Annotated in this window: 49 protein-coding genes (1 of these 49 cut by a window edge); 24 read left to right on the plus strand and 25 right to left on the minus strand. The window is 69.9% G+C overall.

Annotated features, from left to right (window positions below):
• Positions 1-210: 210 nt before the first annotated feature.
• Together CW359_RS35735 and CW359_RS35740 are read right to left on the minus strand one after the other, a co-directional pair.
• Positions 211-1,485, minus strand: a complete 1,275-nt coding sequence (locus CW359_RS35735; RefSeq protein ID WP_105974381.1) for a helix-turn-helix domain-containing protein — start codon at positions 1,483-1,485, stop codon at positions 211-213.
• Between the two features lie 386 nt (positions 1,486-1,871).
• The gene (locus CW359_RS35740) at positions 1,872-2,168 is read right to left on the minus strand and encodes a hypothetical protein (protein ID WP_105974382.1); all 297 of its coding nucleotides are present in this window, start codon (positions 2,166-2,168) and stop codon (positions 1,872-1,874) included.
• 383 nt (positions 2,169-2,551) lie between these two features.
• On the opposite strand from CW359_RS35740, the gene CW359_RS35745 reads away from it, so the two are divergent.
• A complete protein-coding gene (locus tag CW359_RS35745) occupies positions 2,552-3,079 on the plus strand; it encodes a universal stress protein (protein WP_105974383.1) in 528 nt (175 codons plus the stop codon).
• 308 nt (positions 3,080-3,387) lie between these two features.
• Here CW359_RS35745 and glmS read toward each other — a convergent pair whose 3' ends face one another.
• Together glmS and CW359_RS35755 are read right to left on the minus strand one after the other, a co-directional pair.
• On the minus strand, positions 3,388-5,205 hold the full coding sequence (gene glmS / locus CW359_RS35750; protein ID WP_105974384.1) for a glutamine--fructose-6-phosphate transaminase (isomerizing): 1,818 nt from the start codon (positions 5,203-5,205) through the stop codon (positions 3,388-3,390).
• 17 nt (positions 5,206-5,222) lie between these two features.
• The gene (locus CW359_RS35755) at positions 5,223-5,480 is read right to left on the minus strand and encodes a hypothetical protein (RefSeq protein ID WP_105974385.1); all 258 of its coding nucleotides are present in this window, start codon (positions 5,478-5,480) and stop codon (positions 5,223-5,225) included.
• 164 nt (positions 5,481-5,644) lie between these two features.
• Here CW359_RS35755 and CW359_RS35760 point away from each other — a divergent pair, with 164 nt between their 5' ends.
• Positions 5,645-7,216, plus strand: a complete 1,572-nt coding sequence (locus CW359_RS35760; RefSeq protein WP_105974386.1) for a purple acid phosphatase family protein — start codon at positions 5,645-5,647, stop codon at positions 7,214-7,216.
• A gap of 86 nt (positions 7,217-7,302) precedes the next feature.
• Here CW359_RS35760 and CW359_RS35765 read toward each other — a convergent pair whose 3' ends face one another.
• The 8 genes from CW359_RS35765 to CW359_RS35800 form a co-directional block, all read right to left on the minus strand.
• The gene (locus CW359_RS35765; RefSeq protein ID WP_105974387.1) at positions 7,303-8,190 is read right to left on the minus strand and encodes a DUF4429 domain-containing protein; all 888 of its coding nucleotides are present in this window, start codon (positions 8,188-8,190) and stop codon (positions 7,303-7,305) included.
• A 24-nt stretch (positions 8,191-8,214) separates the two neighbouring features.
• Positions 8,215-9,675, minus strand: a complete 1,461-nt coding sequence (locus tag CW359_RS35770; RefSeq protein ID WP_157968700.1) for an RICIN domain-containing protein — start codon at positions 9,673-9,675, stop codon at positions 8,215-8,217.
• A 193-nt stretch (positions 9,676-9,868) separates the two neighbouring features.
• A complete protein-coding gene (locus CW359_RS35775) occupies positions 9,869-11,653 on the minus strand; it encodes an IucA/IucC family protein (RefSeq protein WP_105974389.1) in 1,785 nt (594 codons plus the stop codon).
• A complete protein-coding gene (locus tag CW359_RS35780) occupies positions 11,650-12,192 on the minus strand; it encodes a GNAT family N-acetyltransferase (RefSeq protein WP_408647556.1) in 543 nt (180 codons plus the stop codon). Before CW359_RS35780 ends, CW359_RS35775 begins: the two co-directional genes overlap by 4 nt.
• Positions 12,193-12,197: 5 nt before the next feature.
• Positions 12,198-13,481, minus strand: coding sequence for a lysine N(6)-hydroxylase/L-ornithine N(5)-oxygenase family protein (locus CW359_RS35785; RefSeq protein ID WP_105974391.1), 1,284 nt, complete (start codon positions 13,479-13,481; stop codon positions 12,198-12,200).
• Positions 13,465-14,907, minus strand: coding sequence for a lysine decarboxylase DesA (gene desA / locus CW359_RS35790; protein WP_105974392.1), 1,443 nt, complete (start codon positions 14,905-14,907; stop codon positions 13,465-13,467). The genes CW359_RS35785 and desA overlap by 17 nt, the downstream gene beginning before the upstream one ends.
• A gap of 124 nt (positions 14,908-15,031) precedes the next feature.
• Positions 15,032-15,901, minus strand: a complete 870-nt coding sequence (locus CW359_RS35795; protein ID WP_105974393.1) for a siderophore-interacting protein — start codon at positions 15,899-15,901, stop codon at positions 15,032-15,034.
• Between the two features lie 127 nt (positions 15,902-16,028).
• Positions 16,029-17,084: an ABC transporter substrate-binding protein gene (locus CW359_RS35800; RefSeq protein ID WP_105974394.1), complete on the minus strand. Its 1,056-nt coding sequence runs from the start codon at positions 17,082-17,084 to the stop codon at positions 16,029-16,031.
• A gap of 183 nt (positions 17,085-17,267) precedes the next feature.
• Here CW359_RS35800 and CW359_RS35805 point away from each other — a divergent pair, with 183 nt between their 5' ends.
• From CW359_RS35805 to CW359_RS35815, 3 genes are all read left to right on the plus strand, one after another.
• Positions 17,268-17,651: a hypothetical protein gene (locus CW359_RS35805; RefSeq protein ID WP_105974395.1), complete on the plus strand. Its 384-nt coding sequence runs from the start codon at positions 17,268-17,270 to the stop codon at positions 17,649-17,651.
• A gap of 181 nt (positions 17,652-17,832) precedes the next feature.
• Complete coding sequence (locus tag CW359_RS35810; protein ID WP_105974396.1) at positions 17,833-19,005, plus strand: polyprenyl synthetase family protein; 1,173 nt, start codon at positions 17,833-17,835, stop codon at positions 19,003-19,005.
• Positions 19,002-19,709 (plus strand): biliverdin-producing heme oxygenase, encoded by a 708-nt coding sequence (locus CW359_RS35815; protein WP_105974397.1) that lies wholly within the window; start codon positions 19,002-19,004, stop codon positions 19,707-19,709. The genes CW359_RS35810 and CW359_RS35815 overlap by 4 nt, the downstream gene beginning before the upstream one ends.
• Here CW359_RS35815 and CW359_RS35820 read toward each other — a convergent pair.
• The 4 genes from CW359_RS35820 to CW359_RS35835 form a co-directional block, all read right to left on the minus strand.
• Positions 19,666-20,838: an acyl-CoA dehydrogenase family protein gene (locus CW359_RS35820; RefSeq protein ID WP_105974398.1), complete on the minus strand. Its 1,173-nt coding sequence runs from the start codon at positions 20,836-20,838 to the stop codon at positions 19,666-19,668. The two genes, CW359_RS35815 and CW359_RS35820, sit on opposite strands and share 44 nt — an antisense overlap.
• Before the next feature lie 6 nt (positions 20,839-20,844).
• Positions 20,845-21,804 (minus strand): hydroxymethylglutaryl-CoA lyase, encoded by a 960-nt coding sequence (locus CW359_RS35825; RefSeq protein ID WP_105974399.1) that lies wholly within the window; start codon positions 21,802-21,804, stop codon positions 20,845-20,847.
• Positions 21,801-23,771, minus strand: coding sequence for an acetyl/propionyl/methylcrotonyl-CoA carboxylase subunit alpha (locus CW359_RS35830; protein WP_105974438.1), 1,971 nt, complete (start codon positions 23,769-23,771; stop codon positions 21,801-21,803). Before CW359_RS35830 ends, CW359_RS35825 begins: the two co-directional genes overlap by 4 nt.
• A gap of 62 nt (positions 23,772-23,833) precedes the next feature.
• On the minus strand, positions 23,834-25,450 hold the full coding sequence (locus tag CW359_RS35835) for a carboxyl transferase domain-containing protein (RefSeq protein ID WP_105974400.1): 1,617 nt from the start codon (positions 25,448-25,450) through the stop codon (positions 23,834-23,836).
• 112 nt (positions 25,451-25,562) lie between these two features.
• Between CW359_RS35835 and CW359_RS35840 the strand changes: the two genes are divergently transcribed.
• The 3 genes from CW359_RS35840 to tesB all read left to right on the plus strand — a co-directional run bounded on the left by CW359_RS35840 (position 25,563) and on the right by tesB (position 28,384).
• Complete coding sequence (locus CW359_RS35840; RefSeq protein WP_105974401.1) at positions 25,563-26,171, plus strand: SACE_7040 family transcriptional regulator; 609 nt, start codon at positions 25,563-25,565, stop codon at positions 26,169-26,171.
• Between the two features lie 99 nt (positions 26,172-26,270).
• Complete coding sequence (locus tag CW359_RS35845; protein ID WP_105974402.1) at positions 26,271-27,428, plus strand: acyl-CoA dehydrogenase family protein; 1,158 nt, start codon at positions 26,271-26,273, stop codon at positions 27,426-27,428.
• A 74-nt stretch (positions 27,429-27,502) separates the two neighbouring features.
• Positions 27,503-28,384, plus strand: coding sequence for an acyl-CoA thioesterase II (gene tesB, locus CW359_RS35850; protein ID WP_105974403.1), 882 nt, complete (start codon positions 27,503-27,505; stop codon positions 28,382-28,384).
• Positions 28,385-28,415: 31 nt separating this feature from the next.
• Here tesB and CW359_RS35855 read toward each other — a convergent pair whose 3' ends face one another.
• Both CW359_RS35855 and CW359_RS35860 read right to left on the minus strand, forming a co-directional pair.
• Complete coding sequence (locus CW359_RS35855) at positions 28,416-29,246, minus strand: phosphatase (RefSeq protein WP_105974404.1); 831 nt, start codon at positions 29,244-29,246, stop codon at positions 28,416-28,418.
• Between the two features lie 119 nt (positions 29,247-29,365).
• Positions 29,366-30,871 carry a PucR family transcriptional regulator gene (locus tag CW359_RS35860; RefSeq protein ID WP_105974405.1) on the minus strand — a complete coding sequence of 502 codons (1,506 nt, stop codon included), beginning with the start codon at positions 30,869-30,871 and terminating at the stop codon, positions 29,366-29,368.
• Positions 30,872-31,000: 129 nt separating this feature from the next.
• Here CW359_RS35860 and speB point away from each other — a divergent pair, with 129 nt between their 5' ends.
• Both speB and CW359_RS35870 read left to right on the plus strand, forming a co-directional pair.
• A complete protein-coding gene (speB, locus tag CW359_RS35865) occupies positions 31,001-32,017 on the plus strand; it encodes an agmatinase (RefSeq protein WP_105974406.1) in 1,017 nt (338 codons plus the stop codon).
• Positions 32,014-33,759, plus strand: coding sequence for a thiamine pyrophosphate-binding protein (locus CW359_RS35870; RefSeq protein WP_105974407.1), 1,746 nt, complete (start codon positions 32,014-32,016; stop codon positions 33,757-33,759). The genes speB and CW359_RS35870 overlap by 4 nt, the downstream gene beginning before the upstream one ends.
• A gap of 58 nt (positions 33,760-33,817) precedes the next feature.
• Here CW359_RS35870 and CW359_RS35875 read toward each other — a convergent pair whose 3' ends face one another.
• A complete protein-coding gene (locus CW359_RS35875; protein WP_157968701.1) occupies positions 33,818-34,552 on the minus strand; it encodes a TetR/AcrR family transcriptional regulator in 735 nt (244 codons plus the stop codon).
• 101 nt (positions 34,553-34,653) lie between these two features.
• On the minus strand, positions 34,654-35,874 hold the full coding sequence (locus CW359_RS35880; protein ID WP_105974409.1) for an FAD-dependent monooxygenase: 1,221 nt from the start codon (positions 35,872-35,874) through the stop codon (positions 34,654-34,656).
• A 153-nt stretch (positions 35,875-36,027) separates the two neighbouring features.
• Here CW359_RS35880 and CW359_RS35885 point away from each other — a divergent pair, with 153 nt between their 5' ends.
• Positions 36,028-36,825, plus strand: coding sequence for an alpha/beta fold hydrolase (locus CW359_RS35885; protein WP_105974410.1), 798 nt, complete (start codon positions 36,028-36,030; stop codon positions 36,823-36,825).
• On the opposite strand, the gene CW359_RS35890 is transcribed toward CW359_RS35885, so the two are convergent.
• The gene (locus CW359_RS35890) at positions 36,814-37,326 is read right to left on the minus strand and encodes an ATP-binding protein (RefSeq protein ID WP_105974411.1); all 513 of its coding nucleotides are present in this window, start codon (positions 37,324-37,326) and stop codon (positions 36,814-36,816) included. The genes CW359_RS35885 and CW359_RS35890 overlap by 12 nt on opposite strands.
• A gap of 194 nt (positions 37,327-37,520) precedes the next feature.
• On the opposite strand from CW359_RS35890, the gene CW359_RS35895 reads away from it, so the two are divergent.
• The 6 genes from CW359_RS35895 (at position 37,521) to CW359_RS35920 (ending at position 41,405) form a co-directional block, all read left to right on the plus strand.
• Entirely contained in the window at positions 37,521-38,369 is an 849-nt protein-coding gene (locus CW359_RS35895; protein WP_232838757.1) for a helix-turn-helix domain-containing protein, read from the plus strand.
• A gap of 13 nt (positions 38,370-38,382) precedes the next feature.
• Positions 38,383-38,583 carry a DUF397 domain-containing protein gene (locus CW359_RS35900; protein WP_105974413.1) on the plus strand — a complete coding sequence of 67 codons (201 nt, stop codon included), beginning with the start codon at positions 38,383-38,385 and terminating at the stop codon, positions 38,581-38,583.
• A gap of 58 nt (positions 38,584-38,641) precedes the next feature.
• Positions 38,642-39,391, plus strand: coding sequence for a class I SAM-dependent methyltransferase (locus tag CW359_RS35905; protein WP_105974439.1), 750 nt, complete (start codon positions 38,642-38,644; stop codon positions 39,389-39,391).
• A 154-nt stretch (positions 39,392-39,545) separates the two neighbouring features.
• The gene (locus CW359_RS35910; protein ID WP_232838758.1) at positions 39,546-40,172 is read left to right on the plus strand and encodes a hypothetical protein; all 627 of its coding nucleotides are present in this window, start codon (positions 39,546-39,548) and stop codon (positions 40,170-40,172) included.
• A gap of 33 nt (positions 40,173-40,205) precedes the next feature.
• Positions 40,206-40,877, plus strand: a complete 672-nt coding sequence (locus CW359_RS35915; RefSeq protein ID WP_105974415.1) for a formylglycine-generating enzyme family protein — start codon at positions 40,206-40,208, stop codon at positions 40,875-40,877.
• Between the two features lie 93 nt (positions 40,878-40,970).
• Positions 40,971-41,405 carry an NUDIX domain-containing protein gene (locus CW359_RS35920; RefSeq protein WP_105974416.1) on the plus strand — a complete coding sequence of 145 codons (435 nt, stop codon included), beginning with the start codon at positions 40,971-40,973 and terminating at the stop codon, positions 41,403-41,405.
• A 98-nt stretch (positions 41,406-41,503) separates the two neighbouring features.
• Here the strand turns inward: CW359_RS35920 and CW359_RS35925 are convergent, their stop codons facing one another.
• Complete coding sequence (locus CW359_RS35925; RefSeq protein ID WP_105974417.1) at positions 41,504-42,394, minus strand: LysR family transcriptional regulator; 891 nt, start codon at positions 42,392-42,394, stop codon at positions 41,504-41,506.
• A 164-nt stretch (positions 42,395-42,558) separates the two neighbouring features.
• Between CW359_RS35925 and CW359_RS35930 the strand changes: the two genes are divergently transcribed.
• Entirely contained in the window at positions 42,559-43,737 is a 1,179-nt protein-coding gene (locus CW359_RS35930; RefSeq protein ID WP_232838759.1) for a M20 family metallopeptidase, read from the plus strand.
• A 23-nt stretch (positions 43,738-43,760) separates the two neighbouring features.
• Complete coding sequence (locus CW359_RS35935; protein WP_105974418.1) at positions 43,761-44,513, plus strand: DUF6585 family protein; 753 nt, start codon at positions 43,761-43,763, stop codon at positions 44,511-44,513.
• Positions 44,514-44,562: 49 nt separating this feature from the next.
• On the opposite strand, the gene CW359_RS35940 is transcribed toward CW359_RS35935, so the two are convergent.
• Positions 44,563-45,372: an endonuclease I family protein gene (locus tag CW359_RS35940; RefSeq protein ID WP_105974419.1), complete on the minus strand. Its 810-nt coding sequence runs from the start codon at positions 45,370-45,372 to the stop codon at positions 44,563-44,565.
• Positions 45,373-45,596: 224 nt separating this feature from the next.
• The gene (locus CW359_RS35945) at positions 45,597-47,939 is read right to left on the minus strand and encodes an ArnT family glycosyltransferase (RefSeq protein ID WP_105974441.1); all 2,343 of its coding nucleotides are present in this window, start codon (positions 47,937-47,939) and stop codon (positions 45,597-45,599) included.
• Positions 47,940-48,146: 207 nt separating this feature from the next.
• Here CW359_RS35945 and CW359_RS35950 point away from each other — a divergent pair, with 207 nt between their 5' ends.
• From CW359_RS35950 to CW359_RS35970, 5 genes are all read left to right on the plus strand, one after another.
• Positions 48,147-49,004, plus strand: a complete 858-nt coding sequence (locus CW359_RS35950; protein ID WP_105974420.1) for a serine hydrolase — start codon at positions 48,147-48,149, stop codon at positions 49,002-49,004.
• Between the two features lie 73 nt (positions 49,005-49,077).
• Positions 49,078-50,145: an esterase-like activity of phytase family protein gene (locus CW359_RS35955; protein ID WP_105974421.1), complete on the plus strand. Its 1,068-nt coding sequence runs from the start codon at positions 49,078-49,080 to the stop codon at positions 50,143-50,145.
• A gap of 164 nt (positions 50,146-50,309) precedes the next feature.
• Positions 50,310-54,056 (plus strand): ABC transporter ATP-binding protein, encoded by a 3,747-nt coding sequence (locus tag CW359_RS35960; RefSeq protein WP_105974442.1) that lies wholly within the window; start codon positions 50,310-50,312, stop codon positions 54,054-54,056.
• Between the two features lie 210 nt (positions 54,057-54,266).
• Positions 54,267-54,590: a hypothetical protein gene (locus tag CW359_RS35965; RefSeq protein WP_408647557.1), complete on the plus strand. Its 324-nt coding sequence runs from the start codon at positions 54,267-54,269 to the stop codon at positions 54,588-54,590.
• Positions 54,591-54,709: 119 nt separating this feature from the next.
• Positions 54,710-56,170: a S28 family serine protease gene (locus tag CW359_RS35970; RefSeq protein WP_105974423.1), complete on the plus strand. Its 1,461-nt coding sequence runs from the start codon at positions 54,710-54,712 to the stop codon at positions 56,168-56,170.
• Between the two features lie 41 nt (positions 56,171-56,211).
• On the opposite strand, the gene CW359_RS35975 is transcribed toward CW359_RS35970, so the two are convergent.
• Positions 56,212-56,701, minus strand: partial view of a GTP-binding protein gene (locus CW359_RS35975; protein WP_105974424.1) — the 3' portion only. 149 nt of this gene lie beyond the right edge of the window; 490 of the gene's 639 nt are visible here — the last part of the coding sequence; its start codon lies off the right edge, out of view; it ends in the stop codon at positions 56,212-56,214.

Below are 56,701 nucleotides of genomic sequence, written 5' to 3' on the forward strand. Positions count from 1 at the left end.
CACCCCAGCCCGCACCTTCTAGCCCGTCCGGCGTTTGAGGACGAGCGCGTTCAGCGCGATAGGCGGGGGTCTGGGGGCGCAGCCCCCAGAAGGATGGGACGGGTAGGGGCGGCGGGGGCGAGGAAAACCCGACGGTTCCCTGTGAGCGGACGCCAGACGGGCTGGGGTGTTTTGCCCCAGCCCGTCCCGTGTTCCTAGCCGCGCCTATCCCTACGCACCACTCCGCTGCCCAGGCAGACTGGCCCTGCTCCCGACATACGGATCCCGCCCATGGTCCGCCGACATCCCGACCGCCGCCGTCCGGCGGGCCTGCATCGGGACCGGGCTGTCCGGGTGCGGAGCCCGGTCGTGGCCGTGGCCGTGCGTCGGGCCGTGGCTCTGGCCCGCCGTGGTCGGGGTGCCCATGGTGCCGGGGCCGCCCTGTGACCCGGACACCGTCCCGTCAGGCTCCTGCACCCGTTCGCTCTGCGGCCTGCGCGCCCGGTACGCCGCCCGGTACGCGGCGGGAGACGAGCCCAGCTGCCGGCGGAAGTGCCCGCGCAGCGCCACCGGCGAACGGAAGCCGCAGCGGCCCGCGACCTCGTCCACCGAGTAGTCCGACGTCTCCAGCAGGCGCTGCGCCTGAAGGACCCGTTGCGTGATCAGCCACTGCAACGGCGCGCTTCCCGTGAGCGAGCGGAAGCGGCGGTCGAACGTACGACGGCTCATGTACGCGCGCGCGGCGAGCGTCTCCACGTCGAACTGTTCGTGGAGGTGCTCCAGCGCCCAGGCGACGACCTCGGCGAGCGGGTCGGCGCCGATCTCCTCTGGTAAAGATCGATCGAGGTAGCGCTCCTGGCCGCCCGATCGGCGCGGGGGGACCACCAGTCGGCGGGCCAGTGCGCCGGCCGCCTCGTTGCCGTGGTCCGTCCGCACGATGTGCAGGCACAGATCGATGCCCGCCGCAGTGCCCGCACTTGTCAGTACGTCGCCGTCGTCCACGAAGAGTTCCCGTGGGTCGACGTGCACGGACGGGTAGCGCTTCGCCAGTGTCGGCGCGTACATCCAGTGCGTCGTCGCGGGCCGGCCGTCCAGCAGGCCCGCCGCCGCGAGGACGAACGCGCCCGTGCACAGGCCGACGATCCGCGCGCCCTCCTCGTGGGCCCGGCGCAGTGCGTCGAGCGCCTCCTCGGGTGGCGGCGCGGTGATCGAACGCCAGGCGGGCACGACCACCGTGCCTGCCCGGGCGATGGCCTCCAGGCCGTTCGGCGCGGTCAGTTCCAGTCCGCCGGTCGTCCGCAGCGGTCCCTCTTCTCCCGCGCACACCAGCAGTCGGTAGCGCGGCACTCCGGCGTCCTGGCGGTCGATCCCGAACACCGAAAGTGGTATGGAACTCTCGAAGATGGGGCCGCCGCTGAACAGCAGCACCGCGACGATCTCCTTGCGGCGTCGCCCGGAGAGTTTCCGGGCCGCGGCTTCCGGCGCGGCAGTGGAGTCGTGGCTCATACTGCTAAGCCCCCCTCGGTGGTCGCGGCGCCCCTAACTTGACGGGCATGTCGCTCCAGCACGTTTCCCCTCGGTCCTGCACGAGTCCCCCGCCGTAGACAGTCAAGATCGAATCTACTGTGTCGCATGATGCCGAGCTGACCAGATCGGTACCCGGCGGAATGTCGACTTGGCAACTTGGCGTAAAGCATTCGATCACGAAGCGTTGCACTCGTGGGGCGTGCAGGGAAGTGCGCCTCGTCGTAGTGGCCAATCCGCGTAGGGTGCGCGGACCCGACGCAACCCTTTCAGTGCAGGTGGAACAGGGGTTTGGGGGTTGTTCGGCCAAGGGATGTACGGTGGCCGGAAGTTGGCTGAAAAGCATCGGGCGCGTGCGCGAAAACAGGTCAGTCGACCGGTGAAGGTCCGCCGGAGTGGCGCCCGCCGCGCGGGGTAGCCGAATGGGTTCGGCTGTGCCGCGCCCGGTGCGCGGTGTTCTCCTCGGCCGGCGTCCGGGCCGCGCAGCGCTCCGACTGCCGCAGCAGCACCCGGCACACCCCCGTGACGGCCGCGAGCCCCAGTGCCGTACCGGCGGCGCCGCCCAGTGAGGTGCCGTAGAGGACGAGCACCACGGGGACCAGGACGCAGCTGAAGGCCGCCCAGCGGACGAGGTCGCTGGAGGAGTCGTGCGTCGGTGAGTTCATGGCCGCTCCCTGTCTGGTTGCTCCCCGTGACGGTGGGTCACCGGGTTCAACGCTTGTTCGAGCGGTCGGTCACTGGTCCGGCCCGTCCAATGGTGACCGACGGTGTCCGGAAGTCGTGCGCGGGCGTGATCGGCGTAGGCGAGATGTAGGCGAACCCTGTGGAAACAGCCTGTACGTGGCAGCAACCATTGCGTTACGGGCACCCCCTCGTGCATGCTCCCTGGAACCCGTCCGGAGCGTGTGCGGGCTATGGGCTACGGAGGAGTGCGGCCGTACCCTTGGGGGTATGGGGTTGGGAAGATGATTCCCGGACACTGCTCCGACGCACACTGTCGTCCCACGTCACGTCGTCCCATCACGAGGATCAAAACGCCGAGAATCCCATGGCCGGTCACGAATTCCTGGATCCCGCGGACCGCAAGCGCCCCGTCGCCGATCACACGGCGGCCGAGCCCTTGGCGGCGGAAGAATCACGTCAGTCGTGCGACCCCGCGTTCAAGCACGGTGTCGTCGTCGGCTTCGACGGCTCGACGTCGAGCGAGCGCGCCCTCGCGTACTCCATCGGAATGGCCCATCGCTCCGGTTCGGGCCTGATCATCGTGCACGTCGCCAACCGGCTGCCCACCACGGTGTGGGCCGGCTGCGAGCCGCCCGTGTTCGTCGACGTGCCTGACCACCGGACAGAGGTCCTCGGGCTCGAACTCGCCTGTGCGGACTATCTGGCGGAAGTGCCCTGGATCCTTGTCGAGCGTGGCGGTGACATCTGCCATGAACTCGAAGAGGTGGGGCGGGAGTACGAGGCCGACGCGATCGTCGTGGGCTCGACCCATGGGATCGTCGGGCGCATCTTCGGGTCGGTGGCGGGGCGGTTGGCGAAGCGGGCTCAGCGGCCGGTCGTCGTCATTCCCTGACTGACCCTTTTCGGGCGGGACTTCGGGCGGGATTTCGGGCGGAACAGCCAAATCTACTGGTGCGTAGATGTGTTTGTGTCCTTGTGAAGGGCATATACCGGTCATCGCACGGCGTACTGCCGGCCGGGGTGTGACGGCCACCGGTTAGCTGCGCAGGCTGGGGGTTTGGGCGGCCCCCGGCTGTATGGCGAACCCCCCGTGGTTGGTGGCAACACGGGGGGTTCGTTGTTGTGCGTCGGCCTCCGCGGGTGCGTTGTGGTTGCTCGCGCAGTTCCCCGCGCCCCTTTGGGGCGCGTCCCTGTGAACGCCTATTCCACCGTTACCGACTTGGCCAGGTTCCTCGGCTTGTCGATGTCCCGGCCCAGGGCCAATGCCGTGTGGTAGGCGAGGAGTTGGAGCGGGATGCCCATCAGGATCGGGTCCAGTTCGTCCTCGTTCTTCGGGACGACGATCGTCTGGTCCGCCTTCTCCTGGTGCTGGTGGGCCACCGCCAGGATCGGGCCGCTGCGGGCCTTGATCTCCTCCAGGGCGGCGCGGTTCTTCTCCAGGAGGTCGTCGTTCGGGACGATCGCGACCGTGGGGAGGGCGGGCTCGATGAGGGCCAGCGGGCCGTGCTTCAACTCCGAGGCGGGGTAGGCCTCGGCGTGGATGTACGAGACCTCCTTGAGCTTCAGGGAGGCCTCGCGGGCCACCGGATAGCCCCGTACGCGGCCGATGAAGAGCATCGAGCGGGCCTCGGCGTAGCCCTGGGCCAGCTTCTTGATGTCCTCCTCCTGCTCCAGGATCTCGGTGATCTGCGCGGGCAGCTTCCGCAGGCCCTCGATGATCCGCTTGCCGTCGCGGACGGAGAGGTCGCGGGTGCGGCCGAGGTGGAGGGCCAACAGGGCGAAGGCGACAGTGGTGTTGGTGAAGCACTTCGTCGAGACGACGCAGACCTCGGGGCCCGCGTGGACGTACATCCCGCCGTCCGCCTCGCGGGCGATCGCCGAACCGACCACGTTGACGATGCCCAGCACCCGCGCGCCCTTGCGCTTCAGCTCCTGTACGGCGGCCAGCACGTCGTACGTCTCACCGGACTGGGAGACGGCGACGTAGAGGGTGTCGGGGTCGACGACCGCGTTGCGGTACCGGAACTCGGAGGCCGGCTCGGCGTCGGCGGGGATGCGGGCCAGCTCCTCGATCATCTGGGCGCCGATCATGCCCGCGTGGTACGAGGTGCCGCAGCCGAGGATCTTCACGCGCCGCACGGCACGCGCCTCGCGGGCGTCCAGGTTGAGCCCGCCGAGGTGGACGGTGGAGAAGCGGTCGTCGATCCGGCCGCGCAGGACGCGGTCGACGGCGTCGGCCTGCTCGTGGATCTCCTTGTGCATGTAGGTGTCGTGGCCGCCCATGTCGTACGAGGCGGCCTCCCACTCCACGGTGGTCGGCTCGGCCGTGGTGCTGGTGCCCTCGGTCGTGTACGTGCGGAAGTCGTCGGCCTTCAGCGTGGCCATCTCGCCGTCGTCCAGGGTCACTATCTGCCGCGTGTGGGTGACCAGCGCGGCGATGTCCGAGGCGACGAACATCTCCTTCTCGCCGATGCCCAGGACGACCGGCGAGCCGTTGCGGGCGACCACGATCCGGTCGGTGAAGTCGGCGTGCATGACGGCGATGCCGTACGTGCCCTCGACGATCCGGAGGGCCTGGCGGACCTTCTCCTCCAGGGTCTCCGTCTGGGAGCGGGCGATGAGGTGGGTGAGGACCTCGGTGTCCGTCTCCGAGAGGAACTCCACGCCGTCCGCTTCGAGCTTCTTGCGCAGGTCGGAGGCGTTGTCGATGATCCCGTTGTGGACGACGGCGACCTTGTTGTCGCCGGACATGTGCGGGTGCGCGTTGTGGTCGGAGGGGGCGCCGTGGGTGGCCCAGCGGGTGTGGGCGATGCCGGTGGTGCCGGCGAAGCGCTTGGGGACCTTGGCCTCCAGGTCCCGGACCCGGCCCTTGGCCTTGACCATCTTCAGGCCCGCCGCCTTCGGCGAGGTCACGACGATGCCCGCCGAGTCGTAGCCGCGGTACTCCAGGCGCTGCAGCCCTTCGAGGAGCAGCGGCGCCACGTCACGCCTGCCGATGTATCCGACAATTCCGCACATATATAGGTACCTGGTCCCTAGCCGTAGACGATGCGGCGCAACTGCCTGAGCGTCAGCTCCGGAGGTGCGACCGCGCGGTATTTCAGGTCCGCCTCGATCCGGTCGAAGATCGTCGCGTTCACCAGTCCCTGGCTCTGGAGTTCGCGGTGGCGGCGACGGACATAGTCCTCGGTCGTCTCGTCGAAGTAGGCGAGAACGTCCTGAACCACCCGCAGCGCCTCGCCCCGTGATAGGGGCGTGGAGCGCGTCAGATGATCAACGAGTTCGTCGTGCACCCGACGATCCTGAGGTAAAGCGCTGGCAATCGCAAGAATCCTGCCCGATTTCGGGCAACGGTCTGTTGAAACTCTTATGGGACCCTGTTCGGAGCCTGTTCACCCTGTGTCTCGCGTGACGATGGCTGCCCAGAGCACCGTTTTCAGCCATGGACACTCCTCGCATGGGCGTACCGGAGCAGCTCGCCGAGCGCATGAGCATGGCCGAGCAGCACGAGTACCTTCGCGCCAAGTTCTCGCGGCGCACGATGATCAGAAGCGGCGCCGTCACCGTCGGCGCCGTCGCGGGCGGTGCGTTCGTACCGGGCGCCGCCCAGGCCGCGACGCGGACCTCCGCATCGACGCAGACGTACAAACAGCCCGAGAAGGTCGACGGCGCGCTCGTCGCCCCCTTCGGCCGTCACCTCGCCTGGGGCAACGACCCGCGCACCGAGATCACCGTCTCCTGGCAGGTCCCGGTCGCGGTGAAGAAGCCCTTCATCCGGATCGGCGCCCACCCGTGGGACCTCTCCCACAAGATCGACGCCGAGATCCGCACCCTCTACACCCCGGCCGGCGTCGGCGTCAGCGCCGACCACACCCAGTACTACGTCCACGCCAAGCTCACCCACCTGCGCCCCGGCAAGACGTACTACTACGGTGTCGGCCACGCGGGCTTCGACCCGGCCGAGGCGCACCTGCTGGGCACCCTCGGCACCTTCACCACCGCGCCCGCGCACAAGGAGTCGTTCACCTTCACCGCCTTCGGCGACGAGGGCGTCGGTTACCACGGCCTCGCCAACAACAGCCTGCTGCTCGGCCAGAACCCGGCCTTCCACCTGCACGCGGGCGACATCTGCTACGCCGACCCGACCGGCGCGGGCAAGACCGCGGACACCGGTTTCGACTCGCGCATCTGGGACCAGTTCCTCGCGCAGACCGAGTCGGTCGCCAAGTCCGTGCCGTGGATGCCCGCCTACGGCAACCACGACATGGAGGCCTGGTACTCGCCCAACGGCTACGGCGGCGAGGACGCCCGCTGGAACCTCCCCGACAACGGCCCGGACCCCGAGAACCTCCCGGGCGTCTACTCCTTCGTCTACGGCAACACGGCGGTCATCTCGCTGGACGCCAACGACATCTCCTTCGAGATCCCGGCCAACCTCGGTATCTCGGGCGGCACTCAGACCACATGGCTGGAGCGGCAGCTCAAGAAGTTCCGCGCCGCCAAGGACGTCGACTTCGTCGTCGTCTTCTTCCACCACTGCGCGTACTGCACCTCCACCGCGCACGCCTCGGAGGGGGGCGTGCGCCAGGAGTGGGTGCCGCTGTTCGAGAAGTACACGGTCGACCTGGTCATCAACGGCCACAACCACCAGTACGAGCGCACCGACGTCATCAAGGCGGGCAAGGTCACCAAGAAGCTCCCGATCGGCGGGACTTCGTACCCGGAGACCGACGGTGTCGTCTACGTGACGGCGGGCGCGGCGGGCCGCAGCCTGTACGCGTTCACCGCCCCGCAGTCCTACGAGGGCCACGAGAACGAGGTCGACTCGGTCGCCTCCTTCATCAACACCAAGGACGGCAAGGTCAACGAGACGGTCACCTGGTCGCGCGTGCGCTACCTCGACTACTCGTTCCTGCGCGTCGACGTCACGCCCGCCTCCAAGGGCCGCCTCGCCACGCTGACGGTGCGCGGCATCGCGGAGACGGGCGACGAGGTCGACCGCTTCACGGTCGCCCGCCGCGTACGCTGAGCGTGCGCGTATGCCCTGAAGGCAGGGCGTACGAGCGGTAGTTGAGCAGTACTGCGGTCCAGCAGGCGGTTCTTCGGCGCGAGTTGCTACATGCGCCGGAGGACCGCCTGTTTGGCGAGGGCGAACTCCTCGTCCGTGAGGACACCGGACCGGTGCAGCTCACCCAGTTCGCGCAGCCGCCGGAGCTGGGCGTCGTGGTCGTGTTCGGCGGGCGGGGTGTTGTCGGGTGCGGTGAGTTCCTTCGGGCTCCGCGCCGGTACGTCCGCTGCGGGCGCCGCCGGGTGCGGCAGCCGGGCCTGGACGGCCGCCGCGACCAGGGCCATCAGCGGGTCCTTCTTGAACCCCCACAGCTCCACGGAGTTGGGGTCGTACTTCGGCGGCGCCTTGGTCGGCGCGTGCCGTACGCCGAAGCGCAGGTAGCCGTTCTCCAGGCCCACCGCCGGGTGCCATTCCACGGAGGCGAGGTCGGCGACGGCCAGGGAACGGGGGCCGGCGGCGGCCTTCGCGTCCTCCGTCTTCCAGTTCCACTCCAGCCGGACGTGCTCACCGTCGAAGGTGGCCGTGCCGTCCCCGGCCGACACGGACAGGGGCACGGCGGGCCCGGGCAGCAGATAGCGGTCCACGGCGCCGGACGGCACCTCGTCCAGCAGCAGCGCGTTGCGGACCTCGTCCACGAAGTACTCGGCGACGCCGTACCGGTCGGACTCGACGTTCAGTACGTACGGGTCGTCGCCCTCCGCCAGTTTGCCGCCGGTCGCCTGGAGCAGCGGGTCGGCGCCGTCGCGCAGCCGGAGCCGCAACCGCCCCGACTTTCTGCCCTGTTCGAAGGAGACACCGGCCAACGAGTGCAGGGGGACGGCGAGTTCGCCCAGGGTCTTGCGGAGCAGGCCGACGTTCTTGTCCCGTCCCGGGGTGAGCCGGAGGGCGTCGCCGTCGAAGACCCAGGTGCCGTCCTTCTGGATGATTTCCGCCATGGGGAGATTCTGGCACCGGGCCCGTCACAGCCCCAGCGCGTCCGCCGCCTCGTCGTCCAGGGTGAACCGAACGTCCTTGCCGGTCGGGGTCGTTGTGCGCATCGCGAGCCCGCCGGAGCGCACCCCGAGCGAGATCTCGGGGTTGTCCTGGCAGACGAGGACGAAGGTGTTCCCGGCTGTCGCCTTCGGCACGAACGCCTGGTCCTCCGGGAAGGGCGCGGCGGCCCCCTGCTCGTAGGCGCACGGTCGCTGCTGCATGCCGTCGCCGGCCACCCGGTAGCCCGCGATGTCCAGGCAGAGCCTCGACGCCGTGCTCACCAGGGCGACCGCCCCCTTCGTCAGGCGGACGACCCGCCACGCCTGTGCCTGTCCGCCGTCGCAGGCCGCCAGGGTGGGATCGGCGGGCGGTCCGGAACGCGGTGAGTCGTTTCCGCCCCGGGCGGTGACGCAGCGTCCGGTGGACACGTTCCTGAGGGTGATCGTGTCGGTGGTGGCGTTGGCCACGGAGGACGGCGCGATGGAGACGGCCGGCGTGGACGCGGGCCGCTCGGCCCCTTCGGCGGAATCCTCCCCCGCCAGCAGGCGCAGTACCCCGGTGGTCAGCACGGCCGTGACGGCCACCGTGACCGCCACCACGAGCACTGGTCGGCGGCGGCTCTCGGCCGCGGGGCCGCCGTCCCCGGCCGGCGCGGACACGGCGACGGGCTCGGCGCTCGCCGCCCGGTCTCCCGACCGCGCCCTGCGGTACGCCGGGCCGCCCCACACCAGCACCTGGTCGACCAGCAGCCGTCGGGCCTGCTGCGCGTCACCCGTCGCGAGCGTGCTCAGCAGCTTCAGGTCGACGGCGCAGAAGCCGCAGGTGCCCAGGTGCTGCTGGAGGTCCATGGGCGTCTCACGGTGCGTGCCACGGGCGATGGCGCCGAGCATGCCGCCGTAGCGGAGGCAATCCGGGTCGGGGGTGCGGTCGGCCCGTACACGCAGGAAGGTGTCGACCAGGCGGCTGCGGGCCGACTGGGCCACGGAGTCGGCGAACTCCACGGTCGTGTTCAGGATCCTGGCCGCCGCCGCGGTCTCCTCAGGCTCGGCCAGGCACAGCCACAGCGCGGCCCGCTGCTGGTCGGGCAGCTGCTCGAAGGCCGCCAGCAGCACCGAGCCGTGCTCCACCCGACGCAGCGTGTCGACCTCGCCGAAGGTGTCGACGGCCTGTTTCGACCAGTCGCGGAACTCCGGGCGCAGCAGCCCGTGCCGCCCGTCGCGCAGCCAACTGTCGGCGGTGCGCCGCACGTCGGCGAGGAGGGCGGTCCGCAGGGCGGCACCCTCCTGGCGCGCGCCACGGGCGAGCACCTGGGCGGCCAGGTCGGTGGCGTCGCGCGGTCTGGCGCAGAACGCCTCGGCGTACGCATGGACGGCCGGGGCGTGTTCCGGCGGCCTGCCGGTCAACGACGGCTGGTGGTACGGGACTTGCTGTGCGAGGTGCTCGGTCATGACTCTTGACTCCCCACGGAGCGGGCACGGCAAGGCCAGGACCGTAGTGGCGGAATCTGTGAGAGGGCTGTGCATTCACACGCCCGTGTCGCGTACACGAAACCGGCGCCGGGGCGAAGACACCGGCGGGGACGGCGACAGGGACGGCGACGGGCTCCCCGAGGACCGTACTCGGGGAGCCCGTCTGCCTTGATCAGAACCCTGCGACGGGATTTCTCAGGGTGCCGATCAGCTGGAGGGCGCCCGCCGGATCCGCCAGGTCCATCATCTGCTCGTTGTTACGCAGTTGGAGCCGATTGAGGCAGGACAGGGCGAACTCGGGGGCGAACATGTCGTACTGGCGGAACTTGTCGGCGAGTTGGGGATTCGCCTCCTGGTAGGCGCGGGTGACCTCGGCGACCGTCCGCCAGAAGTCGTCCTCGTCCAGGACGCCTTCGGTGGCGAGGTTGGCGGCGAGGAAGCGGAAGAAGCAGTCGAAGACGTCCGTGAAGACGGACAGGAGCTTCTTCTCCTCGGGCACGTCCACACGCAGCCGGTCGACCGTCGGCGGCAGTACCGCGTCCGGGTCCATGACGGCGATCTCCTCGGCGATGTCCTTGTAGATCGCGCGCTGTACGGCGCCGTCCTTGAGGACGAGGATGACGTTCTCGCCGTGCGGCATGTAGACGAGGTCGTAGGCGTAGAAGCTGTGCAGGAGCGGGGTGAAGTAGGCCTGGAGGTAGCCGCGCAGCCACTCCTTCGGGTCCAGCCCCGACTGCTCGACGAGGGCGGAGGCGAAGGAGCGTCCCTCGTGGTCGACATGGACGAGCGAGGCCATGGTGGCCAGCGACTCGCCGTCGCCGAGCGACGACACCGGGCTCTCGCGCCAGAGCGCCGCGAGCATTTTGCGGTAGGGGGAGTAGCGGTCGGTGGCGGCCTCGTACTCCAGGTGGCGGTAACCGACGGCCGCGCGCTCACGGATGATCGACAGGCCCGTCGACTTCAACACCGGGTCGTTGTCGATGAGTTGGGCCAGCCAGTCGTTGATGGCAGGTGTCGCCTCCATGTACGCGGCCGAAAGCCCGCGCATGAAGCCCATGTTGAGGACCGAGAGCGCCGTTTTGACGTAGTGCTTCTCGGGGTCGGACTTGTTGAAGAAGGTCCGGATGGACTGCTGGGCGAGGTACTCGTCGTCGCCCTCACCGAGGCAGATCAGGTTCCGCTGCGCGACCTCGGCGGCGAAGGTGACGGTGAGCTTGTTCCACCACTGCCAGGGGTGCACCGGGATGAACAGGTACTCGGTGGGGTCGAGACCCTGGTCGGACAGTTTCGTACGGAAGCGGACTACCGTCTCCTGCCCCAACTCCGCCCGCAGGAAGGCCTCGTACTCGATCCCGACGCCCGCCGTGAACGCGGCGCGCGAGCGATGGGCGGCCAGCCACACCAGCCGGACCGGGCTCGCGGTCTCGGGGGCGTACGAGAGGTACTCGTGCACGCCGAAGCCGAGCCGGCCGTTGTTGGCGACGAAGCAGGGGTGGCCCTCGGTCATCCCCGTCTCGATCGCCTGGAAGTCGCTTTTGACGAGTTCGGCGACGGGGATCTGCGGCTTGGTGAGTTTGTAGCAGGTGCCGGAGAGGGTGGAGGAGATCTCCTCCAGGTAGACCGGCAGGACCTCGTCGCTCAGACCGAGTGATTTCTTCAGCTCGATGAAGAAGTCCAGCGCGGAGAGCGGGAGTTCGGCTCCGTCGCGGTGCCGGGAGACGGATTCGGCGTCGACCTGCCAGTGGTCGAGGGCGTGCCGGACGGCGCGGAAGCGGTAGCGGGTCAGACCGTCGTCGGCGAGGACGACATAGCCGTTCCGGCCGTCCCTGCCGTTCTCGGGTTCGGGGGTGATCAGCCGCTCGTGGGCGAACTCGGCGAGGGCTTTGCGGATCAGGAGGCGGTTGGCCTGTGCCCAGCGCTCTGGGGACAGGTGCGCCACGGCGTCGGACAGGGTCATGTCGCTACTCCTCGGGCTGCCGCACGGGCGTTCAAGAATTGTTGCCGGGTACAGAAGCTCAACAGGGCCCGCTTCTCCGGCTTCTGGATCTCGCGCTCGGCCACGAAGCCGACGGCCTCGTTCAGCGCGTGGACGGCCTTGTTGGCGACGTCGGGCTCGACGACGACCCGGCGGGTGCGCGGGTCGGCGAACAGCTCGTCCATCACGGCGGTGATGACGTCCCGGGTGAAGCCGTGCACGGGCGCGTCGGTCGCCGGCACCAGGAAGTGCATGCCGACATCGCCGGGCTGCGGCTCGTACAGCCCGACCAGCTCGCGGTGGACGGGGTCGTACTTCTCCATCAGGAAGGCCGGTTCGCCGTCACGCAGGCCCAGGAGGGCGTGGTGGTGCTCGTCGGCGGCGACGTCCATGTAGGCACGCTCGACGTCTTCGAGTCTGGCGTCCTGCATCATCCAGTAGGCCGCCTTGGGGTGCGTGACCCAGGTGTGCAGCAACTCGGCGTCCTGGAGCGGGTCGAGTGGACGGAGAGACAGACTCATCGAGTTCATACGGCGAACTCCTGGAAGGCGATGGTCTTCTCGACCGGGTAGTACTCGCTGCCGAGCAGCTCGCCGATGATGAAGCTGTTGCGGTACGCGCCCATGCCCAGGTCGGGCGAGGTGACCGAGTGGGTGTGGACACCGGCGTTCTGCAGGAAGACCCCGCGCCCGGTGGTGTCGATCGCGTAGTTGCGGGCGATGTCGAAGTTGCCCTGGGTGTCGTAGCGCAGCCGGTCACGGACGGGCTTCAGGAACTCGGGCTCGGCGTACTTGTAGCCGGTGGCGAGGACCAGGCCCTGGGTGTCCAGGGTGTACTCCTTCTCCTGTTCCTCTTGGCGGAGGCCGAGCGTGTACGTCCCGTTCTCGTAAGTCGTCCTGTTCAGCGCGGAGTTGGTGAGGAGCCGGGTGGGGACCGGGCCGCCGAGGTTCTTCTGGTAGAGCAGGTCGAAGATCTCGTTGATCAGCTCGCCGTCGATGCCCTTGAACAGGCCCTTCTGGTCCTGGGTGAGCCGGTACCGGGTCCGCTCGGGCAGCGCGCGGAAGTAGTCGATGTACTCCGGGGAGGTCATCTCCAGCGTCAGCTTGGTGTATTCGAGCGGGAAGAAACGCGGCGAGCGTGTCACCCAGTTGAGCCGGTAGCCGTGGACGTCGATCTCGCTGAGGAGGTCGTAGTAGATCTCGGCGGCGGACTGGCCGGAGCCGACGATCGTGATCGAGTCCTTGGCCTGCAACTCCCGCTTGTGGCCCATGTACTGGGAGTTGTGGATGAAGTCGCCGCCGAGGTCCGCGCAGGCGTCCGGGATGTAAGGCGGGGTTCCGGTGCCGAGGACGAGTTTGCGGGTCCGGTAGAGGTCACCGGTGGCCGTGCGGACGACGTACAGCTCGTCCTTGTCCTCGTAGGTCACCTCGGTGACCGTCGTGCCGAAGCGCACGCTGCTCAGCTGATGGGCGGCCCAGCGGCAGTAGTCGTCGTACTCCACCCGCAGCGGATAGAAGTTCTCGCGGATGTAGAACGGGTACAACCGGCCCTTCTCCTTCAGGTAGTTCAGGAAGGAGTACGGCGAAGTCGGGTCGGCCAGTGTGACCAGGTCCGACATGAACGGCGTCTGGAGGTGGGCGCCTTCGAGGAACATGCCCGCGTGCCACTCGAAGTCGGGCTTCGACTCCAGGAAGACACCGTCGAGTTCGTCGATGGGCTCGGTCAGACAGGCGAGGCCGAGGTTGAACGGGCCGAGCCCGATGCCCACGAAGTCGTGGGTCCTGGTCGGGTTCTCAGGACGCGCGGTCAAGGGACTCTCCCAGGTACTGCTCGGCATGGCCGGCGATCAGATCGAGTACGGCGGCCATGTCGTCGGTCGTGGTCTCGGGGTTGAGCAGGGTGAACTTGAGGTAGTGGCGTGCGCCGACCTTCGTCCCCGCGACCACGGCCGCACCGGAGGCGAACAGGGCCTTGCGGGCGTACAGGTTGGCCCGGTCGATCTCCGAGGGGTCGGTGACGGCGGCCGGGATGTAGCGGAAGACGAGCGTGGAGAGGGAGGGCTCGACGACCACGTCGTAGCGAGGGTCGGCGGCTAGCAACTCCCAGCCCTCCTGGGCCAGATCACACACCTCGTCGAAGAGCTGGCCGATGCCGTCGGCGCCCATCACACGCAGGGTCATCCACAGCTTCAGCGCGTCGAAACGACGGGTCGTCTGGAGGGACTTGTCGACCTGGTTGGGGATGCGCTCCTGCACCATCCGGCGCGGGTTCAGGTACTCCGCGTGGTAGGTGGCGTGGCGGAGGACGGCCGAGTCCCGGACCAGCAGGGCACTCGAACTCACCGGCTGGAAGAAGGACTTGTGGTAGTCGACGGTGACCGAGTCGGCCCGCTCGATACCGCTGAGCAGGTCACGGCGCCTGACCGAGGCGAGCAGTCCACAGCCGTACGCGGCGTCGACGTGCAGCCAAGTGCCGTACTGGGCACAGAGTTCGGCGATCTCGGGCAGCGGGTCGATGGAGCCGAAGTCGGTCGTGCCGGCGGTGGCGACGACGGCCATCGGGATGAGGCCGTCGCGGCGGCAGCGCTCCAACTCGTGGGCGAGGGCGACGGTTTGCATGCGCTTGTCGTGGCCGACGGGGATGGAGACGACGGAGTCGGGGCTCAGCCCGAGGAGCTTCGCGGACTTCTTCACGCTGAAGTGGCTGACGTCGGAGGCGAAGATCCGCAGTTTGGCCAAGGAGTCGCTTTTCGCCTCCTCGCGGGCCAACAGCAGCGCCTGGAGGTTGGACTGGCTGCCGCCGCTGGTGAAGATGCCGTCGGCGGCCGGGCCGAGGCCGATGCGCTCGTTCGTCCAGTCGATCAGTTTCCGCTCGATGAGCGTGCCGCCGGCCGACTGGTCCCAGGTGTCCAGGGAGGAGTTGACGGCGGAGAGGATCGCCTCGCCGAGCACCGCCGGTATGACGACCGGGCAGTTGAGGTGGGCGAGGTAGCGCGGGTGGTGGAAGTAGACCGCGTCGCGCAGGTAGACCTCTTCGAGTTCGTCGAGGGCGGCGGCCTCGTCGAGGAGGGGTTGGTTCAGGTCGATCCGGTCGATGTGGGGGGCGAGGGCGTCGACCGTGACGCCGGTGAACGGACGGTTGGTGGTGGCGAGTTTGGCCGCCACCCGCTCGACTCCTTCGGTCACGGAGCGGCGGTACCGCTCCGCAGTCGTGTCATTGAGCAGGTGCGAGCGCATCTGGGGAGCCTCCGGGGGACAGAGAGGTGTTGTGGTGGTGAGAGGGGCAGAGAGGTGGGGGATGGGTTCGCTCTGCCAACCATGCGAACTTAGGTTAGCCTAACCTAATATTCCATGCACTCCCTTAGGCCTCCTGTTCGCGCAGCTGCTCCTCGCTGAGCCCGCGCCGCCAGTAGCCGACGAACGTGACGGCCCGGCGGTCGATGCCGCGCTCCCGTACGAGATGCCGGCGCAGCTCCTTCACGACGGACGACTCGCCCGCGATCCAGGCGTACGGCCGCTCGGCGGAGGGTAGTTGAGCTGCGCGGACGGCTTCGAGGGCGGTGGGAGTGCCGGCGCCGGCCCCGCGTACGAGCCAGGTGATCTCGGCGTCGGCGGCGGTGGTCAGATCCTGGATGTCGCCGGCGTGTCCGGCCTCCAGCCAGACCCGGGCGCGGGTGCCGGCGGGCAGCGATTCGAGGATCGCGGAGGCGGCCGGAACGGCGGTCTCGTCGGCCCAGATGACGACCAGATCCGTACCGGTCGGAGGGCGGAAACGGATCGCGCGGTTGTCGGCGATCGCCGGCCCGAGGAGAAGGACGCGATCACCCGCGCCGGCCCGCGAGGCCCAGAGGGATGCTGGTCCGGCGGGGGCGGCGGCGCCCGGCTCGACGCCGTGCAGCACGAAGTCGATGTCGATCTCCGTCGTGCGGCCGTGCTCGTCGGCGCGCAGCGCGCGAAGGGTGTACGAGCGCATCACCGCCCGTACGTCGTCCGGGAGTCCACGCCAGGCCTGCCACCACCCGTCGCCCAACTCGACGGGCACGACAGGGGCGTTCTGCCCCGGGTGCGGGATGAAGAGGGAGAGACTCTGGTCGCACCCGTCGGAGAGGAAGGCGACCAGATCGTCCCCGGCGAAGCTGACCCGGACGAGAGAGGGGCCGAGGCGTGCGGTCCGCACGACGTGAAGGGCGAAGAACCGGAAGGGGACGGTGGTGACGGCGGCGGTCGTCATAACTCCTCCTGAGGGATTTGTCGGAGGGCGCATCGACGCGCCCCCAAAGGGGCGCGGGGAACTGCGCGACCAGCCACAACGGGCCCGCAGTTCCCCACGACCGAGCACACGGTTTCAGGCGCCGGCGTCAGCTGACCTTCTTCGCGTTCTCGATGGCCTCCGCGAGGCTGGTGACCAACGGCGTGCACTTGTCGTACGACAGAATCGGCTCGGCATTACGCGCGATCACCTGGCCCGCCTTCACCGCAGGCAACTGCTTCCACGTCGCCTCGGTGATGTCGGCGGGCTGGATCGCCGCCGTACGGCTGTCCATCATGATGATGTCGGCCTTGTACTTGTCGACGTTCTCCCAGCTCAGGTTCTCGTACCAGCCACCGCTCGCCTTCAGCGCGGCGGCGGACGGCTCGACGAAGTTCACGCCGAGGGCCTTGAAGTACTCCAGGTCGATGGAGAGGTTGGAGCCGGAGACGTAGAAGATGTCCTGGCTCGCGGAACCGGCCAGCACCTTGATGTCGGGCTTGGCCTTGGCGGCTGCGCGCAGTCGGGCGGAGGCGTCCTCGAAGGCCTTCTTCGCGGCGGTCACCTTGGCCGAAGTGGTGTCCGCGCCAAGGGACTTGGCCAGCTCCAGCATGCGCTGCAGCGGCTTGTCCAGCTGGACGTCGACCACGGAGATGCCGACGGTCGGGGCGCCGACGCCGAGGATCTTCTCCTTGGACTCCTCCGGGACGTACCAGAGGGTGCTCGCGTCGAACATGGTGGTGGCGAGGAGGTCCGGGGCGAGGGCCGCGTACTTCTCGATGTTGAACTGGCCCCACTCGTTGCCGAGGTTGGTCACCTTGGTGACGTCGAGGTCGCCGGCCTGGACGTCGGCCTTGCCGTCCTTGGTCGTGGTCGGGCCGAAGACGCCCTTGACCTCGACGCCGTAGTCGTGGAGCGCGGCGGCGACACCGATGAAGGCGACGATGCTGGAGGGCACCTTGTCGGCCTTGACGGTCGTGCCGCGGTCGTCCTTGAACGACCAGGGACCGGTGGGGGTGGCGGCGGCCTTCGACGCGTCCGCGTCCGAGCCACCGCTTTTCGCGTCGTCGTCCCCACAGGCGGCGAGGACGGCCCCGAGGCCGAGGGCGCCGCCTGCGGCGAGCATGCCGCGGCGGGAGAGGTGGGTGGCACGGGCGTTGAACATGGATGGCTGCTTTCGAACGGGGCGGTTCGGCCCGTCGGACAATTCGAAAGGTAGGTTAGCCTAACCTCATCTGTTGTCCAGAGGGCGGTTCCGGGAAGTCGAACGCCCGGAGTGGCGCATGCCCGCTTCTGTGAAAGTCCTGTGGATCTAAGGTCCAGTGCCCATTCGGGCGGGGAGGGCATCGTGGAGATAGTTCTGTATCCGGGGGACGACGACGTCACCGGGCCGAAGGCCGTGTGGCCCCGCGCCCGCTTCCTGGCGTTCCGGCGGTGGCTGGCGCAGGCCGAGGGATTCGTCCTCGACGAGATGGACGGGTTCGGTGGGCAGCGGCCCTGGAGTGATGTCTCCACACCCCTGGCACCCTTCCTCGACCATCCCGACGACGACGGCCCCGACCTCACACCGCCCCAATGCGCCGCCGTCCAGGCGCGCTTGGCGGAGATCGCCGACCGGTGGAGCGAGGGAGGCGACGATCCGGTCGTCCGGCGGCACATCGACGACGCCCGCCAACTGGTGGTCGTCCTGCGGTGCTGCGTCGAGAAGGACGTCGACCTCTTCTTCTACTGATCCCCGGCACGCGCCTGCGGTGCCCGTACCGTCGTGCCGGTGATCCGGCGGCGGCTGGATTTCGCCATACTGGCAACCCTCCTGTCCTCGAACTCCCTTGCGAAAAGTGTCAGTTGCGATCACGCTTCTGCGTGTCGACGGGGGTCGGGGGCGGGAGCGGGAAGCGGAGGCTGGGGCGGGTATGGGTGCCACGGAGAAGGTCGCGGATGCGGCAGCGCGGGCAAGGGAAGCGGTGGCGGACGTCGTGCGGAGCGACGCCGCTCTGCTGGAGGACGATCTGGCCGAGTTTCTCGGGTCGCTGACCGGGCCGATGACGGTGGCCCCGCAGTCCGTGTACGAGTCCGCGCTGCGGCGCTCGCTCTACGGGCCCGTCGCCGACGCCGTCGGGTCGAAAGTCGGCCAGGAGGCGCTGCCGCCGGCCGCCGGGGCGCCCGGCGGCAACCGGGCCCCGCTGCGGCCCTCGATGGTCTACTGGGCCTACCGCAACTACCGGGGTTTCCCCGACGAGTTGGGGGACGGTGATGGCACTGAGGCGGACCTGGCCGTCGTGCGGCGGGCCGCCGTGTCCGTGCGCGTCATGCTCAAGGCCTTCGTCGCCATCGACGACATCCAGGACGGCAGCGACGTCCGCTACGGCGAACCCGCCCTCCATGCCGCTCATGGGGTGCCGCTCGCCCTCAACACCGGGTCCTGGCTGATCGCCGCCGTCCTGCGGCACGCTGACGATCCCGCCGTCGTGGACAGTCTCGTACGAGCTGTCGAGAGCGGGTTCACCGGACAGGCCGTCGACCTCTCCACCCGTACCGCCGAGACCCGCGCCGAACTCGTCGCCGCGCCCGTCGAAGAGCGCGTCGCCTACTGGGAGTCGCTCGCCGCCCTCAAGACCGGCACCCTCTTCCGGATGCCGCTCGACTCCGCCCTCGCGGGCCTGCGTGTCGTCGAGGACGAGCAGGACATCCTGGATGTCGCCATGCGCCAACTTGGCCTCGCCAGCCAGCTGTTCAACGACCTCACCGACTTCGTCCCCGAGTTCGGCGGCGGCCGGATCCACGAGGACTACGACGGGCTCAGCAACCGGGTCTTCCTCGAACTCCTCGACCAAAAGACCGAGTTGGAGTCGCCCGCCCTGACGGGGGAGCGGCTCAAGGCCTACGTCCTCGGTCATCCCGAGCTGGAGTCCACCCTGCTCTCCCTCGCCGCCGAAGCCGTCCGGCTCAAGCGTGACGCCAAGGAGAGCGTCTACGGCGTGTGCCGTTCCGACCGCAGCGCCGCCTACTTCGACCTCACCATCGAACGCAAGGGCCACCTCATCGACCGTCTCCACGAGACCCTCCAGCAGCGGAGCGGTTCGTGACGGCCGCCCCGGTCCCGGCCACGGCTGTCGGGCGGCTGCGCGCCGGTACCCGCGACTGGCACGACGCCCTGGAGGCCACCCCCTTCGCGAGCGCGATGATCGGCGGGACCCTTCCCGTCGAGCGTTACGTCGGTCAACTCGCCGCTTACCGGGTGGTGTTGGCGGCGCTGGAAGGTGAACTCGCCCGCGTCACCGACGGCGAACTCGCCCGGGTCGCGGACTCCGTCGCCGATGGCGCCGAGCCGGTGTGGGCACCCGACCTCGTCAAACTGCCTCTCGTCGAGCGCGACTTGGCCCACTTCGCCGGTCTCGGCACCCTCCCCGGTCCCTGGGCCGCCGAGGAAGCCGACGCGTTCGTCGCCGAGATACGGCAGCGCGGCGCCGACTCAGACCTGCCCGCGCTCCTCGGGTACCTGTACGTCATGGAGGGCTCCACCCTCGGCGCCCTCTTCCTCCACCCGTATGTCACCGCCGCCTACCGCCTCCCCGGCACCGACGGCGTCGCCTACTACACCAGCGGCGACCGTGAGCGCTGGGCCCTGCTCACCGCCCGGATGAACCAGGCCCTCGCCGACCCCGAGGCCCAGGACCAGGCCCTCGCCGGGGCCCACACCGCCTACCGGCACATCGCCGCGATCACCGGGGCGCTGTCCGAGGGGCTCAGCCCGCCATCTCCAGCCCCAGCCCCAACTCCCGCGCGATGAGCATCCGTTGGACCTCGCTGGTGCCCTCGCCGATCTCCAGGATCTTCGAGTCGCGCCACATCCTCGCCACCGGGTACTCGTTCATGAAGCCGTAGCCGCCGTGGATCTGCGTCGCGTCGCGGGCGTTGTCGACGGCGATCGTGGACGAGTACAGCTTCGCCAGGGCCGCCTCCTTCTTGAAGGGCTCGCCCGACACCAGCCGTGAGGCCGCGTCCCGCCAGGCCAGGCGGGACGTGTGGGCCTTCATCTCCATGTCCGCGATCTTGAACTGGATCGCCTGGTTGGCGCCGATCGGGCGCCCGAACGCGTGGCGTTCCTTCGCGTACTTCACCGACTCATCCACGCAGCCCTGCGCCAGCCCCGTGGCGAGGGCCGCGATCGCGATCCGCCCCTCGTCGAGGATGCGCAGGAACTGGGCGTACCCGCGCCCCTCCTGGCCGACCAGGTTCGCAGCCGGGACCCGTACGTCCGCGAAGGACAGCTCCCGGGTGTCCGACGCGTTCCAGCCGACCTTCGAGTACGGCGCGGCCACCGTGAACCCGGCCGTGCCCGACGGCACGAGGATCGCGGAGATGAGCGGCCTGCCGTCCGGCTTGCGGCCCGTCACCGCCGTCACCGTCACGAAGCCCGTGATGTCCGTGCCCGAGTTGGTGATGAAGCACTTCGTGCCGTTGATCACCCATTCGTCCGTGTCGGGGTCCAGACGGGCCGTCGTACGCGTCGCGCCCGCGTCCGAGCCGCCGTCCGGTTCCGTCAGGCCGAACGCGCCCAGGATCTCCCCGGCGCACAGGCGCGGCAGCCACTCCCGCTTCTGCTCCTCCGTGCCGAAGAGGTGGATGGGCATCGCGCCCAGCGACACCCCGGCCTCCAGGGTGATCGCCACCGACGAGTCCACCCTGGCCAGTTCCTCCAGCGCGATGCCCAGCGCCAGATAGTCGCCGCCCATCCCGCCGTACTCCTCGGGGAACGGCAGCCCGAACAGGCCCATCCGGCCCATCTCACGGACGATCTCGTACGGGAACTCGTGCCGCTCGTAGAAGTCGCCGATCTTCGGGGCCACGACGTCGTGCGCGAACTGCTCGACCGTACGGCGGAGTTCTTCCAGTTCGGGGGAGAGCTTGTGGTCCATGGTCGTTCACTTCTCCTGGGGAGGCTGTGCGGCCTGCGCATCCTTGTGGGACAGGGCTCGTACGGTGCGGGACGGGCTCGGTCGGCCCAGTCGCTCCGCCATCCATGTGCTCGTGGCGACCAGGGCGGCGAGGTCGACGCCGGTCTCGATGCCGAGGCCCTGGAGCATCCACACCAGGTCCTCGGTGGCGAGGTTGCCGGTCGCCGACCTGGCGAACGGGCAGCCGCCGAGGCCGCCCGCGGAGGCGTCCACGGTGGTGACGCCGTGCTGCAGCGCGGCCAGGGTGTTGGCGAGCGCCTGGCCGTAGGTGTCGTGGAAGTGCACGCCGAGGACGTTCGTCGGCACGCGCTGTTCGTTCAGGGAGGCGAGCAGTTCCAGGACATGGCCGGGGGTGGCGACGCCGATCGTGTCGCCGAGGCTCAGCTCGTCGCAGCCCATGTCCAGCAGAGCCCCGCACACCCGTACGACCTGGTGCAGCGGGACCGCGCCCTCCCAGGGGTCGCCGAAGCACATCGACACATACCCGCGTACGTGCGCCCCCTCGTCCTTCGCCCGCCGCACCACCGGTTCGAACACCCCGAGGGACTCGTCGAGCGTGCGGTTCAGGTTGGCCTTGGCGAACGACTCGGTCGCGCTGGCGAACACGGCCACCTGCCGCGCGCCGAGCGCCAGGGCCCGGTCCAGTCCGCGTCCGTTCGGGACGAGCACCGGCAGTCGTGCGGGGAGGTCGCTGACGAGCGGGAACAGCTCCTCCGCGTCCGCCAGTTGGGGCACCCACTTCGGGTGCACGAAGCTGGTCGCCTCGATCGTGGTCAGGCCCGCGTCGGCCAGTCGGCGGATGAACTCCGCCTTCACCGCCGTCGGGACGGTCGCCTTCTCGTTCTGCAGCCCGTCCCGCGCGCCCACCTCGTGGATTCTGACTCGCGCGGGCAGATCCGGGGCCGGTACGACCATCGGCAGCGTCATTCCGGCGCCTCCTCGTGCGGTGTGATCACGGCGAGCACCTGGTCCATCGCGACCGTCGTCCCCGGGGCGACGTCCAGCTCGGCGACCGTGCCCGCGTGCGGGGCCGCGATGACGTGCTCCATCTTCATCGCCTCCACCACCAACAGGCTCTGCCCGGCGGCCACTTCGTCCCCGACGGCCACCTTCACGACGGTGACCGTGCCCGGCATGGGGGCGGTCAGCGAACCTGCCCCCGCGTGCGCGGCGCCGGTGAGCGAGGCCGCCACCGGGTCGTGGTCGCGCACCTGCCAGGCGTCGCCGTCGCGGCCCAGCCAGTCACCGGCCCGGTGGAAGGTGTGCCGGACGCCGTCCAGGACGACGGACACCTGGTCGTCGGTGACGGTGTGGGTGCCGTGTCCTGCGTCCTGTCCTACGTGAGTGACGGGTTCGAGTCCCGTCACTCGGAGGGGGAATCCGACCGGCTTCGGCGTCCGGCCCAGCCGCCAGCCGCTCGGCACGGAGAAGGGATCGGTCCAGCCGCCCGCCCCCGCCTTCGGCCGCAGCGCCTCCAGCCGTACGGCCGCAGCCGCCTCGTAGACCTCCTCCGGCACCCCGTCCGGTACGAGGGAGTCCACCTCGCGCTCCACCAGCCCCGTGTCCAACTCGCCCGCCACGACCGCCGGATGGGCGAGCAGCCGGCGCAGGAACCCGGCGTTCGTCGGCACGCCCAGCGTGACCGTCTCCGCGAGGGCCGCCCGGAGTCTCCGCAGCGCGGTAGGGCGGTCGGGGCCGTACGCGATCACCTTGGACAGCATCGGGTCGTACAGCGAACCGACCTCCGTGCCCTCGCTCAGCCCCGAGTCCGTGCGGACGCCGTCACCGGAGGGTTCGCGCAGCGCGAGCACCGTGCCGCCGGACGGCAGGAAGCCCCGCGCACCCGCCCGTACGGACACCGTCTCCGCGCAGATGCGGGCCTCCACCGCGTGTCCGGTGAGGCGTACGTCCTCCTGTCCGAAGGACAGGGGCTCGCCCGCCGCCACCCGCAACTGCCACTCCACCAGGTCGAGGCCGGTGACCAGCTCCGTCACCGGGTGCTCCACCTGGAGGCGGGTGTTCATCTCCATGAAGTAGTACGAGGACGGGTCGCTGCCCGGGACGATGAACTCGACCGTGCCCGCGCCCGCGTACCCGCACGAGCGCGCCGCCTGCACCGCCGCCTCGCCCATCGCGGACCGCGTCCGGTCGTCTAGGAGCACACTGGGCGCCTCCTCGATGAGCTTCTGGTGACGCCGCTGGAGCGAGCACTCGCGTTCGCCCAGGTGTACGACGTTTCCGTGGGCGTCGGCCAGGACCTGGATCTCGATGTGCCGGGGCCGGTCCACCCACCGCTCGACCAGGAGCGTGTCGTCGCCGAAGGAGGCGCGGGCCTCGCGGCGGGCGGCGGCGATCTCCTCCGCCAGCGCGCCTGTCTCCCGCACCAGGCGCATGCCCTTGCCGCCCCCGCCCGCGCTGGGCTTGAGGAGCACCGGCATGCCGATCTCCCGTGCCGCGTCGGCCAGTTCGGCGTCGGTGAGGCCGCTGCCGCTCGACCCGGGGACCACCGGGACCCCGGCCGCGCGGACCGTCTCCTTGGCGTGGATCTTGTCGCCCATCAGGGCGATCGCGTCGGCGGGCGGCCCGATGAAGACGAGCCCGGCGTCGACGCACGCGCGCGCGAAGCCCGCGTTCTCCGCGAGGAAGCCGTATCCCGGGTGCACCGCCTGGGCGCCGGTGCGGGCGGCGGCTTCGAGGATGCGGGGGACGGAGAGGTAGCTTTCCGCCGCCGGCGCGGGGCCGATCCGTACCGCCGTGTCGGCCTCGCGGACGTGCCGGGCGTCGGCGTCCGCGTCGGAGAAGACGGCCACCGAGCGCACGCCCAGCGCGCGCAGGGTGCGGACGACGCGGACCGCGATCTCGCCCCGGTTGGCGACAAGCACCGTGTCGAACATCGTCATCGCCTCCCCTTCGCCTTCGTCACCGTCGTCGTCATGATCAGAGGTCCCCTCATGTCTCACATCCGGAAGACGCCGAACTGGGGGTCGCCCAGTGGCGCGTTGGCGCAGGCGGTGAGCGCAAGTCCCAGTACCTGACGGGTTTCGAGGGGGTCGATGACGCCGTCGTCCCAGAGGCGGGCCGTCGCGTAGTAGGCGCTGCCCTGGCGCTCGTACTGCGCGCGGATCGGGTCCTTGAAGGCCTCCTCCGCCTCCGTCGGCCAGGACTCGCCCCGGCCCTCCAACTGGTCCCGCTTGACGGTCGCGAGGACGGACGCGGCCTGCTCGCCGCCCATGACCGAGATCTTGGCGCCGGGCCACATCCACAGGAAGCGCGGTGAGTACGCCCGGCCGCACATCGAGTAGTTACCGGCGCCGTACGACCCGCCGACCACCACCGTCAGCTTCGGCACGCGCGTGCAGGCGACGGCGGTGACCATCTTGGCGCCGTGCTTGGCGATGCCGCCCGCTTCGTACGAACGCCCCACCATGAAGCCGGAGATGTTCTGGAGGAACAGCAGCGGGATGCCCCGCTGGTCGCACAGCTCGATGAAGTGGGCGCCCTTCTGGGCGGATTCGGAGAACAGGATGCCGTTGTTGGCGACGATGCCGACCGGGTGGCCGTGGACGCGCGCGAAGCCGGTGACCAGGGTCTGGCCGAACTCGGCCTTGAACTCCGCGAAACGGGAGCCGTCGACCACGCGCGCGATGATCTCCCGTACGTCATAGGGGGTGCGGGAGTCGACCGGCACCGCGCCGTACAGCCCCTGGGGGTCGACCTTCGGCTCGACGGACTGCCGGACGTCCCAGGGGAGTGCCCCGCGCGCGGGGAGGGTCGCGGCGATGTTCCGGACGATCCTCAGCGCGTGCGCGTCGTCCTCGGCGAGATGGTCCGTGACGCCCGACACGCGCGCGTGGACGTCGCCTCCGCCCAGTTCCTCGGCCGTCACGACCTCGCCCGTGGCCGCCTTCACCAGCGGGGGACCGCCCAGGAAGATGGTCCCCTGGTTGCGGACGATCACGGCCTCGTCGCTCATCGCCGGGACGTACGCCCCACCGGCCGTGCAGGAACCCAGCACGGCCGCGATCTGCGGGATGCCGGCGCCGGACATCCGGGCCTGGTTGAAGAAGATCCGCCCGAAGTGGTCACGGTCGGGGAAGACCTCGTCCTGCATGGGCAGGAAGGCGCCCCCGGAGTCCACCAGGTAGATGCAGGGAAGCCGGTTGTCGAGGGCGACCTCCTGGGCCCGCAGATGCTTCTTGACGGTCATCGGGTAGTACGTGCCGCCCTTGACCGTGGCGTCGTTGGCGACGATCACGCACTCGCGCCCGCTGACCCGCCCGATCCCGGCGATCACCCCGGCCGCCGGTGCCTGCCCCTCGTACAGCCCGTCGGCGGCCAGCGGGGCCAGCTCCAGGAAGGGCGAGCCGGGGTCGAGGAGGCCGTCGATCCGGTCCCGCGGAAGCAGCTTCCCGCGCGCGGTGTGCCGCGCCCTGGCCTTCTCGCCGCCGCCCAGCCGGGCCACGGCCAGCTTGCCGTGCAGTTCCTCGACCAGCGCGCGGTGAGCCGCCTCGTTGGCCTTCCAGGCCTCCGACGCGGGGTCCGCCGCGCTGTGCAGCTCCGGTGCCTCCTGCATCCTGCGGTCCCCTCACCCAGTGGTCGGAAAGCCAATGACGGAAAAGTTAATGAGCGTTAACCTGTTTCCCTCAGGTTAACGACCGCTAACGTCCCTGTCTAGAATCAATCGCATGGCCACCAGAACCGACGCCCCGACCCGCCGCGAGCAGATCCTCAAGGAGGCCGCGCGGCTCTTCGCCGAGCGCGGTTTCCACGGCGTGGGTGTGGACGAGATAGGGGCGGCGGTCGGCATCAGCGGCCCCGGCCTCTACCGCCACTTCCCGGGCAAGGACGCGATGCTCGCCGAGCTGCTGGTGGGCATCAGCGGCCAGCTCCTGACCGGCGGCAAGCGGCGGGTCGCGGAGGCCGACGGGGATCCCGGGGCGCTCCTCGACTCCCTCATCGAGGGCCACATCGACTTCGCCCTGGACGACCGCCCCCTGATCACCCTCCACGACCGCGAACTGGACCGCCTGCGCGACAGCGACCGCAAGCTGGTGCGCCAGCTCCAGCGGCAGTACGTCGAGCTGTGGGTGGAGGTGGTCCGCGAGGTCTACCCGGAGCTGACCGAACCGACCGCCCGCTCGGCCGTCCACTCGGTCTTCGGCCTCCTGAACTCGACCCCGCACCTGGGCCGCCCCGGCTCGCTCCCGGGTCGGGGCACCACGGCCGCGCTGCTCCACCGGATGGCCAGGGGGGCGTTCGCGGCGGCGGAAGTGCCGGGCTCGGCGGGGGAGTGATGAGCGTTACGGCCCAACTCCTCTGGACGGGGCTTCGTACTCGCCGGTACGGTTGGTCTGAGCAAGCGCTTAGGTAAGTCGAGTCGAGGAGGCGGCCAGGTGCGCCGTACGGTGTTCAACGAGGATCACGAGGCGTTCCGGGAGACCCTTCGCGCCTTCATCGAGGCCGAGGTCGTGCCCGTCTACGACGAGTGGTTCGCCGCCGGCCAGGCGCCGCGCGACTTCTACTACAAGCTCGCCGAGCTGGGCGTCTTCGGCATCCGCGTCGACGAGGAGTACGGCGGCGCCGGCATCGACTCGTACAAGTTCGAGGCCGTGCTCTACGAGGAGACCGCGCGCGCGGGTGTGTCCTTCGGCGGCTCGGGCGTGCACGTGCTGCTCGGTCTGCCGTACATCAAGCTGCTCGCCACCGACGAGCAGAAGAAGCGCTTCCTGCCGAAGTTCGTCTCCGGTGAGGAGATGTGGGCGATCGCGATGACCGAGCCGGGCACCGGCTCCGACCTCGCGGGCATGAAGAGCACCGCCAAGCTCTCCGAGGACGGCACGCACTACGTCCTCAACGGCTCCAAGACCTTCATCACCGGCGGTGTGCACGCCGACCGCATGATCGTCTGCGCCCGCACCGACGCGCCCAGCGCCGAGGACCGCCGCCACGGCATCTCGCTCTTCGTCGTCGACACCAAGGCCGAGGGCTACTCGGTCGGCCGCAAGCTCGACAAGCTCGGCCTGAAGACCTCCGACACCGCCGAGCTGGCGTTCGTCGACGTCAAGGTGCCCGTCGAGGACCTCCTCGGCGAGGAGAACAAGGGCTTCTACTACCTCGGCCACAACCTCGCCTCCGAGCGCTGGGGCATCGCCTACGGCGCGTACGCGCAGGCCAAGGCCGCCGTCCGGTTCGCCACGCAGTACGTGCGGGAGCGCGTCGTCTTCGGCAAGCCGGTCGCGCACTTCCAGAACACCAAGTTCGAGCTGGCCGCCTGCCAGGCCGAGGTGGACGCCGCCGAGGCTGTCGCCGACCGCGCGACCGAGGCCCTGGACCTGGGCGAGCTGACCCCGGCCGAGGCCGCCAGCGCCAAGCTGTTCTGCACCGAGGTCGCGCACCGCGTCATCGACCGCTGCCTCCAGCTGCACGGCGGCTACGGCTTCATGAACGAGTACCCGATCGCCCGCCTGTACGCGGACAACCGCGTCAACCGCATCTACGGCGGCACCAGCGAGATCATGAAGTCGATCATCGCGAAGGACATGGGCCTGTAAGTACGACGATCATGGGCCTGTAAGGACACGGATCCGTAAGGCTCCCGCAATTACCGGCACGTAGAAATGACTGCATGAGTCAGGCACTTCAGTCCCTCCTCGATCTGCTCGACCTTGAGCAGATCGAGGAGAACATCTTCCGCGGCCGGTCCCGGCCCGCCATCGTCCCGCGCGTCTTCGGCGGGCAGGTGGCGGCCCAGGCGCTCGTCGCCGCCGGGCGTACGGTCCCGCAGGACCGCCCCGCGCACTCGCTCCACTCGTACTTCCTGCGCCCCGGCGACCCCGGTGTGCCGATCGTCTACACCGTGGACCGCATCCGCGACGGCCGCTCCTTCACCACCCGCCGCGTCGTCGCCGTCCAGCACGGGCAGCCGATCTTCCACCTCTCCGCGAGCTTCCAGCGGCACGAGGAGGGCCTCGACCACCAGGCCCCGATGCCCGCCGCCCCCGACCCGGCGACCCTCCCCACGGCCGAGGAACAGCTTCCCCGGTACGCCCATCTGGCCCCGGCGGTCGTCGAGAAGTTCCTGGAGTCCCGCGAGGCCGTCGACATCCGCTACGTCGACGACCCGCCCTACGGCAGGTTCGGCGAACCCCGTGAACCGCGTTCACAGGTCTGGTTCCGGACGAACGGCAAGCTGGGCGGATCAGTGGACGAACCACTGCTCCACGTCTGCCTCGCCACCTACGTCTCCGACTACACGCTGCTGGACTCGATCCTGCTGGCCCACGGCCGGGGCGGCTGGGCGGTCAACGACGTCGTCGGCGCCTCCCTGGACCACGCGATGTGGTTCCACCGCCCGTTCCGCGCCGACGAATGGCTGCTGTACGACCAGGAGTCGCCGTCGGCGTCCGGCGGCCGGGGTCTCGGCCAGGGCCGTATCTACACGCAGGACGGACAGCTGGCCATCACGGTCATCCAGGAGGGCGTGATCCGGGTCCCACGCACCTCCTGACCAGCGGTTTCTACGGCTGCTCCGGCTCGCCTCAGCTGTCTTCGTCCTCGCCGTCCTCTTCGCTGTCCTCGTCTTCGAGCAGCCCGGCCTCGGACAGCAGGAACGCCGTCAGAGGGTCGTAGAAGCGCGGGCTCGTCACATGGTCGTCGAGCGGGACCGCCACCTGGAGGGTGCCCTCCGACTCGGCCAGGAACAGCGCGGGGTCGTTGCAGTCGGCGTACCCGACGGAGTCGATGCCGTGCTGTCCCGCGTACCCCGCCCAGCCGTGGTCGGCGACGACCAGGTCGGGCAGCGGGCGGCCCTCGCGCTCAAGTCCCGTCAGGATCGCGCGCATCGGCTCGCCGGAGTGGGTGTGCCACAGCGTGGCCCCGTGCTCAAGCACCGCGACGCCCGCGAACTGGAAGACGTACCCCTCGTCCGTCGTCAGACCGTCCGGGATGACCACGATCTCGCAGCCGGCGGCCCGCAGCGCGTCGGCCGTGGCGCGGTGCACGTCGAGGAGGCCGCCCGGGTGGCCGGTGGCGAAGAGGACCCGCTGCCGGCCGTCGGCCGCCTTGCGCAGCCGGGCCGCCAGCCGCTCCAGCGCGGCGACCGTCAGCTCGGGGTCGATGGTGTCCTGGCCGTACCGGTGTTCGGGATCGTCGTTCACCCCGGCCCGCTCGGCCATCACCGCGAGCACGTCCTGCTCGTCGGTCCAGCGGTCGCCCAGCTCCAGCCCGAGCCAGTAGTGCCGTTCGCCGTTCGCCAGCTTGCGGTAGTGGGAGAGGTTGTTCTCGCGGGGCGTGGCGACATCACCCGCGATGCGGGTTTTCACAAGGTGATCGACAAGCTCGGCGCGGCTGGGAGTCCCGGGTATCGGCATGCCTCCCATTGTGAGGCAGACAACAGCCCGAGTGCCCGGCGTCCCGGTCGCTGGGACGCAGGTCACGCGACCTCACCCGCGGGTCGGTAGTCCCTCGGTGCTACTCCCTCCGTAGTCCCTCAGTACTGCTTCAGCGCGAACCACAACTCCATCCGTACGTCGGGGTCGTCGAGGTCCGTGCCGAGCAGGGCCGTGCAGCGCGCGATCCGCTGCCGGACGGTGTTGCGGTGCACGGCCAGCGCGACCGCCGTGCGGTCCCAACTCCCGTGCAGGGAGAGCCAGCTGCGCAACGTCTCGACCAGCGCCGGGGTCGCGGCGATCGGCGCGAGGAGGGTACGGGCGTGGGCGGCGGCGTCCGCCTCGGGGACCAGGTCGGAGAGCGCGGCCCGCTCGCCGTGGCGGACGAGGGGCGTACGGGTCGCGCGGGCCCGGGCGAGCGCACGGGCCGCCTGGGTGTCGGCGGACGGCCACTCGCGAGGACCGGCGGGGGCACTCACCCCGTACGTCCAGCCGGGCTGCGGGGCGACCTCCCGATCGGCGGGCAGCAGGACCCGTACGACATCCCCGTCGATGTCGACGAGCGGCGAGCCGAGGGCCGTGCCGAGCGCCGAGGCCGCCACCGGATCGGGGGCCGGGGCCGCCTCGGACCGCGCGTGTACGACGGTCCAGCGCTCGCCCCCGTCCAGCAGGGGCGCCACCGTCTCGGGGGCGGCGCCCAGCAGCAGTCGTACGAGGGCCGAGGAGCGGGCGGCGCCGGTGCCGCTCTGGTGTTCGCCGGTGAGGAGGGCGAGGAGGACGGCGGCCACGGAGGCGATCGTATGGTCGCCGGACGTACGTTCGGGAGTCGCGACGGCGAGTGTGAAGCCCTGGCCGGTGCCGAGGGCGTAGGCGGCGAGGTGGGTACCGGCGGTGGGGTCGGTGTCCGTGGCGGAGGCGGGGCCACGGGCGGGCCGGACCACGGCCGCGAGCCGCGCCAGTGCCTGTGCCTGTGCCTGTCCTTGTGCGTCGGCCCTTTCCCCGCGTCCCGCCGAGGCGATCTCGGTGCCGTCCGGGCCGTACAACACCGCCCGGCCGCCCACCCGTTGGGCGAGCTGGCGCAGTACGGAGGGCACCGGGTCCGGGCGGGACGCGGCGGCGGCCAGGCTCTGCTGGGCCTCCGTGACCCGGCGGAGTTCGGCGAGCCGGGCCTGGGCCATCAGCTGCCAGACCGCGCGGGCCACGCCCGAGAAGGTCGTCCGGGGCGGCACCTCGACGAGCGGCAGCTCGTACGCGTCGCAGGCCTCGACCAGCGCCCGGGGCACGCTGTCGTGCACCGGCGCCACCCCGAAGCCGAGCGCGGCACCGCCCGCCTCGACGATCCGGGAGACGTAGTCGTCGAAGTACGTCCCCGAGCCTGCCGCCTCCGCGATGTGCACCCCGGCCGTCAGCAGCAGTTCACCGCCGAGCAGATACGGGTACGGGTCGGCCATCTCCGAGGTGTGCGCCCAGTGGATCGCGGGGTCGGGGGCGGTCGGCCCGGCGATCTGGCGCAGGGCGAGGTCCTCGCGGGCGAGGAGGGCGGAGAGGGGGATGGGGGGAGTGGGCGGTACCGGGGCGGGTACGGAGGGGTCCGGCACAGTGGACATGGTGGATGTTCCATCCGTACGAGAGGGTATTGGTGGATGAAACGTACACTTTCTGGGTCCGTCCCGGCCACCTAGTCTGGCGGCAGCGGCTCGCCGGCCGTGCCCGGCGCGGAAAGAAGGCGGAACGGAATGACCAGCAGCTACGAGACTCCCCGTGGCCCCGTCGACTCCTCCCGCATCCCGAGGTTCGCGGGCCCCGCGACCTTCGCGCGGCTGCCGCGCCTCGACGAGGTCGGCGGGCGGGCGGATGTCGCGGTGGTCGGGGTGCCGTTCGACTCCGGGGTCTCCTACCGGCCTGGCGCCCGTTTCGGCGGCAACGCGATCCGTGAGGCGTCGCGGCTGCTGCGCCCGTACAACCCGGCGCAGGACGCGTCGCCGTTCGCGCTCGCGCAGGTCGCGGACGCCGGGGACATCGCCGCGAACCCGTTCAACATCAACGAGGCCGTGGAGACGGTGGAGGCGGCGGCCGACGAACTCCTGGGCACCGGCGCGAGGTTGATGACCCTGGGCGGCGACCACACGATCGCGCTGCCGCTGCTGAGGTCGGTGGCGAAGAAGCACGGTCCGGTGGCGCTGCTCCACTTCGACGCCCATCTCGACACCTGGGACACCTACTTCGGCGCCGAGTACACGCACGGGACGCCGTTCCGGCGGGCGGTCGAGGAGGGCATCCTCGACACCTCCGCCCTCTCGCACGTCGGCACGCGCGGCCCGCTCTACGGCAAGCAGGACCTGGACGACGACGCGAAGATGGGCTTCGGCATCGTGACGTCGGCGGATGTCATGCGGCGCGGGGTGGACGAGGTCGCGGACCAGCTGCGCCAGCGCATCGGCGACCGCCCGCTCTACATCTCCATCGACATCGACTGCCTCGACCCGGCGTTCGCACCGGGCACGGGGACGCCGGAGGCGGGCGGGATGACGTCGAGGGAGCTGCTGGAGATCCTGCGGGGCCTGGCGTCCTGCCACCTGGTCTCGGCGGACGTGGTGGAAGTGGCCCCGGCGTACGATCACGCCGAGATCACGTCGGTCGCGGCGTCGCACACGGCGTACGAGCTGACGACGATCATGTCCCGCCAGATTGCCCGACAGAACGCACAGGCCCGCGGGGACAAGGGCGAGAACGAGGACGGCGTAGCGAAATGACCCACGACCACGACCTGGTGCTGAAGCCGACCCCCGCCCAGACGGAGGCCGCGCTCAACCCTCCCCCCGGCCGCAACGGCGGAGACCTGGTCGTGGAGACACTGGCCGGCCTCGGCACCACGACCGTCTTCGGCCTGCCCGGCCAGCACGCCCTGGGCATGTTCGACGCGCTGCGCCGCTCGGACCTGCGGTACATCGGCCTGCGGGTGGAGAACAACGCGGGGTTCGCGGCGGACGCGTACGGCAGGGTGACGGGAGAGGCGGCGCCGCTGCTGCTGTCGACGGGCCCCGGCGCGCTGACCTCGCTCGCCGCACTCCAGGAGGCGGCGGCGGCCTCGGCGCCGGTGCTGGCGATCAGCAGCCAGGTCCCAACTGCCGGACTGGGCGGCGGCCGACACGGCTACCTCCACGAACTCCCGGACCAGCAGGCGTCGTTCAGGGGTGTGGTGAAATCGGTCCACACGGTGCGTACGCAGTCGCAGATCCCGTCGGCGATCGCGGACGCTTGGAAGTCGGCGCTGACGGTCCCGCACGGCCCGGTGTGGGTGGAGATCCCGCAGGACGTGTTGTTGGCCCAGACCTCGATCCCGGTGGTGACGGGCGGCGACGCCTTCCCCGAGGAACTGCCCCCGCGCCCCGAACTGACGGCCCTGGCAGCCCACTTGCTGTCCAGTGCCGAGCGCCCGGCGATCATCGCGGGCGGGGGAGTCGTACGGGCGGACGCGGCAGGGAAGTTGAGGGCGCTGGCGGAGCGGCTGCGGGCGCCGGTGGTGACGACGTACGGCGGGAAGGGCGCGTTCCCGTGGACGCACCCACTGTCCCTCCAGTCCTGGATGGAGGACCGGCACATGACGGACTTCCTTGAGGACGCCGACGTGTTGCTGGTGGTGGGCTCGGGGCTGGGCGAACTGTCGTCCAACTACCACACGTTCAGGCCGCGCGGCCGGGTCATCCAAGTCGAGGCGGACCTGGGGAAGTTGGAGTCCAATCACCCGGCGCTGGGGATCCACGCGGACGCGCGGCTGGCGTTGCAGGCGCTGCTGGAGACCGTGGAGACGGTGGAGCCGGTAGTGGTGGGGGAGGGCGAGTCGGGGGAGGAAGAAGGGCAGGAAGCGCGGGCGGGCGTGACGGGGCCGGAGCGGGTCCGGGGGGTGCTGGATCGGGTGGGCGAGCGGATCGCCGCTCAGGAACTCACCCTGGAACAGGGCCTGTTGGCGTCGATCAGGGCGGCGCTGCCGACCCGTTCCCCGTCCTTCTGGGACATGACGATCCTGTCCTACTGGGCCTGGGCGGGCTTCGACCCGCGCGGCACGAACACGATGCACTCGGCTCAGGGGGCGGGCGGTCTCGGGTACGCGTTCCCGGCGGCGCTGGGGGCTGCGGTGGCCGATCCGACGTACCCCGTGCTGGCGGTGTCGGGGGACGGCGGCGCGCTGTACGGGATCGCGGAGCTGGCGACGGCCCGGCAGTACGACCTGAACGTGACCTGGCTGATCGTCGACGACGGGGGTTACGGCATCCTGCGCGAGTACATGACGGACGCGTTCGGGGAGTCGACGGGGACGGAGCTGGCGCGGCCGGACTATGTGGCGCTGGCGGAGTCGTTCGGGGTGCCGGGGGTGCGGACGTCGCCGGAGACGCTGGAGGCGGACCTCGCGAAGGCGTTGGGGGAGCCGGGGCCGTCGGTGGTGGTGCTTCCGGCGCTGCTGCGGATGTTCGCGGCGACGCACTTGGACGGCTGACGGGCCTGCGGGAGGGGGCCTGCGGGCGGGGGCGGGCGGTCACCTGCTTCTCAGGGGCTCACCTGGTTCCGGCGGCGCCCGTCGTGACGAGGCCCAGCAGGTTGTCGTAGATCTCGGTGAACCGGGTACGTACCGCCTCCGCGGCCTTGGCGATGTCGGGGGCGGGCGGGTCGTGCGGCCGTTCGAGCAGCAGGTGGACGGTGTCGGCGAGGGCGGTGTCGGGATCGTCGGTGCCGGACGGGCCGGTGGCTGCATCGGCGATCCCGGCGGTGTTGCCCATGACGGTGACGAATCCGACCAGGACGGCGTGGAGGGCGTACATCTGCCTGGGCAGGGGGAGGTCGTAGCGCACGATTCCGTGGTCGCGCAGGATCGTCAGTACCGCGATCCCGAGCGCGCTCGTGGTGGCCTCGGCGAAGCGTTCCTGGTCGGCGGGGCGGTGGAGGAGCTGCCGTAGGGCGCTGTCGTCGCTCTGGAGCCAGCGCAACCAGGGGTTGGCGAGGGTCGTGCGGATGAGGAACGGGGCGAGCCGGCGCGGCAGGACGGACTGCGGGTCCTGGGTGATCCGCCGGCTGACGGTCTGCAGCCAGGCCATCACCTCGCGCGCGGCCAGCCCCACGAACAGGTCCTCCTTGGTCGCCCAGTACAGGTAGACCGTGCCCTTGCCGACGCCGGCGGCTGCGGCGATCTCGGCGATGGTCACCTTGCGGACGCCGTGTTCGAGGGCCAGCTCGCGCGCGCTGTCGAGGATTCTGGCCGCCTTGACGGAGTCGTGTTCGATCAGCCGGCTCACCGTCGTGTTTCCTCCCGTTCGCTGCCTCGGCAGCATGATGTCACGGGGGTTGAGGGGGGTTCACGGGGGTTCAGGGGGGTGAGCCGGCCAGGGTGGTGCGGTCAGGACAGGCCGATGTCGACCGTCTTCATCCGGGAGGCCTTGCTGCGGTGCTCCAGCTTCGAGATGACCGTACGGCCGACGGTCGTGCCCACCACGTGGTCGAAGAGGGACCGGATCTGGTACTCGGTGTGGTCGGCCGGGACGAACAGCTTGCGCATGGCGATGCCGGTCTCCTGGTGGAACTCGATGAAGGGGCGGAGTTTCGCCTCCCAGGCGCCCAGCGCGCCCGGCACGTCTCCGGGGTGCTGCTCCAGCATCGCGCCCAGCATGTCGGCCCCGGCGAGGCCGCTGGAGGCCCCCATCCCGGAGTAGAGGGTCAGACACCAGGCCGAGTCGCCGACGAGCACGACCCTGCCCCGGTGCCAGGTGTCGAGCCGTACCTGTTCGGCGGTGTCGAACAGGTGGTCCGGGGCCTCCTCGAACCGGTCGAGCAGCCAGCCGAGCGTCGAGCCGGTGGGCTCGGGGCCGAACACGGCGCGGAGCGAGTCGATGGCGGGACGGGTGAACTCGGCGTCCACGTCGTCGGTGCGGTAGTTGAAGAGCACGGTCGGTGGCCGGTCGGCGAAGGCGAACACCCAGGCGGAGCGGCCCAGTTCGGACATGACGAGACCGTCCGTGCCCCGGAAGCCGGGGACCGGGCCGGGCAGCGCGCAGGCCGCGAGCATGTAGCCGAGGCGGTGGATGTGGCCGTTGTCGGGCCCGAAGACGAGCCGCCGCACGGTCGAGCGCAGACCGTCGGCGCCGACGACGAGGTCGAACCGTTCGGTGGTCACCGTCCCGGCGGCCCGGTCCTCGATGTCGACGTGTACGCCGTCCTTGTCCTGGCGCAGCGCGACGGGCACGGACGCGTACCGGATCGCCACGTCATCGGGCAGGGCGTCGAACGCCGCCTGCTCGACATCGCCGCGCACGACGGGGCGTGACTCGCCGGCCACGGCCTCGGCGAAGCCCATGCCGCGCCGGCGGCGGCCCGCACGGTCGACGTTGTAGTAGGCGATGTCCTCCGAGAAGCGGTCAGGAACCTCGATGCCCAGGCGCTCGGCGGCGGTGATCCCGGTACCGAAGAGGGTGAGGAAGTACCCGCCGCGCCGCCGCTCGGTGGCCTTCTCCAGGACGACGACGTCCCAGCCGGCCTTGCACAGCCGCAGGGCGGAGGCGGTCCCACTGACGCCGAGTCCGACGACGAGGGCGCGCTGACGGGGGTTGGGGTTCGTGTTCATGCCCCCAGACTATACTTACTGACCAGATTGGTCATCTGGTCAGTTGCGGCTGGATCGCCCTCCCGGTCACGGTCCCGGTCACGGTCGCCTGACCGGTAGTGAAATCGGACGTGACACCGCGACACCGCGACGCCTACGAAGGGATTTCCCGCCATGCCCACTGTCTTCGTCCACGGCTTCCCCGAGACGCAGGACGTCTGGGAGCCACTGCTGGCAGAGCTGGAGCGCTCGGCTCAGACCGGTCTCCGCCCCCACCCGATCCACCCGATCCACCCGGCCCACCCGATCCGTCTGTCCCCGCCCGGTTTCGGGGCGCCCGTGCCGACGGGGTTCGGCGCGACGGTCGGGGACTACCGGGACTGGCTCATCGGCGAGTTGGAGCGTTTCGCCGAGCCCGTCGACCTGGTCGGCCACGACTGGGGCGGCGCGCATGTCGTCAACGCGGTGATGGCCCGCCCGGACCTCGTACGCAGCTGGGTCAGCGATGTGATCGGCCTGTTCGACCCGGAGTACGTGTGGCACGAGTTCGCCCTGGGCCAGCAGGCGCCGGAGAACACGGACCCGGCCCCGGCGGTCCCGATTGGCCGGGACCTGGCGACGCGGGTCGCGGTGCTGGTGAGGCTCGGCATGAGCGAGCCGGTGGCGAAGCGGGTGGCGGCGGGCCAGGACGAGACGATGGGCCGAGTCGCGCACACGCTCTACCGATCGGCAACCCAGCCTGCGATGGCCGAACTGGGCCGCACGCTCGAACGCGCGGCGCGGCGCCCGGGCTTGTCCCTGCTGGCCACCGAGGACCACCTGGTCGGCACGGACGAGCAGCGCGTCCGTACGGCGGACCGGGCGGGCGCTCGCACGGTGCGGCTCGATGGCCTGGGGCACTGGTGGATGACTCAGGATCCGGTCCGGGGTGCCAAGGTCCTGACCGATTTCTGGGACGCGCTAGACCGCTGACGGGCTCGGTTGACGGGTGACGTCGGGCGTGCCGAGCGACGCCTCCGGCGGCACCGCCGCGCGCTGCGCCGACCGTGGCACCAACGGCAGTTCCGCCCAGGTCGCCTTCCCGATGCCGTGCGGCCGGGGACAGCAGCCCCAGCGATCCGCGAGGGCCTGTACGAGGGTGAGGCCCCGTCCGCCCTCGTCGTCGGGGCCGGCCTGCCGGGGCGTGGGCCGACAGTTGTTCGCGTCGGCGACCTCGACGCGCAGACGCCCGTCGTACGTGGCGATCCGGACGCCGATCTCACGACCGGGCGGGGTGGAGGCGTGCCGCAGGGAGTTGGTGACCAGCTCCGAGAGCAACAGCTCGGCGGTTTCGGCCACTTCGGCGTCGATCTTCCAGGCGGTGAGTTGTGAGCGGAGGAGTGCGCGGGCTCGGGGGGCGGTGCGGGGGGTGTGGGGGAGTTGCCAGGTGGCTTCGGTGGGGCGGGGGTTGGGGGTGGGGGTGGTTTCGGGCATGGGGGTCCCCTCTTCGTCGGCGAGTGCGTTGAGTGCGCAAGCTGTCGCTGCGAGTAAGCGTGATTGCTCGCCGAGCGACTTGCAAGTGAAACGACTAAGTTCGATTGCTGCGTCTGTGGCGCTGGGTACTCTGATGGGCACGGAGAGGTGCACCAACTGGGGGCGATGTGGCTGCTGGGGAATACAGGCCGACTGTGCGCAAGCGGGTGCTCGGCACCAATCTCCGGCGACTGCGCGAGGAGCGCGGGTTGTTCCTGGAGGACGCGGCTGAGCAGCTCAGTTGTCACGCGGCCAAGGTGAGTCGCATCGAGTCGGGGCGCAGTGGCATCCGGCAGCTCGATCTCAAGGTGCTGCTGGATCTCTACGGGGTGAAGGACCCGGCGGAGCGGGACGGCTGGCTGGCGTTGGCGCGGGAGAGCCGCCGTCAGCGCTGGTGGAGGGTCCTGGAAGACCAACTCCCGCAGGAGTTCCTGGACTTGGTCGGTCTGGAGGACGAGGTGTCCGAGTGCCGAGGCTTCCAGCCCGGCATCGTGCCCGGGCTGTTCCAGACCGAGGCGTACGCGACGGCCGTCATCCAGGGAGGCATTCCGGGGCCGTTGGACGACGCGCAGAAGACCAAGGTGCGCGTGCGCATGGAGCGGCAGAAGGCGCTGACGCGGACGGACCCAACTCCCCTCAAGGTGTGGATGATTCTCGGCGAGGCCGCGCTGCGCCAACAGGTCGGCGGGCCCGGCGTCCTGCGGGAACAACTGCTGCACCTGGTCGAGTTGGCCCAGCTTCCGAACGTCACTTTGCAGGTACTACCCTTCACGGCAGGAGCCTGCCAGGGCGGGCCATATCCCTTCCTGATCTACAGCTTTCCGCCTCCGGCGGGGCTGGAAGTGGTTCTCCTGGAGAACTTCGCCAGCCACGCGTACCTGGAGACCAGGGAGGACACGGCTCGGCTGGGCGGCGCCTTCGATCACCTCCGTGCCGCAGCCCTCAGCGCGATGGAATCCGAGTCCCGGATCGTCGAGATCGCCGAGGGGCTGACCGAGTCGTAAGGAAGAGCAGCACATGTCGTCGCAGCGGACCACCTGGTTCAAGAGCAGCTACAGCGGCCAGAACGGCGAGTGCGTAGAAGTCCGTCTCCGGCCGGCCGGTATCGACGTCCGCGACTCGAAGAACCTGCCCGGCCCTGTCGTCGCTGTCGGCGCCGTGGCGTGGCTGTCGTTTCTCGGTGAGGTGGAACGGGTCGCGCACGCTGCTCGGCGATGAGTGACCCGCCGTCAATATTCGAGTGACCGAGCGGAAAGCCCTGCGTAGGGTGACCGCCGTGCACCCAGCTGACTTCTACACCGGCATCGTCGCGGACCTCTACGGTCCGCTGAAAGCCCACTCCCAGGACCCCGAGCCCTACGCGGACTTCATTCACCAAGTCGGCATGCCGGCGCTGGAGTTGGGGTGCGGCGACGGTGAGCCCCTGATCGAGCTGCGGCGACGTGGTCTGGACGTCGACGGCGTCGACTCCTCCGGCGACATGCTGGAACGGCTCCGGCGCCGGGCCGACGTACAAGGCATTGCTGTCACCGTGTTCCAGCAGCGCATGGAGGCTCTGGACCTGCCCCGCCGCTACCGCGCGGTCTTCCTCGCCGGGCCGACCTTCACCCTGCTCCCGGACGACGCCACGGCGCTCGCCGCCCTGCGCGGTATCCGCGCTCACCTGGCCGAGGGCGGCACCGCCCTGGTGCCGCTGTTCACCCCCGAGCCGACCCCCGCCGAACAGCTCGGCCGGGTACGCACGGCCAGCGCGCCCGACGGTGCCGAACTGCGCGTGTCCGTCGTCGATGAGCGGCGTGACGAGACGGCCCGGACCCAGACGACGCTTCTGCGCTACGAACGGCACCTCGGCTCGGACAGCACAGTCGAGGAGCGCCCGTGGACCATGCACTGGTACAGCGGGGAGCAGTTCGAGGAACTGGCCCTCCGCGCCGGCCTGGTGGTGACCACGGTCACCGACACCGACGGCAAGCCCACCCCTGCCGACGCCTCCGGCGTGCTGCACTTCCGGCTCCAGGTCGGCTGACCGCCTGGCGTAGGGCCTCTGTTGGGGTCGATCAAGGCGGCGCTGGAGGAGCGTTGGGGCGCGTCGGAGATCACCGTCGACGACTTCGCGGAATGGTTCTGCTTCTCCTGCATACCGCTACAGGCCGCCGAGGCAGCGTCGATAGTGTGTGGCCGTGACGGAGTATTCGTACAGCGTGGCGGACATCGAAGTGCTGGAGTTCGATGCCGTCGTGCGCAAGCGGCCGGGTATGTACTTCGGGGTGGGGCCCGGAAGTCCGAAGCTGCCGGACAGCCTGCTGTGTGCCGTGGCGCGGCACGTGCTTCATCCGGCGACAAGGGTTGCCGCGGCGCACACCTTGTGTGGTCTCGTCGAGATCACCAGTGACAGCAGTTTTACGGTGGCCATGGACCAGCCGCACGACTGGGGAGCCTTCGGTGGTCCCGAACTCGGTTACTACGATTCCCTTTTGGGCCCCGAGTGGTGGTTGCTGGCAGCTGCCGCCGCCGTGTCCCGTCAGGTGACTGTCGAGATGTGGTGCGCGGGGCGCGGGTTGTGCCAGGAACTCCGTGGCATCCGGCCGCTCGGCCGTCCCCAGGAGTTTCATCCGGCCGAAGGCAGCGGCACGCGCGTGAGCTTCGCCGTCGATCCGGCGTATGTCGGAGAGCACTTCGTGTTCCCCACGGACCTTGAGAAGCTCGATCTGCACGGTCCGCACTGCCTGGAGCCCGCCGGTCCGGGTTCTGTTCTTTTCAGGGACGTCCGGGACGGGCACACCACGTCGGAGAGCTTGCACCACTGACTGTTGGGCAGGGCTCGTTAGGATCTCCTGAACATGGACGTGATGACGGGCAACGAGATGATCGCCATCCCGCCGGGGCAGGTGACGCTCTCGGACCGGCGGACGCAGCGCAGTTGGTCGGTCGAGCTCTCGCCCTACCAACTCGCCGCATTCCCCGTCACCCAGGCGTTGTACGCGCAGATCACGGGCCTGCGGCCGAGCGCCGCCCAGGGGGAGCGACTGCCCGTCGAGTCCGTCTCCTGGTGGGACGCGGCGCGGTTCTGCAACTCCCTGTCCCTGCGCGACGGTTTCACGCCTGCGTACGATCTGCACGCCGATGGAGAACACGTCGAGTGGGACGTGTCCGCCGACGGCTACCGGCTGCCGACCGAAGCCGAGTGGGAGCACGCCTGCCGCGCCGGTACGACCGGGCCGCGCCACGGGGAACTCGACGACATCGCCTGGTACCGCGGCAACTCGCACGAGCGCATCCACGACGTGGGCGGGAAGACCCCCAACGCGTGGGGGCTCCACGACATGCTCGGCAACGTCTGGGACTGGTGCTGGGACGTCTACGACGCCGAGGTCTACGGCAGTTACCGGGTGCTGCGCGGCGGCGGTTGGTTCGACGAACACTGGAGTTGCCGCGCCTCCGCACGGCGCCGCAGCCACCCGACCTTCCAGGTCGACGACGTCGGGTTCCGCATCGCGCGTTCCCCCGCGTGACCAGTCGCCCTGCGCGGAGCGGCAACGCGTCCCGCCCTTCTCGCTGCTTCGGTTCGCGCTCCTCGCCGGGCCGGGCGCGCTAGCGTCGCACGCATGAAGGTCCGTCACAACGTTCGCGCGGTGCTGCTCGACGGCGGCCGGTTGGTGTTCCTGCGCCGGGGATGGCCGGGTGGCGCCCGCTACTACACGACCGTCGGCGGGGGCGTCGAAGCCGAGGACGCCGACTTCGAAGCGGCTCTGCGTCGCGAGGTGTTGGAAGAGATCGGCGCCACGATCGGCCCCGCGACCGAGTTCCTGACCCTGACCGAATCCGGCGAGAAGGTCACCGTCGTGCAGCACTACTTTCGCGCCGACGTGCTGGACATCGATCCAAGTCGCCGTAGCGGTCCTGAAGTTGACGATCCCGATCTGGGCGACTTCTCGCCGGTACGAGTCGCGTTGGACGCGTCGGCGGTGCGAGCACTCGACCTTCATCCGCCCGAACTCGCCGACTACCTATGGGCGCACGCCGAGAATTGGCGCATCTGAGAGGGCTGAGGCTGATCGATGTGCCTCCCGAGGACAGGCGTACCTGGGCCGGACCATGCTCCGAGTGGCGCGGCGGCGACCCGACCGACCCTTCACGCTCAGCCCCCCGCCCTCCGCAGCAACTCCCCCAGTTTCAGCGCCGCCGGCAGCGGTACCGCGGGCAGTGCCATGTGGACCGTCCTGCGGAGTGTGGGGTCGGCGAGGCGGCGCAGGGTGAGTTCGGACGGGACCGCCCACGTGGCCAGCGAGGGGACCAGTGCCACCCCCAACCCCGCTGCCACATAGCCGAACTTGCCCGTCCACTCCGCGATTCTGATGATCTTGCGCGGGGTGAAGCCGGCCCGGGCGCAGGCGTCCGCGAGCATCGTGGGGCGGTCGCCGTACGCGTCCTGCAGCCAGGCCTCGTCCCGTAGGTCACGGAGGTTGATCGGGGCTGCTTCGGCTGAGGCCAGGGGGTGTTCGTGGTGCAGGGCCACGAACAGTTCGTCCTTCAGCAGTGGGGTTGTCGTGGTGCCGTCTGCCGTGGGAAGGCCGGAGGGGTAGTCGCTGACCACCGCCAGGTCCAGCGCGCCCGCCGCCAAGCGTTCCATCAGCGTCGCGCTCCTGCCCTCCACCGCCACGATCTCCACGTCCGGTCTGGCCCGCCTGAACTCCCGCAGGGCGGCGGGCAGTAGAGAGATGTTGGCCGTCGCGAAGGCTCCCACGCGGAGCATTCCGCCGTGACCCGCGTGGATCACCGTCAGCTCCTGCTCCGCCCGCGACAGGCGTTCCAGTACGTCCACGGCATGGCGGTGCAGGGACTGGCCGGCCGGGTTCAGGCGTACGCCCCGGGGGAGACGGTCGAACAGCGGGCCGCCTGCCTGCTGTTCGAGGGTGGCGATCCGCCGGGACACCGCCGACTGCGTGTAGTTGAGCCGGATCGCAGCCGCGGTGAACGAACCCGTGTCCGCCACGGTCACCAGCAGGCGTAGTGCGTCGGTCTCGAACACATCTCCTCCACCCGTACTTCCTCCCCACTCACATTCCTTCAGCGCATGAGTTCCATGCAATCTAGTCGCTGGTGGAATGCCTTGCCCCTTCGTAACGTCTCATCACGTCGCCAATCCGCAATCTGTGATCCGCAATCCACCACTCGCAGTTCCAGGGGGAAGACGTGACCGCTCTGCCCGCTCTGCTCGCCGATCTTGAGGAACTCGTCCTCTGCGAGTCCTTCTCCGCCGACCACGCCGCCGTGGCCCGCAGTGCCGAGGTGGTCGCCGCCCTCGGTGCTCGGCTGCTGGGTACGTCGCCGGAGGTGATCGTCATCGACGGTGTCACCCACCTGCGGTGGACCTTCGGTACGCCCCGCGTACTGCTCGTAGGCCATCACGACACGGTGTGGCCCGGCGGCTCGCTGGAGACGCATCCCTGGTCGGTGGCCGACGGGGTCGCCCGGGGGCCCGGGGTGCTCGACATGAAGGCGGGGCTCGTGCAGATGTTCCACGCGCTGGCCTCCCTGCCGTCCCCGGACGGCGTGTGCGTGCTGGTCACCGGGGACGAGGAGGTCGGCTCACCCACCTCCCGGGAGTTGATCGAGGAGTCCGCTCGCGGCCTCGCCGCCGCCTTCGTGCTGGAGGCGTCCGCCGATGAGACCGGCGCCCTCAAGACCGCCCGTAAGGGCACTTCGCGGTACGAGGTCGTCGTGCACGGCAGGGCGGCCCATGCCGGGCTGGAGCCGCACAAGGGGATCAACGCCGCTGTCGAGGCAGCTCACCAGGTGCTGGCCATCGCCGGCCTGGGGGCCACGATCGGCAACGCCGGTGCCGCCGGTGCCGCCAGCAATGCCAGTAACACCGGTGATGCCAGTAACACCGGTGGTGACGGGGACGCCGAGATCGGACCCCCCACCATCACCCCCACCCTCATGTCCGCCGGCAGCACCCTCAACACCGTGCCCGCGTCGGCGAAGATCTCCGTGGACGTACGCGTGCCGACGGCTGCCGCGCAGGACCGGACCGACGAACTCATGCGCGGGCTCACCGCCCGGACCCCCGGCGCCCGGCTGACCGTACTCGGCGGCAGGCGACGGCCGCCCATGGAACCCGCTTCCTCCGCCCGACTCTTCGCCCTGGCCACCCGCATCGCCTCGGAACTGGGCCAGGAACCGCCGCGCGGAGTCGCCGTCGGCGGTGCCTCGGACGGCAACTACACGGCCGCCGTGGGCTGTCCGACGCTGGACGGCCTGGGCGCCGTCGGCAGCGGCGCCCACGCCGACACCGAGCACGTACGGATCGCGACGATGGTCCCCCGTACCCGACTGCTCGCCGAACTCGTCGCCCGGACACGGCAGTGACCCGCCTACGAGAAAGAACTCCGATGACCACACCGGCGCTCCACTCACCCTCACTCTCACCCGAGGTCGCCGCCCTGGCCGCCCGTCACCAACTCGGCCGACTTCAGGGCTCGTTCGCCCCCAAGCGGCTCGGCAAGCTGCTGTTCGTCCTCTATCTCAACGTGCTCGTCACGCTCTCGGCGTTCTTCCTCGTCCCCGGGGCGCTGTACTACTGGTGGCTGCGCCGCTTCCCGGACTTCAGCAGGAAGCAGGCCGCCAAGCGGCTCCACCTCTTCGAGCACGGGCTGATCGTGCAGCCGCAGTTCGGGGACGGCATGACCGCCCTCCGCTGGGATTCCGCGCGGGTCCACCAGGACATCAGCCAGTTGTTCGTCAACGGTGTCCCCACGCCCACCAGGTACGTCTATTCCGTGGCCGCTCCGAGCTACGGCGCCGCGCAGATCACGGAGTTCTACGAGAGCCCCGAGACCTGGGGTCCCTGGATGCAGGAGGCGGTGCTCCGGGCCCAGGCGCCGGCGGTCATGGACGCGGTACTGGAGGGCGGGACCGCCGACTTCGGCGCGCTCTCCGTCTCCCGTACCGGCGTGACCGGTACCGGGAAGCCTGTGCTTCCGTGGGCGGACGTCCAGGAGATCGTGGTCGGTGGCGGCAGTGTCCGGGTGATCAAGTCCGGTGCGGCAGGCCCCTGGTGCACCGCCAGGGTCAGTGGCATCGCGAATCTCCAGCTCTTCCTGACCATTGCGGGAATCCTCGGCCGGAAACAGGAGATGCCCTGAACTCCCCGTACGAGATGGAGAGTTCAGGGCGGCGACTGGGACCGGCTGCCTACCAGATCGCCTCGACCCACTCCGGGTGGTCGATGAACGGGTTCCGGTTGCCCTGGTAGTTGGAGTAGATGAGGTCGTTGCGCTTCTCCTCGAAGGCGCTGGGCGGGTCCGCCTCGTTCCACGCCTTGAGGACGGCCAGCTTGCCCATGTACGGGTTGCTGCCGTTGCCCACCTTCTCGTTGGGCTCCAGGTCCGCCCAGCCGTCGTCGCCCTCGTAACGGACGGTCATGTACAGGATCATGCGGGCCACGTCGCCCCGGTCCGCGGCGCGCGGTGCGAAGGAGTCGGAGTCGACGGTGCTGCCGCCGCCGTTGGTGACCGAGCTGCCGCCGTTGTCGAAGTCCAGGTTGCCGCGGATGCTGTTGACCTGGACGTCGCAGGCGCGCAGGTGGTGCAGGTCCGTGCCGGGGCCGATCGCCTCGCCGAAGTCGCCGTGGGACTTGGCCCAGGTGTGCTCGCGGTTCCAGTCGCCGACGTCGCCGCCGTTGAGGGACTTGCTGCGCGAGACACCGCTGTACAGCAGGATCACGTTGCTGCTGTTGTTCGGGTCCTGGTCGGTCACCTTGAGCGCGTTCCAGACGGCGGAGTACGAGATCTTCGTCTGGCTGCTGATGATCGTGTGCAGCGAGGACTTGAGGCTCGTGCCGGTCTTTCCGATCGCGTTCTTGTAGTACGTGGCGTCGTACGCGGTCGTCGTCGCGCCGGCCGGGGTCGCCGTCATCGTGGGGATGGCGAGGGCGGCCAGAACCGTCGACGTGGCCAGTGCCACGGCCTTCCAACGGCGGGTGCGTATCTGCGTCGCGGGCATCGGGGGTGTCCGTTCTACGCGTGTCGAATGAGCGAGACAATCGGGAGCGTGACATGGACATGCGTTTCAGGCAATGAACTGCGTGTGTCCGTTGGGTGACTTGAACCGGCAACTCGGTTGATTTCGGCCCGATTTGACGCGCGTAGAGCCGTGGAGGCGGCGAAATGAGCGTGGCCCCTGACCGGAAACTCCGGTCAGGGGCCACACAGTTCATCCGGTCGGGCTCAGCTGACGTCCGACGCGTCCAGACGGTAGATGGATGACGTCGATGACGTCGATGATGTGGACGAACTCGAAGAGCTTGACGAGTCCGCCGAGTCGGCGGTCCCCGTCGTCGCGCTGCCGCTGTACTCGCTCTCCTTCACCGCCGTCCCGTGCTCCTGCACCCACGCCGTGACCTCCGAGCTGAGGCTGGAGCCGCCCATGCCGCCCCCGCCGCCCATGCCGCCGCCGAGCTGGATGTAGTGCAACTCGCCCTTCTTCACCAGCTCCTTGAGCTTGGCCAGGGTCATCGCCTTGTCGGTGCCGGTCCAGCCCCACATGGAGATCACCGGCTCGCCGCTGCTCATGATCAGCTGCGCCGCACCCTGTGAATTCGACACCGCCAGCAGCCACTTGGCGCCGTCCTGGTGCTTCTTCAGGTACGTGATCAGCTCGGTGCTGGCGCCGCCACCCATGCCACCACCGCCACCGCCCATGCCTCCGCCGCCGGGCTGCCCGCCCTGCTGCTGGCCGCCGGTCGTGCCGGACTCGCCGCCGGTGCCGCTCGTACCGTCCGTGCCGCCCGGAGGCGTACCCATACCGCCACCCTGCTGGCCACCGCCCTGCTCACCGGCGCCGCCGGGTGCCCCGCTGGGCATACCGCCACTGGGCGGCGTACCCATCTGACCGCCCTGCTGGCCGCCCTCGGCCTGCCCGCCCTGCTGCTGGCCCTGCCCCTGCTGACCGTTCTGCTGACCCTGGCCGCCGCCCCCGCCGGGGAAGCCGCCACTCGCACGGTTGCCGCCGCCTCCGCCGCCGGGGCCGCCCATGCCGCCGCCCGTCGAAGGGCCCGCCGTCGGGTTCGTACCGCCCATGCCGCCGCCCGTCGCCGACGTCTCCGCGAAGGAGTACGCGGCCGGGCCGGCCACCGCGGCGACGATCGCCGCCACCACGGAGGCGGCGAGGAGTTGTACGCGCCGACCCGTGCGGAAGACCAGCAGGCCCGTGATCGCCAGTGCCATCAGCACCGCGATCGTCGGCCACAGCCAGGTGTTCCAGTCCGAGGTCCGGCGCAGCAGGACTATCGACCAGACGCCGGTGATGCCGAAGGCCAGCGGGAGCACCCACACCCAGCGCTTGTCCGTGCGGAACGCGCGCAGCAGGAGCACCCCGCCGCCACCGCACAGCGCCGCGATACCGGGCGCGAGGGCGGTCGTGTAGTACGGGTGCATCGTGCCCTCGGCCATGGCGAAGGTCAGGTAGTGGAGCAGGGTCCAGCCGCCCCACATCAGCAGGGCCGCGCGGGTCGCGTCCGTGCGCGGGGCCCGGCCGATCAGGACCAGGCCGCCGACGAACGCGATGCTCGCGAAGGGGATCAGCCAGGAGATCTGGCCGCCCAGGATCTCGTTGAACATCCGGCCGAGGCCCGCGGTCCCGGAGAAGCCGCCGCCTCCGCCACCGCCGCCCCCGCCGTTGCCCTCGCCGCCGAGGACGCGGCCGAGGCCGTTGTAGCCCATGATCAGGTTCCAGGCGCTGCCGTCCGTCGAGCCGCCGATGTACGGACGGTCGTCGGCCGGGACCAGGGAGACCGCCGTCGCCCACCAGAAGCTGGCCACCGCGAGCGCGACGCCCGCCAGCAGCAGGTTCACGATCCGCTTGACCAGGCCGAGGTTGGCCGCGAACAGGTACACCGCGAAGACGGCCGGCAGGGCGATGTAGCCCTGGAGCATCTTCGTGTTGAAGGCGAGGCCGAAGCACACCGCCGAGCCGAGCAGCGGCAGCAGTCTGCCGTCACGCGTGGCGCGCAGCGCGAGGGCCGCGCCCGCCACCATCAGGAAGACCAGCAGCGTGTCCGGGTTGTTGTCCCGGTTGATGGCCACCGTGATCGGCGTGAGCGCCAGGACGAGCGCGGCCACCGTGGCCGCCGCGTGTCCGAACACCCGCTTCACGGAGGAGTGCAGGATCCAGATCGTGCCGAGCGCGGACGCGATCAGCGGCGCCATCATCTGCCAGGTGCCGAAGCCGAACACCCGGCAGGACAGGCCCATGACCATGAGGACGAAGGGTGGCTTGTCGACGGTGAGGAAGTTCCCCGCGTCCAACGAGCCGAAGAACCACGCCTTCCAGCTCTGCGTGCCGCTCAACACGGCCGCGCTGTAGAAGCTGTTGAGGCCGGAGGAGGAGAGGTTCCAGGAGTACAGGACCCCGGCCAGCACCATGATCGCGAGCAGCGCGGGCAGCGACCAGCGCGGCGCCTTCTCGGGAGTGCCTGAGGCGACGGGGGCCGGTGGAGCCTCGGGGGCCGCGGGATCGGCGGCGGCGAGGGTCTCCGGGGCGTGGGGGTGTGGGTCGGTGGCAGATGTCACCATCGAATCGTCTGGACGGGGGGTGGGTGAGGGCTGTGGCGCACCTGGGGGCCACCTATGAATACGGGCAACAGTGTGTTACGTGCGGTGAATGCTTTACCCAAAGGAAATCGGGCAGGCGTACAACCATTCGTACGTGCATGTGAGTCAAAGAAGACCAGCGTGCCGGGGGGCCGCTGACGTCTTTCACGGGGATGGGAAACCACCATGACTCACCACATATCCAGATCTGTACGCGCCCGCGCACTCGGTGTCGCCGTCGGCGCCGCCACCACGATCTCGCTGCTCGCCACCGCCACACCCGCGAGCGCGGCCACGGCGGCGGTCAGTTGTACGTCCGCCAAGCCCGCCCTCGCCACCAAGCTGAAGCGGGACATCACCACCGCCCTCGCCGGTCGCCAGGGCTCCATCAGCGTCGGCGTCTTCGACCGCACCACCAAGACCACCTGTGTGTACCGGGCGCAGACCGCCTACGACTCCGCCAGTGTCGTCAAGGTCACCGTCCTCGCGACCCTGCTCTGGGACGCCCAGAAGACCGGCCGGGCCCTGACCGCCACGGAGAAGACCCGTGCCACGGCCATGATCACCAAGTCGGACAACGCCGCCACCACCAAGCTCTGGAACCAGCTCGGCCTGACGAAGATCAAGGCCTTCGTCGCTGCGGCGGGCATGACCCAGACCAAGCCCGGCACGAACGGCTACTGGGGGCTCACCCAGATCACCGCCCGCGACGAGCAGAAGCTCCTCGCGCTCACCACCCTCACCAACACGGTCCTCAACGACAACTCCCGTGCGTACATCCTGAAGTTGATGAGCGAGGTCGTCGCGTCCCAGCGCTGGGGCACCCCGGCGGGCGTCCCCTCCGGAGTCTCCGTGCACGTCAAGAACGGCTGGCTGCAGCGCGCCTCGCACGGCTGGCGGGTGCACAGCGTCGGCTCGTTCAAGGGTGGCGGCCACGACTACATGATCTCCGTGCTCACGCACGGCAACAGCACCTGGAACTACGGCATCACGACCATCGAGCGGGTCGCCAAGGTTGTCCACAGGGACATCGCGGCCAGCTGACCGCGACCTGGTCGCGGGACGACTTCACCGCGCCGCCTCCCGGCCGTCACCAACCCGCCCTACGGTGACGGCCATGCGCCTGCGACGACACCCGCGAAACCCGCGAATCCCGCGACACCTGCGAACCGTACTCACCACCCTCACCGCCGGCCTGGCGGCGGCCACCTGCCTGACCGCCGCCGGACCGGCGAACGCCAACTCCCAGAGCGGCAACGCCTGTTCACCCACCGTCTCGATCGACCGCTTCTCCGACGCTCTCGACAAGACGACGTACGACGGCACCTTCGTCGGCAACTTCTCCGCGCTCGCCGTCGACCGGAACGGCGACCTCGCCGCCCTCTCCGACCGCTCCTCCCTCTTCACCCTCGACCGGAGGACCCTGACCCCGAAGAGCGTCGTCCCGCTCGCCGACGAGACCGGCGCCGCGCTCGACTCCGAGGGCCTGGTCGTGGACCGGGACGGCACCCGGCTCGTCTCCTCCGAGACGGAACCCTCCGTACGCCGCTACTCCCGCGACGGCCGCATCCTCGACCGCCTCCCGGTGCCCGCCGCGCTCCAGGTCGCCCCGGCCGGTCGCGCCACGGCCAACCAGACCTTCGAGGGGCTCACCCTCCTCCCCGGCGGCCGTACGCTCCTCGCGGGCATGGAGTACGCGATCTCCGGCGACGCCACCGGCATCGTCCGCTGGCAGACCTGGGAGCGCCGGGGCACCCACTTCGTCCTCGGCGCCCAGTACGCCTATCGCACCGATACCGGCCTCGGCGTTCCGGAGGTCGCGGCCACCCCCGACGGTCGCCTCCTCGTCCTGGAGCGCGGTTTCACCGCCGGCGTCGGCAACACGGTCCGCCTCTACCTGGCCGACCCGCGCCGCGCCACCGACACACGCGGTGTCGAGAACCTCACCGGGCAGGACAGCGGCGTACGCCTGGTCAGGAAGACCCTCCTCGCCGACATCGTGAACTGCCCGTCACTGGGAGCGACCGCCAAGCAGCCGCAGCCGAACCCGCTCCTCGACAACATCGAGGGCATGGTCGTCACCGGCCGCACCCACGGCGGCCTGCGCGTTCTCCTCGTCAGCGACGACAACCAGAACGCCGCGCAGACGACCCGTTTCTACTTCCTGAAGGTCCGGACCTCGTAGCCACAGCCGCCCCCGGAGTTGTTGCGGAGGGATGAAATCCGCTTCCGCCCGCGTTGGTGCTTACCGGTGGAGTACGGACGTGTGGATCTACGAAAGGCACCGGAGTGACGGACCAACGGGGGCGGGAGCCGAAACCGGCACAGGAATCGGAACCGGCACCGGCACTGGAACCGGCACGGGAACCGGAACCGGAACCGTCGCAGGGATGGGGGCGACGCCTGGTCGGATACGCCTGGCGGTATCCGAAGGACGTCGTGCTCTCCCTGGGCGCCTCCCTCTTCGGCATGGCCCTCATCGCCCTCGTCCCCCTGATCACCAAGGTGATCATCGACGACGTCATCGGTGACAAGACCCGCTCCATGGGCCCCTGGGCGGGCGCGCTCGTCGTCGCCGCCGTCCTCGTCTACCTGCTGACCTACGTCCGGCGCTACTACGGCGGCCGGCTCGCGCTCGACGTCCAGCACGATCTGCGGACGGAGATGTTCGGGACGATCACCCGGCTCGACGGCCGCCGCCAGGACGAGCTGTCGACGGGGCAGATCGTCGGGCGGGCCACCAGCGACCTTCAGCTGATCCAGAGCCTCTTCTACATGCTCCCGATGACCGTCGGGAACCTGCTGCTCTTCCTGATGTCCCTCGCGATCATGGCCTGGCTGTCGATCCCGCTGACCCTGGTCGCCCTCGCCGTCGCGCCCGCCCTCTGGATCATCGCCAAGCGCAGCCGCCGGAAGCTCCACCCGGCCACCTGGTACGCGCAGGCCCAGGCCGCCGCCGTCGCCGGTGTCGTCGACGGCGCCGTGACCGGCGTACGCGTGGTGAAGGGGTTCGGGCAGGAGGACCAGGAGACCGGGAAGCTCCGGGAGGTCGGGCGACGGCTCTTCGCCGGGCGGCTGCGGACGATCCGCTTCAACTCCGTCTACACGCCCGCCCTCCAGGCCGTACCCGTGCTCGGACAGGTCGCCATGCTCGCCGTGGGCGGCTGGCTGGCGGTGGGCGGGCACATCACGCTCGGTACGTTCGTCGCGTTCTCCACCTATCTCGCCCAACTCGTCGGCCCGGTACGGATGCTGGCCATGGTGCTGACCGTCGCCCAGCAGGCCCGCGCCGGCACCGAACGCGTCCTCGAACTCATCGACACCCGGCCCTCCCTCTCCGACGGGCACAAGGACCTGCCCGCCGACGCCCCCGCCACCGTCGAGTTCGACGACGTGTCCTTCGGCTACGACCCCGAGCGTCCCGTCCTCGACGGACTCAGCCTGGAGATCCGGGCGGGCGAGACCCTCGCCGTCGTCGGCTCCTCCGGCTCCGGCAAGTCGACCGTCTCCCTCCTCCTCCCGCGCTTCTACGACGTGACACGCGGCGCGGTCCTCATCGCCGGCCACGACGTCCGCGAACTGACCCTCGAATCACTCCGGTCCGCGATCGGACTGGTCCCCGAGGACTCCTTCCTCTTCTCCGACACCGTCCGCAACAACATCGCGTACGGCCGCCCGAACGCCACCGAGGAACAGATCCTGGTCGCCGCGCGCGCCGCCCAGGCCGACCGCTTCATCGCCGAACTGCCGCACGGCTACGACACCAAGGTCGGCGAGCACGGCCTCACCCTCTCCGGCGGCCAGCGCCAGCGCGTCGCCCTCGCCCGCGCGATCCTCACCGACCCCCGCCTTCTCGTCCTCGACGACGCCACCTCCGCCGTCGACGCCCGCGTCGAGCACGAGATCCACGAGGCCCTGAGGCACGTCATGGAGGGCCGCACGACCCTCCTCATCGCCCACCGCCGCTCCACCCTCGCCCTCGCCGACCGCATCGCCGTCCTCGACGCCGGACGCCTCGCCGACATCGGCACCCACGACGAACTCCAGGCCCGATCCGCCCTGTACCGCCGCCTGTTGACCGACCCGGACGAGCTGGGCGGCGTCTCACCCGGCCGCGCCCTGCCCTCCCTGCCGCCCGAGGACACCTCCGTACGGGACGAGCTGGACGCCGAGTTCGACGCCGAACGCGGGGTCACCCCCAGGCTGTGGAGCGGGGACCGCGAGCGCAAGGACACGGCGTTCGCCGGGATGCCCGCCACCCCCGAACTCCTCGCCCAGGTAGAGGCGTTGCCCCCGGCCGCCGACACCCCGGACATCGACGAGGCACGTGCCGTCACCCCCGAGGAGTCGTACGGGCTGAAGCGGCTGCTGCGCGGCTTCGGAACGCCGCTGCTGCTGACCCTCGGGCTGGTCGCCGTGGACGCGGGCATGGGACTGCTCCTGCCGATCCTGATCCGGCACGGCATCGACTCGGGCGTCACCCAACTAGCCCTGGGCGCGGTGTGGGTGGCCTCCGCGCTCGCCCTGCTGTCCGTCTTCGTCCAGTGGGCGGCGCAGATCGGCGAGACGCGGATGACGGGCCGTACCGGCGAACGCGTCCTGTACGCCCTCCGGTTGAAGATCTTCGCCCAGCTGCAGCGCCTCGGACTCGACTACTACGAACGGGAGTTGACCGGCCGGATCATGACGCGGATGACGACCGACGTCGATGCCTTGTCGACGTTCCTGCAGACGGGCCTCGTCACGGCCTTCGTCTCCGTCGTCACCTTCTTCGGCATCATGGTCGCCCTGGTCGTGATCGACGTACAGCTCGCCCTCGTCGTCTTCGTCACCATCCCGGTGCTGGTCGTCGGCACGTTCTTCTTCCGCCGGGCGAGCGTCAAGGCGTACGAACTCGCCCGTGAGCGCGTGTCCGTGGTCAACGCCGACCTCCAGGAGTCGGTGGCCGGGCTGCGGATCGTGCAGGCCTTTCGGCGCGAGCGGGCGGGCGGCGAACGGTTCGCCGAGGGCAGCGACAGCTACCGCCGGGCGCGGGTCCGGGGCCAGTGGCTGATCTCGGTCTACTTCCCCTTCGTACAGCTGCTGGCCTCGGTCGCGGCGGCTGCGGTACTGATCGTCGGCGCCGGACGGATCGAGAACGGCACCCTCACGACAGGTGCGCTGGTCGCCTACCTCCTCTACATCGACCTGTTCTTCGCACCCGTGCAGCAGCTCTCGCAGGTCTTCGACGGGTACCAGCAGGCGACGGTCTCGCTGGGCCGCATCCAGGAACTCCTCCAGGAGCGGACCTCCACCGAGGCCGCCGAGGAGCCGCTTGAGGTGCTGTCCCTGCGCGGCGACATCGCCTTCGAGGGCGTGGACTTCGCGTACGGCGACGACGAAGAGGCCCTGAGCGAGGTCGAGTTGACGATCCCCGCAGGCCAGACGGTCGCCTTCGTCGGCGAGACCGGCGCGGGCAAGTCGACCCTCGTGAAGCTGGTCGCCCGCTTCTACGACCCGACCGGCGGCCGGGTCACCGTCGACGGCACCGATCTGCGCGACCTCGACATCACCTCGTACCGGCACCGCCTCGGGGTCGTGCCGCAGGAGGCGTACCTCTTCCAGGGGACCGTGCGGGACGCCATCGCGTACGGGCGCCCCGACTCCACCGACGCCCAGGTGGAGGGGGCCGCCCGGGCGGTCGGCGCCCACGAGATGATCGCCACGCTGGAGGGCGGCTACCTCCACGAGGTCGCGGAACGCGGACGCAACCTCTCGGCGGGCCAACGCCAGCTGATCGCACTGGCCCGCGCGGAGTTGGTCGACCCGGACATCCTGCTCCTCGACGAGGCGACGGCGGCCCTGGACCTGGCCACCGAGGCCCAGGTCAACCACGCCACCGACCGCCTCGCAGGCCGCCGTACAACCCTGGTGGTAGCCCACCGCCTGACCACGGCGGCCCGAGCCGACCGCGTCGTCGTCATGTCCGACGGCCGGGTGGCGGAAGACGGCACCCACGAAGAACTCCTCCAACTCGACGGCCAATACGCAGAGTTGTGGCGAACCTTCGTGGGGACGGCAGAGCCGGAGGAACCGGTCACATCGTCGCGCACCTGAACGCGCCCCGCAGGGGCCGTTCAGGGGCGCGGGGAACGGCGCGAGAAGCCCCACCGACCGGCAGCCGAAAACCCACGCAACCGTTCGCCACACACGACGCGTCCGTACATCAGTACGGTATACGCGGCAACGGAAGGGGGAAACACGGTGACCGCAGACTCGCTGAAGCGCCGCACGGCACTCGCACTGGCCGTGCTGACCGCATCCGGCATGCTCGCCCTGGCCGGCCCCGGAACCGCCGAAGCGGCAGCGCCCTGCTCGGGCCGCAAGGCCCGCACCCTCACCTTCTCCACCGGCGAGGTGCACATCTACCGCCGCAGCGGCTACGTCTGCGCGGTCACCGTCCCCAAACGCCCAGGCCCCCGCCAGTGGATGTCGGTGAGCGTCCGGGCGCGCGGCGGCCGTCCGGTCGTCGACGAGGGCGTGTTCTCCAAGCGGGCCGGCCCGGTCACCGTGCACGCGGGACGGCGGCATGTGTGGGTGAAGGGCACGGTCGGGCGGGGATCGGTCAGTTCTGGCTGGATCCGGTGCTGAAGCGCCGCCCGGACCCTACGTACTGAGTCCGTGCCCGAGGGATTTCCCTATCTCCCCTGGTGCGTCCGGCGGTTGCTCCGATAGCTTCCGGCGCACAGATGTTTCATAGGGGAGGGTGCATGCGCAAGGCGCTCAGATGGCTGCTGGCGCTCACCGTGCTGATAGGCACGTTGAGTACGGCGGGAGCGGCGACCGCCGCTCAGCCGGAGGCCACCGGCACCACGCGAACGACCAGCACGGCGGACAGCGCGGACATCAAGGACCGGCTCCTCGCGATCCCGGGCATGAGCCTGATCCAGGAGAAGCCGTACACCGGCTACCGCTACTTCGTCCTCAACTACACCCAGCCGATCGACCACCGGCGACCGTCCAAGGGCACGTTCCAGCAGCGCATCACGGTCCTGCACAAGGACGTCTCGCGCCCCACGGTCTTCTTCACCAGCGGGTACTTCGTCAACACGAACCCCAGCCGCAGCGAGCCGACGCGGATCGTCGACGGCAACCAGGTCTCCCTGGAGTACCGCTTCTTCACCCCGTCGCGGCCCGACCCGGCGAACTGGTCCAAGCTGGACATCTGGCAGGCGGCCAGCGACCAGCACCGCGTCTTCTCGGCGCTGAAGAAGATCTACACCAAGAAGTGGCTGTCCACGGGCGGCTCCAAGGGCGGCATGACCGCCACCTACTACGAGCGCTTCTACCCGCGTGACATGGACGGCGTCGTCGCGTACGTCGCCCCCAACGACGTGGTGAACAACGAGGACTCGGCCTACGACCGGTTCTTCGCCACCGTCGGCACCAAGGAGTGCCGCGACCGGCTGAACGGCGTGCAGCGCGAGGCGCTCGTCCGCCGCGAGCCGCTGGAGAAGCGGTACGCGGAGTTCGCCGCCGCCGAGGGCTTCACCTTCGACACCATCGGCAGCCTCGACAAGGCGTACGAGGCCACCGTCCTCGACTACGTCTGGGGCTTCTGGCAGTACAGCCTGCTCGCCGACTGCGAGTCCATCCCGGCCGACGCCAAGAACGCGACCGACGACGACATCTGGACCTCGATCGACACGATCGCCGGGTTCTCCTTCTACACCGACCAGGGCCTGGAGCCGTACACGCCGTACTACTACCAGGCGGGCACCCAACTCGGCGCGCCCACCATCAAGTTCCCGCACATCGAGAAGAAGTACATCCGCTACGGCTACCTGCCGCCGCGGGAGTTCGTCCCCCGGGACATCTCGATGAAGTTCCAGCCGCGGGCGATGCGCGACGTCGACAACTGGGTCAAGCACCGTGCGAACCAGATGCTGTTCGTGTACGGGCAGAACGACCCGTGGGGCGCCGAGCAGTTCCGCCTCGGCAAGGGCGCGAAGGACTCGTACGTCTTCACCGCCCCCGGACTGAACCACGGCGCGAACGTCGCGGGTCTGGTCCCCGAGCAGAAGGCGCTCGCCACCGCCCGCATCCTGGCCTGGGCCGGTGTCGCCTCGACGACCGTCCAGTCGAACCCGTCGGTGGCCAAGCCGCTGGCGACGTACGACGCGAGGCTCGACAAGCGGGACATCGAGCGTGAGCCCACGCTGCGCCCGTAGCACCCGAAAGCCGTGAACCGTCAGCCGTGAACCGTCAGCCGTCAGCCGCCGATCGCGGCTGGCGGCCGGCCGGCCATCAGCCGGTTGACCAGGGCCAGCAGCAGATCCCGGCTGTCCCCCCGCTCCCGCAGGTCGCCCATCACGACCGGGACCCGCGGATCGAGGTCCAGCGCGTCCCGTATCTCCGCCACCGTGCGGTCCCGTACCCCGTGGAAGCAGTTGACGCCGACCACGAACGGCACGCCACGGCTCTCGAAGAAGTCGATCGAGGCGAAGCTGCTCTCCAGCCGCCGGGTGTCCGCGAGGACGACCGCGCCGAGGGCGCCGTGCACCAGGTCGTTCCACATGAACCAGAAGCGTTCCTGGCCGGGCGTACCGAACAGGTACAGCACGAGCCGGCCGCTCACCGTGATCCGGCCGAAGTCGAGCGCCACGGTGGTCGTGGTCTTCTGCTCGACCCCGTCGAGGTCGTCGACGCCGAGCCCCGCGACGGTCAGCTGCTCCTCGGTGTGCAGCGGCGGGATCTCGCTC

The organism is Streptomyces geranii (genome assembly GCF_002954775.1).
Classification (GTDB): Bacteria; Actinomycetota; Actinomycetes; order Streptomycetales; family Streptomycetaceae; genus Streptomyces; species Streptomyces geranii.

What these genes read in the sequence shown, in the direction of transcription:
- CW359_RS35735 (WP_105974381.1), bottom strand. Translation starts at nt 1,485, where the DNA reads ATGAGCCACGACTCCACTGCCGCGCCGGAAGCCGCGGCCCGGAAACTC.
- CW359_RS35740 (WP_105974382.1), bottom strand. Translation starts at nt 2,168, where the DNA reads ATGAACTCACCGACGCACGACTCCTCCAGCGACCTCGTCCGCTGGGCG.
- CW359_RS35745 (WP_105974383.1), top strand. Translation starts at nt 2,552, where the DNA reads ATGGCCGGTCACGAATTCCTGGATCCCGCGGACCGCAAGCGCCCCGTC.
- glmS (WP_105974384.1), bottom strand. Translation starts at nt 5,205, where the DNA reads ATGTGCGGAATTGTCGGATACATCGGCAGGCGTGACGTGGCGCCGCTG.
- CW359_RS35760 (WP_105974386.1), top strand. Translation starts at nt 5,645, where the DNA reads ATGGGCGTACCGGAGCAGCTCGCCGAGCGCATGAGCATGGCCGAGCAG.
- CW359_RS35765 (WP_105974387.1), bottom strand. Translation starts at nt 8,190, where the DNA reads ATGGCGGAAATCATCCAGAAGGACGGCACCTGGGTCTTCGACGGCGAC.
- CW359_RS35770 (WP_157968700.1), bottom strand. Translation starts at nt 9,675, where the DNA reads ATGACCGAGCACCTCGCACAGCAAGTCCCGTACCACCAGCCGTCGTTG.
- CW359_RS35775 (WP_105974389.1), bottom strand. Translation starts at nt 11,653, where the DNA reads ATGACCCTGTCCGACGCCGTGGCGCACCTGTCCCCAGAGCGCTGGGCA.
- CW359_RS35780 (WP_408647556.1), bottom strand. Translation starts at nt 12,192, where the DNA reads ATGAGTCTGTCTCTCCGTCCACTCGACCCGCTCCAGGACGCCGAGTTG.
- desA (WP_105974392.1), bottom strand. Translation starts at nt 14,907, where the DNA reads ATGCGCTCGCACCTGCTCAATGACACGACTGCGGAGCGGTACCGCCGC.
- CW359_RS35795 (WP_105974393.1), bottom strand. Translation starts at nt 15,901, where the DNA reads ATGACGACCGCCGCCGTCACCACCGTCCCCTTCCGGTTCTTCGCCCTT.
- CW359_RS35800 (WP_105974394.1), bottom strand. Translation starts at nt 17,084, where the DNA reads ATGTTCAACGCCCGTGCCACCCACCTCTCCCGCCGCGGCATGCTCGCC.
- CW359_RS35810 (WP_105974396.1), top strand. Translation starts at nt 17,833, where the DNA reads ATGGGTGCCACGGAGAAGGTCGCGGATGCGGCAGCGCGGGCAAGGGAA.
- CW359_RS35820 (WP_105974398.1), bottom strand. Translation starts at nt 20,838, where the DNA reads ATGGACCACAAGCTCTCCCCCGAACTGGAAGAACTCCGCCGTACGGTC.
- CW359_RS35825 (WP_105974399.1), bottom strand. Translation starts at nt 21,804, where the DNA reads ATGACGCTGCCGATGGTCGTACCGGCCCCGGATCTGCCCGCGCGAGTC.
- CW359_RS35830 (WP_105974438.1), bottom strand. Translation starts at nt 23,771, where the DNA reads ATGTTCGACACGGTGCTTGTCGCCAACCGGGGCGAGATCGCGGTCCGC.
- CW359_RS35835 (WP_105974400.1), bottom strand. Translation starts at nt 25,450, where the DNA reads ATGCAGGAGGCACCGGAGCTGCACAGCGCGGCGGACCCCGCGTCGGAG.
- CW359_RS35840 (WP_105974401.1), top strand. Translation starts at nt 25,563, where the DNA reads ATGGCCACCAGAACCGACGCCCCGACCCGCCGCGAGCAGATCCTCAAG.
- tesB (WP_105974403.1), top strand. Translation starts at nt 27,503, where the DNA reads ATGAGTCAGGCACTTCAGTCCCTCCTCGATCTGCTCGACCTTGAGCAG.
- CW359_RS35855 (WP_105974404.1), bottom strand. Translation starts at nt 29,246, where the DNA reads ATGCCGATACCCGGGACTCCCAGCCGCGCCGAGCTTGTCGATCACCTT.
- CW359_RS35860 (WP_105974405.1), bottom strand. Translation starts at nt 30,871, where the DNA reads ATGTCCACTGTGCCGGACCCCTCCGTACCCGCCCCGGTACCGCCCACT.
- speB (WP_105974406.1), top strand. Translation starts at nt 31,001, where the DNA reads ATGACCAGCAGCTACGAGACTCCCCGTGGCCCCGTCGACTCCTCCCGC.
- CW359_RS35870 (WP_105974407.1), top strand. Translation starts at nt 32,014, where the DNA reads ATGACCCACGACCACGACCTGGTGCTGAAGCCGACCCCCGCCCAGACG.
- CW359_RS35880 (WP_105974409.1), bottom strand. Translation starts at nt 35,874, where the DNA reads ATGAACACGAACCCCAACCCCCGTCAGCGCGCCCTCGTCGTCGGACTC.
- CW359_RS35885 (WP_105974410.1), top strand. Translation starts at nt 36,028, where the DNA reads ATGCCCACTGTCTTCGTCCACGGCTTCCCCGAGACGCAGGACGTCTGG.
- CW359_RS35890 (WP_105974411.1), bottom strand. Translation starts at nt 37,326, where the DNA reads ATGCCCGAAACCACCCCCACCCCCAACCCCCGCCCCACCGAAGCCACC.
- CW359_RS35900 (WP_105974413.1), top strand. Translation starts at nt 38,383, where the DNA reads ATGTCGTCGCAGCGGACCACCTGGTTCAAGAGCAGCTACAGCGGCCAG.
- CW359_RS35915 (WP_105974415.1), top strand. Translation starts at nt 40,206, where the DNA reads ATGGACGTGATGACGGGCAACGAGATGATCGCCATCCCGCCGGGGCAG.
- CW359_RS35920 (WP_105974416.1), top strand. Translation starts at nt 40,971, where the DNA reads ATGAAGGTCCGTCACAACGTTCGCGCGGTGCTGCTCGACGGCGGCCGG.
- CW359_RS35935 (WP_105974418.1), top strand. Translation starts at nt 43,761, where the DNA reads ATGACCACACCGGCGCTCCACTCACCCTCACTCTCACCCGAGGTCGCC.
- CW359_RS35940 (WP_105974419.1), bottom strand. Translation starts at nt 45,372, where the DNA reads ATGCCCGCGACGCAGATACGCACCCGCCGTTGGAAGGCCGTGGCACTG.
- CW359_RS35950 (WP_105974420.1), top strand. Translation starts at nt 48,147, where the DNA reads ATGACTCACCACATATCCAGATCTGTACGCGCCCGCGCACTCGGTGTC.
- CW359_RS35955 (WP_105974421.1), top strand. Translation starts at nt 49,078, where the DNA reads ATGCGCCTGCGACGACACCCGCGAAACCCGCGAATCCCGCGACACCTG.
- CW359_RS35965 (WP_408647557.1), top strand. Translation starts at nt 54,267, where the DNA reads ATGCTCGCCCTGGCCGGCCCCGGAACCGCCGAAGCGGCAGCGCCCTGC.
- CW359_RS35970 (WP_105974423.1), top strand. Translation starts at nt 54,710, where the DNA reads ATGCGCAAGGCGCTCAGATGGCTGCTGGCGCTCACCGTGCTGATAGGC.